We start from the raw sequence: 55,888 nt of genomic DNA, 5'->3' as shown, positions 1-55,888 counted from the left end.
GTTCTTATTTCACCTGATGCACTGCGCGCAACAATAACAGCTAATTCGTTTTTAAAAGGAATCATTTCCTCTGCAATACAAGGAGTGTTTGGCAATGCGTCTAGGTCGCTTAAACTGCGAACCACCTTTACGCCATTTCCATCATAACCAAACTGAGCTGCTTTCCATATAAACGGAAAGGTAAAACCAGTACCAGCTGCTTGCTTTTTTAACTCGTCTATAGACTCAAAACGTTGATAAGGAGCGGTAGGTATTTGATTTTGATTGTAAAAATCTTTCTGTTTTCCTTTATGTTGAATTAAACGTAGGGTTTTTGGAGAAGGATATACTTTGTGTCCTTCTTCTTCTAACTTTTCTAAAGCGTCTAGATTTACGTTTTCAATTTCAATAGTCAGTAAATCAGTTTTTTTACCGAATTGATATACTGTATCAAAATCCATTAAATCCCCTTGTATAAACTCAAAAGCACCATATTGTGCGGGTGCTTCCTCACTAGGGTCTAAAATAAGCGTTGCGATATCAAACTTTCTAGTGTCAGACAAAAGCATTTTTCCAAGCTGTCCACCACCTAATATTCCCAAACGGAAATCAGAAGAAAAATAGTTCATTATTTTGTGTATTTGTGCAAAGATAATTGAAAAATAGTAGAGAAGCGCGATTTATTTAAACCTTCAAGGTTTCAAAACCTTAAAAGTCTTTGCTGTATGTTAAGTCTTACTCTATGCTTTTAGAGATAAGTAATATAAAGTTGCTTTTAACGGGTTTTTCGTCTAGTAATGCGGGTTGCCATTTTCCAGCATTTATTAAGGTTTCGATGAGAATTTTATCTGCAATACCACCTAATTCTCCTTTTGTAATTTTAATATCCGTTAAACTACCGTCTACTTCAACGTTAAAAGATAGAAATGTTTTAATTGTTTTTATCTCTTTATCGAGGTTCATAGCTTTTGTATCCAATGTGTTATTGAGTTGTTTATAAAAGACCATCATACCACCTGGGTAATTTGCTTTAGTATCTACTTTAGTGACTATTTTTTCAAGCTGACTGTTGCTTTCTTGAGCTTGTGTAGAAGCTGTTATAATAGTCGATAAAGCTATACTTGCTAGTATAGTGTAGAAGTGTTTTTTAATGATTGTCATAGTTGAGGTGTTTAATATATGAAAAGTATCGTTTGTCTAGTTTAGATAAAATGAATTAGTTAAATGTATCAAATAATTTCTGTTTTCAAAAGCTTGGAGGGATTGTTGAAAAATTGGAACCTTTGTGATTTTTTGTTTGATTTTTTGAGTTTCGGAGAGCGAAAATTGTTTTAGGTGTGTCTATATACTGACTATATTCCATCTATACTCCATCTATAGAAAAGGCTTATTCTATAGATGGAGTATAGATACACTATAGATGCACTATAGATAGAGTGCAAGGAAAATACTTATAGCTTTAAAGCTAAGAATTATAATATCGACTTTTTTGTTAAACTCAGAAAGCTCTGTGGTCATTAGTGTCCCTTTAACAGTCACATTCCAATTACGTACTTTTATCTATCTTGTTTATCTGTCCGACGACGATATTGTACATGTAGTTTTACGGATTTTCCTTTTAAAGGGAAGTCTTTAGTTAAAGCACTAGGGTAGAAACCTTTTGAGATGTATTTTCCATCGATTGGCTGTTGTTCTTTTTGAATTATCCTTGGTTTTTAGAAGGTAGTTTGGTCCATTTTGTAAAAATTTATTTTTTTTAGATTGATTATGTTAAAATTTCAAATAGGTAATTGTCTTGAAATAGGCGTGATTCCTAAGAATATGTTATTAGTCTTTAATTTTAACACTCTGTATAGTATTTCTACGTATTGCGAATTAGGATTTAATTTCTCATTTTTGAGATACAAAATTTTAAAAAAAAATATTATGAAAAACAATGGAGAAATTATCACGTTAGCTGAAGCTATTGAATTTACACATGAGTATCAGGAAAGCTTTCCAAGTGGAAATATAGCTTATGCTGTTAGCAAGGATAAATTATTAGATATTATACAGCAAGTGGGGTGTGAGGGAGTAAGGATTTATAATGGAATTGACGCTGAAAACGGCAATAGTAATTTAGTGTTAGTGGGAATCGATGATGATGGAGAGGATATGACACAGGGTGTTATACTAGAACGTTTAAATGTCTGTCCTTCTTATTGTCCTGTTAATAGTGCTTTAATTAGGTCATACAATATTGTATAAGGTTCTGTATCTTATTGCATTATATTCTGGTATTATCCCAATTTGTTTGTATTTGTTGAGGAAAGGAACGAAGTTAAATTTAGGGAAAGAGATAGTTTTTCCATTTATAACTTTGACTTTTATCGCTACGATTTATGAACAAATTGGGGTGATTTATTCGATAATAGGTTCTAGTTATTGGTTTCAAATTTATGCAGTATTAGAATTTACAGCTTTGTTTTATTATTATAGAGAATTGAACTTTATTAAAAAGAAGCAAGAGTTTGAAATTTTCTTTGCTGTTTTTTTTGTGTTTTTTTATTTGATTTCTTGGATGTTTTTTCGAACTGAAAATATTTTTTTATCCTTGTTTATAAGTCAGATACCGATAGTTTTATTGGTTATAGTTTCTTCTTTTTCTTGGTTTAAAAAACTGTTTTTGAATAAGGAAATAAAAGATTTATGGAAGAATGCTGATTTTTATTTTGTGTCGGGTTACTTGATTTATTGTGCAAGTACTTTTTTTCTGTTTTCTCTGAGCGGTTTTCTTGTCGAGACATCTTTGTATTTTTATGATTATTGGTTGGTGAATGTTTTAGCTACTTTGTTTTTAAGAATTATGTTAAGTATTGGAGTATGGAGAATGAAAATGACTTAAAGTGGGTTTTTTGGTTGGGCACCTTATTTATGGCCTTTATGGCTCTATCTATTGTGTTGTTAGCTGTATTTTATCAACGGAGATTTTATATAGTTAAGCAGCATGAAGCAGAAGTTGGATTGAAAGCCACTTTAGAGGCTGAAAAAACGGAGAGAAATAGGGTGGCTGCTGATTTACATGATGGTATAAGTGGAGATATTAGTGCTATTCTTAATTTAGTTGGGGTATTAGAATTAAAAAATCGACAGATAGAGAATGTACAGTTACTTTGTGAAATTAAGACTGCTTTAGGGATTACAATTGATGAGGTTCAAAGGGTTAGTTATAACTTGATGCCTCCTTTGTTGGAAACTGAAGATTTACAAGCGGTTTTGAAAGATTTTTTTAATAGGGTAGAGAAAACATATAAAGTGAGAGTAGAAGCTAGGTATTTTTCAGAAGGATTGCTGTTAACAACTTCAGAATCTTATGAGCTATATAGATGTATACAAGAGTTGACAGAAAATGTTTTAAAACATGGAAAGGCTTCAAGTATAAAGTTTAGTGTTGATTGTATTGAAGGAGAATATGTTTTTCGTTTTTTAGATGATGGGTGTTCTTACGATTTTTTTAAAGCATCAAAAACAGCAAAAGGTATGGGAATTAGGAATATAAAAGCGAGATTATCTAATTTGAAAGCTATTTTAGTTCAATTACCAAGTGATAGTGGTAATTGTATTTTTATAAGAAAAAAGATAAAAGGATGATACAAATAGCCTTAGCAGATGATCATACTTTATTTAGAAAAAGTTTAAAGTTTCTTATTGACCATTTTGATAATATGGAAGTGGTGTTGGAAGCTGAGAATGGATTACAACTGTTGAGAAAAGTAGGGAAGTTAAATGTAGATGTAGTACTTCTAGATTTACAAATGCCTGTAATGGATGGGTTTGAAACAGGGATGTATTTAAGGGAGTTTTATCCTGATATAAAAATAGTCGTTTTGACTTTGTTGAATGATAAGGATTCTATACAAAAGATTATGCACCTAGGTGCTGATGGTTACCTGACAAAAAAAATTGACCCTCATATATTAAAAAAAGCTTTAGAGAGTATATTTGTTAATGGCTTTTATTTAGATAAGGATGTTGCTCATGTTTTAGCTAATCTTACTGATGATGAATTGGTGAAAGATTTTACTTTACGTGAGGTTCAGATTATTCGATTGTCTGCACAGGAATTTAGTGCTAAGGAAATTGCCGTAGAGTTGGGGATAAGTATCAGGACGGTTGAGGCCTTTCGAGGGAATTTAATCTGTAAGACTAATTCAAAAAATTTTGTTGGTGTGGTATTGTATGCTTTAAGACATAGAATCATAGAGTTCTAGCTTTTGGTTTCTTGTTATTAATGTGAGAAATTTATTATAGTTACAATTGAAGAATTTATGTGTATAATTTTGTGGAATGTTGGTTGAAAAAAAGTAATAACACTTTATTTACTTATATAATAAGGGCTTTTTTAATTTAAATGATTAAGTTTTGTTTGAATTTTCGTGCTCTGATTTGGAATGCTGGACTACTGCTTGCGTATTGTTGTTCTATGGTTTCGTTTGCTAGTTTTGTGAGTTCCGAAAAGTCATATGATAAGTTTAAGATTATATCTATTGCGTGACATTTGGAAGCTACTTTGGTATTGTCAATAAGCCAACTGAGTGCGGTTTCCATTAAGGTCTCTTTTTGTTTTCGGTTTAATTCAATGATTTTTGATTGTGTCAATAGCGATGCAATTTTACCTAAAGAGCGTTTGGTGCTTTCATTTTTTATCTCAGGAAATTGTGTGCAGAAGCGAGCTAATTGCGGTAGAATTATTGAAAGGTTGTCTACTAAGAGAAACTCTATTATCCAAGCTGCTTTGTGTTGATTGGGGTGTTGATTGTTAAGACCTATATCAAATAAGGTAGGAATGTATTCAGGATTATTGAGAATCCATGTATATAATGTTTGTCTAGATTTAAGAAGAGCCGTACAAGAATTGATTTGTTGAATAAGGAATTTGGTGTGCATTTTTTACGGATAATAGAATTTATAGCAAAGAAAAAGCATAATATACTAATTCCAAGCAAAGAAACTAAAAACAAGCAGAGTTTTTGTATATTTGCAAATTACGATTATTCTGATATGGAAATACAGGTTTTAGACAAAACATTTATCCCTTTTATAGACGCCGAAAAAATCGATGTAAGATTGAAGGCTTTGGCGGCTCAGATAGAGTCGGATATGAATGGAGAGGTGCCTGTTTTTATAGGTGTTTTAAACGGTTCATTTATGGTTTTATCTGATTTGGTAAAGCATTATAAGGGGGCTTGTGAAATGAGTTTTGTAAAGATGGCCTCTTATATTGGAACTCAGTCTACTAATAAGGTTACTCAGCTTTTAGGGCTAGATGTCGATGTTACCGACCGAGTTGTTATATTGGTTGAGGATATTGTAGATACTGGAAATACCTTGGTGACTTTAAAAGATATTTTTGATCAGCATAAGCCTAAGAATGTGAAGATTTTTACACTTTGTTTGAAGCCTGAGGCTTATACAAAAGATATTCCTCTTGACTATGTAGGTTTTGAGATTGAGAATAAATTTATTGTTGGTTATGGTATGGACTACGATAAGCATGGTCGAAATTTATCAGAAATTTATCAAATTAAATAATAAAAAAATATACAATATAGAATATGATTTCAATAGTTTTATTTGGAAAACCGGGTGCAGGAAAAGGAACGCAGGCTGCTTTTTTAAAGGAAAAGTATAATCTAAAACACATCTCAACTGGAGATGTTTTTCGTTTTAATTTACAAAATGATACTGCCTTAGGAAAAGAAGCAAAAGTGTATATCGACAAAGGAGAATTGGTTCCAGATGAGATTACCATCAATATGTTGAAAGATGAGGTGGAGAAGAACATGGATGCTGCGGGCTTTTTATTTGATGGTTTCCCTAGAACTATTAAACAAGCAGAAGAGCTTGAAACTTTATTAACTTCAAAGGGGTTGAAATTAACAGCTACTATTGCTTTAGAGGCTGATGATGAGGTTTTGGTGAAGCGTATTTTAGAGCGTGGAAAAACAAGCGGAAGATCTGATGATCAAGATGAAGATAAGATTAGAAATCGTTATGAGGAATATAATGAAAAAACCGCTCCTCTAATTGATTACTATAAGAATAAAGGTAATTATTACGCTATCAATGGTATCGGTTCTATACAAGATATTACTGCTCGTTTGAGTACTATTATTGATACTTTGGTTTAGTAATTGTGAATTGCTGTGGTGTAAACGGCTTTATTTACACATTAAGAATTTTTGCAATCTGAGATTGTACGCTAAAAATAGAAAGAGATGACAGAAGGGAACTTTGTCGATTATGTGAAAATCTATGTTGCTTCAGGAAAAGGAGGGAAAGGATCTACGCATTTACATCGTGAGAAATTTATTGAAAAGGGAGGTCCTGATGGTGGAGATGGTGGCCGAGGAGGTCACGTATATGTTGTAGGAAATGAAGGTTTGTGGACGTTGTATCATTTGAAATTTGCACGCCATATTAAGGCTGGGCATGGAGGTGATGGAGCAAGTTCTAGAAGTACTGGTGCTGATGGAGAAGACAAAGTGATTGAAGTACCACTGGGTACTGTTGTTAAAGACAAAGAGACTGGTGAGGTTCTTTTTGAAATTACGGAGCATGGTGAGAAACGGATTTTGGCAGAAGGTGGAAAAGGAGGTTTAGGTAACTGGCACTTTAGAAGTTCTACTAATCAAACACCTCGTTATGCACAACCAGGAATTTCTAGTCAAGAACTAGATATTATTCTTGAATTAAAAGTATTAGCCGATGTTGGTTTGGTTGGATTTCCTAATGCTGGTAAGTCTACACTTTTATCTGTGTTAACTTCTGCAAAACCTAAAATTGGTGATTATCCGTTTACGACATTGAAGCCGAATCTTGGAATTGTTGCTTATAGAGATTTTCAGTCATTTGTTATGGCTGATATTCCAGGGATTATTGAAGGAGCTGCTGAAGGGAAAGGCTTGGGGCATTATTTTTTAAGGCATATTGAAAGGAATTCTACTTTGTTGTTTTTAATTCCTGCAGATGCAGATGATATTAAAAAGGAGTATGATATTCTTCTTGATGAACTTAGAAGATATAATCCCGAAATGTTAGATAAGGACAGGTTGGTTGTGATTTCTAAAGTAGATATGCTGGATGAGGAATTGAAAGGAGAGATGAAGGTTCAGTTGGATAAAGACTTCGATGGAATACCATATTTGTTTATATCAGCAGTAGCGCAACAGGGCTTGGTTGAATTAAAAGATAAGCTTTGGGAAATGTTAAACGTTTCTTCAAAATAATAACAAAAGTCTTTCGGAAACGAAAGACTTTTTTTGTAAAAAGGTATTTGTCAATGGGTGGTTTGTCTAATTTATTCAATTTTTTTTATATCTTTACCATCGTTCAAAAATAGAAAAGGGAGGAGAAAAGATATTTTATTTATGCTATTACTAATTGTATTTGTTTTTGTTTTTGCCTTTTTAACGTTACTGTTGGGCAAGTTTGTGCATTCCAAGTTTTTTAAGTTTATTAGTATTGTCCCCTTTTTACTTTTTCTGTTTTTTACTTCCTTTATTCCTTTACTAAAAGACGGTACAAAAAACATTTTTTATCGAACTGAGTGGATGCCTTCTATTGGTGTTTCTTTAGATTTTAAACTAGATGGTTTGTCTTTGCTTTTTAGCCTGATGATAACGGGTATTGGAACGCTTATTTATATTTACACGTCGTCCTATCTTAGAGGGCATCCATATCTAAACAGATTTTATACGTATTTAGGTCTCTTTATGGGAGCTATGCTAGGCTTGGTGCTTTCTGATAATATCATCACACTTTTTATATTTTGGGAATTAACGAGTGTCACTTCTTATTTTTTAATAGGGTTTAATAATGAAGATGAATCTGCTAGAAAGAGTGCTTTGTGGGCATTTTCTATCACGGGGCTGGGAGGGTTCTTTTTATTGGCCTCTCTTGTTGTTATTGGTAGCATAACAGGAGAAACATCTATTCATGAGATTTTATCGCATTCGAATAGTATTCAAGGGCATGAGGCTTTTGGTTTAATACTTGTTTTTTTCTTACTTGGTGCTTTTACTAAATCAGCACAGTTTCCATTTCATTTTTGGCTTCCCGGAGCTATGAAGGCTCCAACTCCTGTGTCAGCCTATTTGCATTCTGCTACTATGGTAAAAGCAGGTATTTATCTGTTGGCTCGTTTTACTCCTATTCTCAATGATGGGGATTTATGGAGTAAGTCATTGCTTTTAGTAGGAGGTGTGACTATGGTTTATGGTGCTTTTCATTGTGTTTTTAGAAAAGATTTGAAAGGAATATTAGCTTACTCAACTATTTCTGCATTGGGGATGTTAGTTTTTTTGTTGGGAATTGGAACAGAACTTGCCATATATGCCTCAAGTGTGTTTATAGTTGTACATGCCTTATATAAAGCAAGTTTATTCTTGATTACTGGTGCTATTGACCATGCTGTTCACAATAGAGATATTACTATTCTGTCGGGTTTTGGTGAAAAAATGCCAATACTTGCTACTGCCGGCTTTATTAGTGCTTTGTCTTGTGCAGGAATTCCGTTGACTTTTGGTTTTATTGGTAAGGAATTAATTTATGAGAGTACTTTAGAGGGGGGCGTTACATATTTAGCTATAGGATTAACCGTTATAGCTGTTGTTACAAATATATTTTTAACATGTTCTGGTTTGTTAGCGGGTATTAAACCTTTTATTGGAGAATTACCTAAGAAATTCTCAAAGGTTGGTAAGCTTGAATTAGGCATTGCTTTGCCTCCTTTTATTTTAGCTGTATTGAGTTTGGTTTTTGGGGTTTTTCCGAATTGGATTAATCAAGGTATTATCAATAGTGTAACTAGATCTATTTATGGCGATTTTATCAATTTGGACCTAAAGATTTGGCATGGAGTAACTACTGCTTTGTTATTAAGTGGTCTTACGATATTATTAGGGGTTGCAGTATATTTTATAGTGAGACAATCTCATAATAGTATGCGATTTATTGAGCGATTCGAAGTTTTTGCTCCGCAGCATATGATTGAAAAGCTTATTGAGAAAATTAGGGTTTTTGCTTATAGGTATACAGGACTTACTCAGAATAGTTATTTGCGTATATATCTAATCGTAATCGTATTGTTTTTTATTGGTTTGGTTGGTTATAAATTGTTTGCAGATGTTCCTCTACAGGTGAATACGGAAGACTTATCTGCATTTAGAAGTTATGAACTTATCGTTTTTATAATAACGGTTATTGCTATATTATTTACGATATCTACTTCTTCTAGGTTGACGGCCATTGCTTCTATTGGAGTTGTGGGATATTGTATTTGTTTGATTTTTGTTTTTTATGGAGCTCCTGATTTAGCGATGACTCAATTTGCTATTGATACACTTACGGTAGTACTATTCGTTTTGGTATTGTTTAAGTTGCCGTCATTTTTGAAATTGAGCAATAGGAGAATTCAAGCTCGGGACGCTATAGTTTCTATAGCTTTTGGAACTTTGATTTCCTTAATTACGCTTCAGGCATTAGTGTCTCCCGCTGATAAAGAGATTAGTCGTTTTTATGCTGAGAATGCATATACACTTGCGAAGGGAAAGAATGTTGTTAATGTGATTTTGGTTGATTTTCGAGGGTTTGATACTTTGATTGAAACTATGGTGTTGTCTATTGCAGCTTTAGGTGTTTTTAGTTTATTAAAATATAATACAAAAGATGAAGAAAGTTCAGAATAGTGAAACAAGACACTTAGATTCAACGATATTGAGGACGGCGACTAATTATTTGTTGCCATTAATTATTATGTTTTCGATTTTCGTGTTACTTCGTGGACATTATTTGTCTGGTGGTGGTTTTGTAGGTGGATTAATTGCGTCGATAGCTTTTGTTCTTCATTCTTATGCTTATAGTCCTAAAGAGACATTGGCTCTTTTTCGTTTTTCGCCTTTACGTTTGATTCCTACGGGATTGTCGCTTTCGATTTTAAGTGCTTTACTACCTATTCTTTTGGGACTTCCTATTATGACTGGGGTTTGGTTTGCAGAAGATGTAGTGGTTATTGGTTCAGTGGGTAGTGCATTGTTTTTTGATATAGGAGTCTATTTCGTAGTGATTGGTGTTGTATTGACGATACTTTTTACAATTGCAGAGAATGTTTAATTCAAATATGATTTAAAACATGGAATTATTATTAGTGCTTTTGGTTGGAATTTTATATTCGGCTGGAATTTATATGATGTTTAGAAGGAGTATGGTAAAACTTTTATTGGGTCTTATGCTGTTAGGAAATGGTGCTAATTTATTAATTTTCTTAATGGGGGAATTGACCAAGGGTAAAGCTCCTATTATTGATAATGATCAAATACATTTCATTGATGCTTATGCGGATCCTGTTCCTCAGGCACTTATTTTGACAGCTATTGTCATAAGTTTTGGATTGACAGCTTTTGCTATTGTATTGTTGAATAAGGTTTATAGTACTACAGGAACGGATGATTTAGATTCTCTTAATATTCAAGATTTAGATATATGAGTACCAATTTCATATTAGCTCCCATTTTTGTTCATATGATTACTGCTGTAGTCTTATTATTTTTTTGGAAGAATGTAGAGCTGAAAAAGATTATTAGTGTTGTAGGTAATAGTGTTGCATTCATAGCGTGTCTAAAGTTGTTTTTTATGACTTGGAATGAGGGTACGCTCACTTTGCAGATGGGAGGCTGGGAAGCACCGTTCGGTATTACTTTTGTTTCTGATATGTTAAGTGCTGTGATGGTTATGCTGACTGCTACGGTTTCTTTGGCTGTTGGTATTTTCTCAACTGCTGCTATTAATAGGAATAGAATTAGATATGGTTATTTTTTTATATTTCACTTCTTGATAATGGGACTGTTAGGAGCTTTTTTAACAGGTGACATTTTTAATCTATACGTTTGGTTTGAGATTGTTATTATTTCTTCTTTTGTATTGCTTACACTTGGTGGTAAGAAGCGACAGATGGAGGGGGCAGTAAAGTATATGACAGTGAATATGTTAGCTTCTATAATATTTCTAACTGCCATCGGTATTTTATATGGAATTACAGGAAGTTTGAATATTGCTGACTTGGCTGAGAAAGTTGCGATTGTTGAGAATAGAGGATTGGTGACTGTAACAGCTTTGATGTTTTTCATTGGATTTGGTATTAAATCTGCTATATTTCCACTTTATTTTTGGTTACCTGCGTCTTATCATACACCTCCTTCTGCTATCGGAGCTATTTTTGGGGGGTTGCTTACCAAGATGGGAGTTTATTCTTTATTCAGAGTTTTTACGGTAATTTTTGTTCCTGATGATTTTTTGTTACAAGTTTTTGTAATTATTGCAATATTTACTATGGTCAGTGGTGCTTTAGGAGTTATTAACAAGAGGAATATACGGAGGATTTTATCGTATTTAATAGTATGTCATATAGGATATTTGATTGCAGGTATGGGACTTTATACGGAGTTAGCGTTTGTTGGGGTGATTTTCTATTTGATTCACGATGTTATTGTTAAGAGTAATTTATTTATGATGAGTGGTCTTATTCAGAAAATTCGAGAGTCTCAGGATATATATCGTTTAGGAGGTTTCTATAAGGATTATCCAAAGTTGTCTTTGGTTTTTGCTGTGATCCTTTTTTCTTTAGTGGGGATTCCACCTCTATCAGGATTTTGGCCAAAAATTATGTTGTTTCAGGAAGCATTTAGGCTTAAGGAATATGCTTTGTTAGGTGGTCTAATTTTTGCTAGTTTTATTACACTATTTGTAGTTGCACGAATATGGTCGGAAGTGTTCTGGAAGGATTTACCAAAACCAAATGCGGAAGAGATTGATCATTTTGTACCGTATTCTCGATCTGGAAAAATAGCTTTGATTTTACCAGTAGTAGCCTTGGCTTGTGTATCTTTATACATAGGATTGAATGCTCCTGCTATTATGGAAGTGTCAGAACGTGTGGCTCATGAAATGATGAATCCTAATTTGTATATAGAATCCGTTTTAGGTAAACAATAAAAGAGGTTAGAAATGTTAAAGTACTTTTTATTAAATTTATTGTTGACGTTTGTTTGGGTAGCCTTAACAGGGCAGCTTAACTACACCAATTTTGCTTTTGGGTTAATTTTAGGTTTCTTTATTTTGTGGATGCTGACTAGGAATTCTAAACCTCAGGATAAAGAATATTTTTATAGGGTTCCCAAAATATTGGTGTTTATATTGAATTTTTTATATGATATGTTAGAAGCGAATTTGAGAGTTGCTATTGATGTTGTAACTCCTAATTTACATGCTACTCCTGGGATTATAAAATATGATATTGATGCAAAGACTGATTTTGAAATAACAATGCTGACCAATATTATTGCATTGACACCAGGGACTATGGTTATTGATATTGCAGATGATAAAAGTCATATTTTTATACATACGATGTATTTGAAAGATAAAGAAAAGTTTATTAATCGTATGAAGGAACGAACAGAAAAAAAACTATTAGAATTATTACGATGACAGTTGAAAGTTATTTGATAACATTTGTTATGCCTATTATCTGCCTTTCGTTGATTTTTATATTTCTTCGATTTTTAAAAGGTCCTGCTGTAGTAGATAGGGTTGTTGCTCTAGATTTGTTAATTACAGTTGGAGTTGGGTTTATAGGGCTATTTAGTTTGATCGCTAATAATGCAATTTTTCTAGATGTCGCTATGATATTGGCTTTGATTGCTTTTTTAAGCACTGTTGCATTTTCATTCTATTTAGATAAAAGAGATAAAGATGACTGATACATTTATAATGGTTTTAAGTACTATAGGTGCTGTTTTTATACTTATTGCTTCTATTGGTATTCTGAGGATGCCTGATTTCTACACACGTCTTTCAATAACTATTAAGGCTGGGACTTTAGGTATTGGTTGTATTTTGGGTGCTGCAGCAATTCATTTTTCAGAGTTTTCAATTACTACTAAAGTGTTTGCAATAATTTTCTTCTTATTTATTACATCTCCTGTAGCTGCATTTCTTATTGCTAGAACTTCTTATGTTACTGGTATTAAGCTTTGGAGTGGTACTGTAATGGATGAGTTAAAGGGTAGGTATTCTACGCCAAAAGTTAGTTCGAAAGAATCTACTACTTCTTCTAATAAGAACATTGAGTAAATGTGAAATAGGGTTGATTTTAAAACAGTTTTTATATTAGAGATGGGGAATACTATCACTACATAAAGTCAATTTTATAAAAATAACTTATATTCGCAACTTGATAACATACTTAAAACAATTATGAAAAAAATTATTTTATTTATTACTGCATTCATTTTTGCTTTACCTGTTCAGGTAAAGGCAGATGAGGGGATGTGGTTCTTAATGTTCATAGAGCGTTTGAATCAACGCGATATGGAGAAAATGGGTTTACAACTTACAGCTGAGGAAATCTATAGTATTAATAATAGCTCGTTGAAGGATGCTATTGTTCAGTTCAATGGTGGGTGTACGGCAGAAATTGTTTCAGAACAAGGGTTGGTCTTTACAAATCACCACTGTGGTTATGATAAAATCGCGGAATTATCTACTCCTGAGGATGATATTCTTACAAACGGTTTTTGGGCGGCTACTAAGGCTGATGAGCGCAAACCAAAAGATTTATCAGTTCGTTTCTTCGTTCGTATGGATGATGTCTCAAAACGTATTTTAGGAGTTGTTACTGATTCCATGAATGAATTAGAAAGAGAAAAAGCAATTAATCAAGAAATTGCTAAGATTCAAAAAGAGAACGATGAGGGTGGGAAATATACGGTTTCTGTAAAGTCATTTTTTCAAGGTAATGAATATTACTATTTTGTTTATCAAGATTATACAGATGTACGCTTAGTTGGTACACCTCCAAATAGTATTGGTAAATTCGGAGGAGATACTGATAACTGGGAATGGCCACGACATACTGGAGATTTTTCAGTTTTTAGAGTTTATACTGATAGAGAAGGAAATCCTGCGGAATATTCTGCTGACAATATTCCAATGAAGCCAAAACATCATTTGCCAGTGTCTATTGCGGGTATTAAAGAGGGAGATTTCTCTATGATTTTGGGGTATCCAGGGCGTACGAATCGTTGGATGCCGGCTGAGGGGATTGAGCAAAATGTAATGTTTGCATATCCAGCTTGGGTTGAGGGGTCTAAATTAGGTATGGATGTAATGAAGAAGTATATGGATCAAGAGGTTTCTGTGAGACTTCATTATGCTTCCAAATATGCAGGTGTAGCTAATTATTGGAAAAATCGTCAAGGTATGATTGATGCCTTGAAAGAACATAAGACTGCTGCGGCTAAACGTAAGTCAGAGGCTGAATTTAACGTTTGGGCTAATAAGAAAGCTAATAAAAAGAAATATGGTTCAGTAATAGCTGACATCAATGCTTATTATGCGGCTACTAATGAGAAAGCTAGACATGATAATTATTTAATGACTCTTTTACGCACTTCTACTATGGCAGCAGCACCTTCGCGTTTGGTTGAAGGATTGAAAGTATATGCAGCTGGTTCAGATGAAGAAAGAGCGCGTTTATTGCCTCAGTTGCAAGAATTTGTAGATGCTGTTTATGGAGAATATTATGAACCTTTGGAACGTGATATGTTGGCTAAGCAATTGGAATTGTATGCTTCAAAATCTGAAGGATATGGGATTGCTCCTTATATTGCTGAAATAGCTAAAGAATACAATGGTAATTTTGAAGCGTTTGTAAACAAAGCTTTCGATTCAAGTGTTATGGCTAATAAAGATAAGGTTGAATCTTTCTTGAAAAACCCTGATGCATCTCTTTTGGAGAATGATTTATTAGTTACTGTTTCTAAATCTATCTTAGATAAATACAGAGATGTTCCTGAAAATATTAAGTCTTTAGAGGATAAGTATCAAAAAGGATATAGATTGTTGGTTGATGGACTTCGCAAAGTGAATCCAGATAAAAAATATTACCCTGATGCGAACTCAACATTGCGCTTGACTTACGGTAAAGTAATAGATTTACCTAGAGGTAATAAAGTGAACGACGCTGATGAAAATTGGTATACTACTCTTGCTGGTACTATTGCAAAACATATTCCTGGTGATGAAGAATTTGAAGTTCCTCAAAAGTTAATTGATTTGTATAATGCTAAAGATTATGGTGTTTATGCAGATAAGAAAGGACACTTACCTGTTAATTTTTTGACTGACCATGATATTACAGGAGGGAACTCTGGTTCACCTGTTTTGAATGCTAAAGGAGAATTGATTGGTATTGCATTTGACGGTAATATTGAAGCTATGGCTGGTGACGTTATTTACGATGCTAAGTTGCAAAGAACTATCAGTGTTGATATTCGTTATGTGTTATTCGTAATTGAAAAATATGCTGGAGCAAAACACATTATCGATGAAATGACTATTGTTAAGTAGTAAATTTATTTATTAAATATTGAAAAGTCGGCTTTTAGTAGCCGACTTTTTTTATATGATTCTGTTTCGGTTATTGACAGTAGAGAGGAATAGAATAAAATTGTATTTTTACAAAATCAAGATTAAAATATTTTAAGTTATTATGCGTATACATTTTATCGCAATTGGTGGAAGCGCCATGCATAACCTCGCTTTGGCGTTATATGATAAGGGAGAGGAAGTAACAGGAAGTGATGATGCTATCTTTGAGCCATCGAAGTCAAGATTAAATAAAAAAGGATTGTTACCTGAGGAGGAGGGATGGTTTTCAGAGAAAATCACTTCTGATATTGATGTAGTCATTTTAGGTATGCATGCGAAGGCTAATAACCCTGAACTACTAAAGGCAAAAGAACTTGGATTGAAGATATTGTCATATCCAGAGTTTATTTATGAGCATTCCAAAAATAAAACTCGAGTAGTTATTGGTGGATCGCACGGTAAGACTACGATTACTTCCATGATACTTCATGTTATGAGCTATCATGATGTTGAAGTAGATTATTTAGTAGGTGCGCAATTAGAAGGGTTTGACCGTATGGTCCATCTAACTTCACAAAATGATTTTATGTTGATAGAGGGGGATGAGTATTTGTCATCAGCTCTAGACCCTAGACCCAAATTTCATTTGTACAAACCCAATATTGCGCTGATTAGTGGTATTGCATGGGATCATATAAATGTGTTTCCGACTTTTGAAAGTTATAAGGAGCAGTTCAGTATTTTTGTTGATAAAATTGTAAATGGTGGTATATTAATTTACAATGAATTAGATGAACATGTTGTTGATATTGTAAGTAATACTTTTAATCCTATTCGCAAAATAGCTTATGGATTGCCTGGGTATTCTATTCAAGATGGAATTACGTTACTTGAAACTAATGAAGGACCAATGCCTTTAGAAGTGTTTGGTGAACATAATTTAAGTAATATTAATGGTGCAAAATGGGTGTGTCAGAATATGGGGATAGATGAAGATGATTTCTATGAGGCTATTGCTACTTTTAAAGGGGCTTCTAAACGATTGGAGCGAATTGCAAAAGAATCAGAAGCTATTATATTTAAAGACTTTGCACATTCGCCGAGCAAAGTAATCGCTACTACAACAGCTGTTAAGAAGCAATATCCAGATAAAAAGCTAATTGCTTGTTTGGAATTACATAGTTATAGTAGTTTGAATGCAACGTTTTTAAAAGAGTATAAAGGAGCCTTAGAATATGCAGATGAAGCCGTTGTTTTTTATTCTAAAAAAGCATTGGAGTTGAAGGGGTTAGAGATTATTAGTGAGGGAGAAATGATTGATGCGTTTGACAAGTCAAATTTGAAGTGTTATACAGACTCTGCTGAATTTAAAAAGTATTTAGATGGTTTGACAATTAAAGACAGCGTTTTACTTTTTATGAGTTCAGGAAATTATGGAGGAATAGATTTAGAGTCTTTTTTTACTTATTTAGGTGAATAAGATCTTTAGGTGATGTGTTGAAAGTTAAAAAAGATAAGGGTATGTTGCTGAAAACCAATATTAAAATTTAACTTTAAGTAATTTTAAATTAAAATATTGAGTATTATGGGATTACTGAAAACCTCTATCACACAATGGGCAGATGATGACAAGCCAAGAGAGAAGTTAATATTAAAGGGAAAAGCTTCACTTAGTGATGCAGAACTTTTGGCTATATTAATAGGGTCTGGAAATAGGAATGAAACTGCTGTATCTTTAAGTCAGCGAATATTATTACAATGTCAAAATAATTTAGGACTTTTAAGCAAGCAAAGTCTTCAGCAGTTAATGACATTTAACGGAATTGGAGAAGCGAAAGCTGTATCAATTGTTGCGGCTTTAGAATTGGGTAGAAGAAGACGTATGGAAGAAGCTATATTGCTTCCTGTAATACGTTCGAGCCAAGATGTATTCGATTTAATGCAACCTCATATCGGCGATTTAGGACATGAGGAATTCTGGGTTATATTTCTCAATAACTCCAATAAAGTTGTTCATAAAAGACGACTTAGTATGGGAGGTATAACAGGAACAATTGTTGATATTCGTATCCTTTTTAAAATTGCTCTTGAATATGAGTCCGTTGGTATAATATTGTGTCATAACCATCCGTCTGGAAAATTGAAAGCTAGTGATGAAGATAAATCACTTACAAAAAATGTTCAAAGTGCTGCTGAAATACTTGATATTAATTTACTAGATCATGTAATTATTACAGATCAGGGTTTTCTTAGTTTCGCTGAAGAGGAATTAATATAAAGGATATGTTGCTTGAGTTTTGAATAGATTACCAAATTAATGATTTTATGTATATAATAAATAAGGAAGTTAAAACAGATATTTTTTTTGATTTAGATCATACTTTGTGGGATTTTGAAATTAATTCTGCAAAAGCTTTTGAGAGTGTCTTTAATAACCATGATGTTTCATTTTCATTAGAAGAATTTCTGCATTATTACGTTGGTATTAACGAGGCTTATTGGTATCGTTATAGTCTTAATTTAATTACTCAAGAAGAATTGAGGCTTGGTAGATTAAGTGAAACTTTTAAAAAATTAAATTTTAGAGCTGATTTGGATTTAATAGAAAGGTTTTCAAATTGCTATCTTGAGGAATTACCAAAAAACAACTATTTATTTGAAGGAGCTTTGGAATTGTTGGACTATTTGAAAGATAGATATGCCTTACATATATTGACAAATGGTTTTCAAGAGGTTCAGTTTAAAAAAATTGAAAATTCCAAAATTGATTCTTATTTTCAGACTATAACTAACTCCGAAATGGCAGGGGTAAAAAAACCTGACCCTCTAATTTTTAAATATGCATTGAAACAAGCTGGTGCGACTCCTGAGCAAAGTGTTATGATTGGCGATAATTTAATTGCTGATATTAAGGGGGCTTTGGATGTTGGTATTGATGCTATTCATTTTAATCCTTTAATGAGTTCAGTGGATTCTTCCTCGACTCTTAGAGTGAGTCATTTATTAGATATAAAAAATATTCTATAGACTTCTTGAATGTTTTTTAAATAACAATGTTCCTTAATAGTTGTATTTTAAACTCCACCTATTTTTCAGGAAATCTCTTATTCCTTTTTCACGAGGATTTTGACCAGGTTCATAAAAAACGGTACCACTAATTTCATATGGAAGGAATTCTTGTTCAACAAAGTTGTTTGTGTAGTCGTGTGAATATTTGTAGTCTTCTCCGTACCCCAATTCTTTCATTAATTTTGTAGGAGCATTTCTTAGATGTATAGGTACTGAAAGGTCTCCTGTTTGTCTGACTATTTGTTGTGCTTTTCCTATGGCTAAATAGCTTGTATTACTTTTAGGGGAGGTTGCTAGGTATACAGCACATTGACTAAGTAAAATACGGCTTTCTGGGTGTCCTATTACTGAAACGGCTTGAAAAGTATTGGTCGCCATTATAAGTGCTGTAGGATTGGCGTTTCCTATGTCTTCCGAAGCGGATATTACAAGTCTTCTGGCGATAAACTTTACATCTTCTCCTCCTTCTATCATTCGGGCTAACCAATACACGGCTCCATTTGGGTCACTTCCTCGTATGGATTTTATAAATGCAGAAATAATATCGTAATGTTGTTCTCCGGTTTTGTCGTATAAGACTGTGTTTTTTTGAACGGTTTTCATTACCAAGTCATTCGTAATCTCACTTAATCCTTCTGGCATTGCATTGATGATGAGTTCGAAAGTATTGAGTAATTTTCTTCCATCACCTCCTGAAACTCTAAAAAGCGCTTCTGTTTCAGTTAGAATAATATTTCTTTTTTGAATTCTTAGGTCTTTTTTCATAGCTCTCTCCAGAAGTGCTTGTAAATCATCTTTTGTGAATGGATTGAGTGTATATACTTGACATCGCGAAAGCAAGGCTGGAATTACTTCAAAGCTAGGATTTTCTGTTGTTGCTCCAATGAGTGTTACCCATCCTTTTTCTACGGCTGCTAATAGAGAATCTTGTTGTGATTTGCTGAATCGATGTATTTCGTCTATAAAGAGAATAGGGTTTCTTGCTGTAAAGAGTCCTGAATTTGTCTTTGCTTTATCTATAATTTCTCTAATGTCTTTAACCCCAGAATTTATGGCGCTTAAAGCATAGAATGGTCTTTCGCTTTCTTTTGCAATAATTTCTGCTAGGGTGGTTTTACCAGTTCCTGGAGGTCCCCAAAATATTAATGAAGGAATAAAACCTGTTTGTAGTTGACGGGTTAATATTCCATTTATACCAACTAAGTGTTCTTGACTGATATATTCTGATAGTGTTTTGGGTCTAATTCTTTCGGCTAGAGGTGCTTCCATTATATTTGTTATATGTCTCAAAAATACAACCTATAGCGTGTATTTAAAAATTAGTTTGTAAAATATGTTGTCTTGTTTGTGTTTTAGGATAGTAGGTTTTGGTTTGTGGATTATTTCATTGTAATTCTGTTTTTTAGATTCTAATTTTTATCTTTAGCTTTTCATGTGAATGAGTACTTTTAAATTTTATGGATTCTAAACCTTCCCCAATTTCAGCTGATATAGTTCTATTACCTATAGTTTTTCTAATGGTGATATGGTTGGTGTATTGGATGGATTGGAAAGATTATTTACAATTGTATCAATATGGTGTTTATCCTAGGAGTTTAAAGGGATTACGTGGTGTTATTTTTAGTCCTTTTATACATGGTGGACTTCGTCATTTGTATAATAACTCTGTGGCGTTATTGGCCTTGCTTTTAATGTTACAGTATTTTTATAAGGGATTGGTATGGAAGGTTCTTGGTTGGGGTATATTATTATCTGGTTTAGGTACTTGGTTGATTGCTCGTGAGAGTTATCATATTGGTGCTAGTGGTCTTATATATGTTTTAGTGAGTTTTATGTTTTTTAAGGGATTACTCAGTAGATATTATAGGTTGGTTTCTTTGTCTTTGCTTATCGTAGTTTTCTATGGGAGTATGGTTTGGTATATGTTCCCTGATATCGAAGATGGAATTTCTTGGGAGGGACATTTGAGTGGTTTTGTGACTGGATTGATTTTAACGTTGTTTCTTAAAACACCTACTTATGCTCAAAGAGTTTATAAGTTTGAATGGCAACGACCTGATTATAATTCGGAAGAGGATCCTTTTATGAAATGCTTTGACGAAGATGGTAATTTTATTATTATTCCTAAGGAGTTGGATGATGAGCATTGGAAGAGCAATAGTACGAATCCATATAGGGTAACTTTACCTGTTGTTTATAGTACAACTTATACTTGTAATAGTTTTACTAAGTAAAGCCGGTTGTTTTTCTTTTTGTGGTATCTATCGATGCTGTAAGTTTTTATTTTTTTATCGGGTCATCAGTTGTAGTGTTTTTGTGGATATTACTTTTTACTTAATTGCTTTACCTTTTTGTATCTTTAGATAGTGTTCAGAAAATAGTTTTGAATTTCTGTAACCTCAGTATTGTTTTTGTACTCTATGTATATATAGTCTGGGTTTAAAGTAAATAGTAATATGGGGGATATACAAATGGACGATATAGAAATTGTCCAAAAAATACTTAATGGTGAAAAGCAGTTCTATGAGTTAATAGTGAGGCGTTTTAATCCGGTCTTGTATCGAATTGGGCGTGCTTATAATCTTTGTCATGAAGATACTCAGGATGTAATGCAGGAATCCTTTGTGGATGCTTATAGAGGGCTGGGGGGATTTAGGAATGAATCAAGTTTTAAAACTTGGATTAGTAGAATAATGATTAATAGGTGTTTCCATCATTTTCAGAAGAACAGAGTAACTGATGGCCTAATGATTTCTATAAATGACAATAATGAAGTGATGCGTAAGGATTCAGAAAACGAAGCAGATAAAGGGGTTATGCAAAGAGAGTTAGCAAATATGTTGGAGGATTCGATGAGTAGAATTCCACTTGAGTATAGAATGGTTTTTATTCTTAGGGAAGTTAATGGTATGAATACAGATGAGACAGCAGAATTACTCGATATTACTCCTGGTAATGTAAAAGTTCGTTTGAATAGATCAAAAGCGCTGTTACGTAAAGAAATTGAGAAATCGTTTGATGAACAAGCTTTGTTTGAGTTTCATTTGCGTTATTGTGATGAAATAGTGAATAATGTTATGCGTCTGATTAATTTAAAGAGTTTATTATGAAAAAAGTAATGGATTTCGAAGGGACTGATACTGTTGCTGAATTGAAGCAGAAGGTCGATTTTAGTGATGAGGAAAAAGTAAATAGAATTTCTGGGCTTTTTAGTGAGATTATGGAGACTTTAGGATTAGATCTTTCGGATGATAGTTTGAAAAATACTCCGAATCGAGTAGCTAAGATGTATGTGAAGGAAGCTTTTAGTGGTCTTAATCCTAAGAATAAGCCTGCGATTAGTTTGTTTGATAATAAGTACGGGTATCGACAGACGCTGGTTGAGAAGGATATTACTTTGTATTCTCATTGTGAGCATCATTTTGTGCCTATAATAGGTAAGGTGCATGTGGCTTATGTTCCTTATGATTCTGTGATAGGTCTTTCTAAGATTAATCGTTTGGTTGATTATTTTGCAAAAAGACCGCAGGTTCAAGAGCGATTAAGTGTTCAAATAGGCGAGGGGCTGATAGAAGCATTAGGGCATCAAGATGTTGCGGTTTATATAGAGGCAAATCATTTGTGTGTGGCCTCAAGGGGAATTCGTGATACTAATAGTTATACGGTCACCGAGTTTTTTTCAGGAGTTTTTGAAGATGAACGTATGCAACAGAGGTTTTTAGAAAGTATTAAATAATATTTTTAGGTATGGAAAGAGTAGCGAGAATAAAGAGTATGGAGGCCATTACAATAGATGTGATTCGCTTTCGATTAGAGAAACCAGATTCAATCCAGTATAAACCTGGTCAGGCTGTAGATGTTTCTATTAAGCGGAAAGGTTGGGAGAATGAGTTAAGAGCATTTACTTTTACTTCTTTAACCACTGATGATTATCTTGAGTTTTGTATAAAAACATATCCAGACCACCATGGCGTAACAGAACAATTAAGGGCACTAACTACTGCGGATAGTTTTATTTTACATGATGTGTTTGGAACTATTGAATATAAAGGACCTGGATTGTTTATTGCCGGAGGTGCAGGGATAACCCCTTTTATCGCTATTTTTAAAGAGTTAGAGCGCACTGGGCAAGTAGGAGGGAACAAGTTGTTATTTGCTAATAAAACAAAGGCAGATATTATCTTGAACGATTATTTTAAAAGGTTGTTAGGAGGGCAATTTATAAATGTTTTATCTAGTGAAGAGGTTGAAGGGTATGAGCACGGTTATGTCACTGAAGCTTTAATTCGAAAATATGCTGATGCGGGGTTGAAGTATTTCTATTTATGTGGTCCTGACCCTATGATGAATGCGGTTGAAGCTAGCTTGCATATTATGGGAGTTGCAGAAGAATATATTGTACGTGAACAGTTTTAACAAATCGCTACACAAAACAAAGACGCCTTACTTGTGATTTCATCGAAAGTAAGGCGTTTTTTTAAGTATAATTTTAGTAATAGAAGCTTATCGTCTCTGTCTTAGTGTTTCGTATAAAAAAGCACCGCAAGCTACTGAAACGTTTAATGAGGCTATTGAACTGTGTATTGGTAGTTTTGCAGTTTCGTCTATAATTTTTAAAACTGAGGGGTTTATTCCTCTGTCTTCGCTACCCATAATAATAGCTAAAGGTTGGTTGCATTCTACATCATAGATTTCTTTCGAAGCTTTCTCAGATGCTCCTAATGTAGTAACTCCTGAGCTTTGTAAATAGAATACAGCATCTTTAATGTGGTCAACTTTACAGATAGGAATGTTGAATACTGCTCCTGCGGATGTTTTTACCGTATCCCCGTTTACTGGTGCAGCACCATTCTTAGAGATTATTATACCGTCTACTCCACAACAAGCTGCTGTTCTTATAATAGCACCAAAGTTTCTAGCATCTGATATTTGATCTAATATTAAGAATAATGGTTTTTCTTTGGTTTCTATTGTTTTCTCTACAAGTTCTTCTAAACTAACAAAAGAAATAGGGGATATGGAAGCTACTGCTCCTTGATGGTTTTTACTTGTTAGTCTGTTTAGTTTTTCAATAGGGACATAAGAGAAATTAATGTTATTTTTTCTCATTGATTTGAGTAGATCACTCATTAAATCGCCTTGAGCTTCTTTCTGAATGAATACTTTGTCGATATCCTTTCCTGCTTCAATGGCTTCGATAATTGCTCGAATACCAAATATTTGATTGTCTTGTTCCATGGTGCAAAGATATATTTTTAGATTGAGTAAGTGAATTTGTTTAAAAAAAAGTTGACATACTTATATGTATTGTTGTGTTTTCGAAACTCATTTTTTCTTTTGGGGTTTTTCCGTTTGCAAAAGCTAGCTTAAAATGACTGTTTTTGGTGAGTATTCCCATGCCAAAACCAAATGAATATAAATGGTTGGATTGTTCTGATTGAGGGTCTTTTGTGTAGGCATAATCTAGAATAGAGTTAAAAGACAAGTTGGAGCTTATTTGTATTCTGTATTCTGTGTTTATAATAGAAAAAGCTTTTGCAGTTAGACTGTTTTCTTGGAATCCTCTTAAGGTTTGGGTTCCTCCAAATCTTTTTAGTTCGTTAAAATAATAATTGTCACTTAACAGAAAGTAGGTGTTCCATTTTATATAGAATAGATTGGTTGGTGTTACTTCGAAGTTTTTAGATGCTATGAATTCTATAAAAGATTGGTTGTTATTATCTGTTTCGGAATTTCGTTTCCCGGTACCTAGTTTTAGATATATTTGATGATCTATAGGGAATAGTATGCGTTGTTTGTTTAGTTGACTATACTCATAGTTAATGGTAAAGTATTTACTGTCGTAGTTTTTGAGTATTGGTGATTCTTCGTTGGTGGCGGAGTTTATAGTTTGGTAACCAAGAAAGATTTTGTTTTGGTGATTTAGATAATAACCTAGGCCGAGTTCTAATTCTGTGTTTTGATAGGTGCTGTCTTGTTTTTGGATTTCAAAGCTTCCCTTTAGAGCGATAGAAGTTTTGAAGAGATATGGAATTTCTGCTTTAAAGTTAAAGTCTGATTGTTTTTTTCCATTGTTCTTCCAAAGCAATTCAAAAAGTTCTGCTCTATTTAAAATATTGTTTAGTTTTAGGTCTAAGTAGCCGTTTAGTTTTAGTTTGCCATCTTCGTCGTTATTAAATCCTACATATCCATCAAACTGATTAGTGTTCTTTTTGTTTAGATAGAGATATACATAGGTGCTATCTGTAGTGAATAATGTTTCGGTGGGTTTGTTGGTTTTAATGAAGTTGAAACTTGAAATTTTGTCATTTATTTTACTTATAGTTGTTTCTGAGTAGGTTTGATTAATCTCCTTCTTTAAACTTGTTTGGATTATTGCGATTGGGATTTTGTCATTACTTACTATTTCAATTTTGTTAAGTGTCCTTCTTTTGTTTAGTTCTATATGTAAATCACAGTATAAGGTGTCTTTGTGTATTTCGTGGTTGATAAATTGTAGTACGCTTGTTCCGTATCCGTTTTGTTCTAATTTGTCTAAAAATTGGTTTATTCTAGATTTAGTTTCTTGAAATGGAATGGTTAGGTTGTTTGTTTCTGTATTTGTGATTTTTTTAGATAGACTATCTAGGTTGGTTGTGTTTATAACTAGAGTTGTGGTTTTTGGACCTAATTGATATGTGTAAATTGTTATGCTGTCTTTTTTATTATTTTCTTTAGTATAAGCTAAATAACCCAAGTCATTTAATTTAGCTTCAAAAATATTTATTGTATTGTTTATGGAATTATAGTTAGTGTGTAGTGAGAGATAGCTTGTTGATTGGATGATATTGTCTTCTTCTTTATTTTGGCTCTCGATTTTTAAAACTATATTTTTTTGGCCTAAACATATTATGGAGTTGAATGTTATAAGAAGTATTGAGAGGATTGCTTTCAAGGCTTAATGTTTTAAGCGGTTAGGTGTTTTTGTCGGATTCTTTTTCATAATAATCACAAATATATAGTTTTATATATTGTAGTTGTTTGTTTGATTTTAAAAATGAGGCTGTCTTTTATATTAGAAAATACAGATGTTTTAGTGTGTGTTTTAGTGTGTTTTATGATTAGGGCTTTGTTTGAAAGTTGTATGATGTTTTTTTTAGATGCGATTGAAAATTAATGAATTGGGTGTTGGAAAAACAAAATAATCTTTCTACATTTGCAACCCCATATAAAGTGGGGAATTAATATATAGTAGAATTTATTAATAAACATTATGCCAACAATTCAACAATTAGTAAGAACAGGGAGAACCCAATTGACTAAGAAGAGTAAATCGGTTGCCTTGGATTCTTGTCCTCAAAGAAGAGGGGTTTGTACGCGTGTTTATACCACTACGCCAAAAAAACCTAACTCTGCAATGCGTAAAGTTGCAAGGGTGCGTTTAACAAATGGTAATGAGGTAAATGCTTACATCCCAGGAGAAGGACACAATCTGCAAGAGCACTCGATAGTATTAGTTAGAGGTGGAAGAGTAAAAGATTTGCCAGGTGTTAGATATCACATCGTACGTGGAGCTTTAGATACTGCCGGAGTTAACGGTAGATCACAAAGAAGATCTAAATACGGAGCGAAACGCCCTAAAGACAAAAAGTAATCGTTTAAACGTTTAAGAAAAAGACATGAGAAAAAGACAGGCTAAAAAGAGACCTCTTTTACCGGATCCGAAATTTAATGATCAGTTAGTGACGCGTTTCGTTAACAATTTAATGTGGGATGGTAAAAAGTCAACAGCTTTTAAAGTGTTCTATGATGCTTTGGAAATTGTAGAAGAAAAGAAGCAAGACGAAGAAAAAACTTCTTTGGAGATTTGGAAAGATGCTTTAACTAATGTTATGCCGCACGTAGAAGTTCGTTCTCGTCGTGTAGGTGGTGCAACATTCCAGATTCCAATGCAGATTCGTCCGGATAGAAAAATTTCTATGGCGATGAAATGGATGATTCTTTATGCTAGAAGACGTAATGAGAAATCTATGCCTGCTAAATTGGCTGCAGAGATTTTGGCTGGAGCTAAAGAAGAGGGTGCGGCTGTGAAAAAGAAAATGGATACTCATAAAATGGCTGAGGCGAATAAAGCATTCTCTCACTTTAGATTCTAATCCGAAAAGAAATATATTACCATGGCTAGAGATTTAAGATATACAAGAAATATTGGTATTGCTGCTCATATCGATGCTGGTAAAACAACTACTACAGAACGTATTTTGTTTTATACAGGTGTGAACCATAAGATGGGAGAAACTCATGAGGGTTCTTCTACTATGGACTGGATGGAGCAAGAAGCTGAGCGTGGAATTACTATTCAATCAGCAGCGACTACTTGTAAGTGGAATTTTCCTACTAAACAAGGAGAGAAGATTAGCGAGTCAATGGAGTATCACTTTAATATTATTGATACCCCGGGACACGTTGATTTTACAGTTGAAGTGAATCGTTCTTTACGTGTATTAGATGGGTTGGTTTTCTTGTTTAGTGCAGTTGATGGTGTTGAGCCACAGTCTGAAACTAACTGGAGATTAGCTGATAATTACAAAGTTCCTCGTATGGGATTTGTAAATAAAATGGACCGTCAAGGTGCAAACTTTTTAGCAGTTTGTCAGCAGGTTAAAGATATGTTGAAGTCTAACGCAGTGCCGATTGTTTTGCCAATTGGTGATGAGGCTGACTTTAGAGGTATTGTTGACTTGGTGAAAAACCGTGCAATCGTATGGCATGATGAGAATCATGGGTCTACTTTTGATATTGTTGAGATTCCGGTAGATATGTTGGATGATGTTAAGCAGTATAGAGGGCAGTTGATTGAAGAGATCGCTGCTTATGATGAGAATTTGCTAGAGAAATATATGGAGGATGAGAATTCAATAACTGAAGAGGAGATACACGTTGCTTTACGTGCTGCTACTTTAGATATGAGTATCATTCCTATGTCTTGTGGTTCTTCGTTTAAAAACAAGGGTGTTCAATTTATGTTGGATGCAGTATGTCGTTACTTACCTTCTCCAATGGATAAGGAAGGTATTGAGGGGATTAATCCTGATACTGAAGAGCCTGTTGTTCGTAAGCCATCAGTAACTGAACCGTTCTCAGCATTGGCGTTTAAAATAGCAACTGACCCTTATGTTGGTCGTTTAGCTTTCTTTAGAACATATTCTGGGCATTTAGATGCTGGTTCTTATGTGTTGAATACTCGTTCTGGAAATAAAGAGCGTATTTCGCGTATTTATCAAATGCATGCTAATAAACAAAATCCAGTTGAATATATTGAGGCTGGAGATATTGGAGCTGCTGTTGGATTTAAAGACATCAAAACAGGGGATACGCTTTGTGATGAAAAACATCCAATTGTTTTGGAGAGTATGAACTTCCCAGATCCTGTTATTGGTATCGCTATTGAGCCAAAAACAAAAGCGGATGTTGATAGAATGGGTATGGCTTTGGCTAAATTATCTGAAGAGGATCCTACTTTTACAGTTAAGACAGATAAGGCTTCTGGACAAACAGTTATCTCAGGAATGGGAGAGCTTCATTTAGATGTTATTATCGACCGTATGAGACGTGAGTTCAAGGTAGAGGTGAATCAAGGTGAGCCACAAGTTGAATATAAAGAAGCGTTGACTCGTGTTGCTGATCATAGAGAGGTTTACAAGAAGCAATCTGGAGGTCGTGGTAAATTTGCGGACATTGTGTTTAAAATTGGACCGGCTGATGATATTGATGGTAAAGCAGCTGTTGGATTGCAGTTTGTTAACGAGGTTAAAGGAGGAAACGTTCCTAGAGAATATATTCCTTCTGTTGAGAAAGGATTTAAAGAGGCTATGAAACAAGGTCCTTTGGCTGGGTTCGAAATGGATTCAATGAAGGTTACTTTGTTAGATGGATCATTCCACGCGGTTGACTCTGATGCACTTTCTTTTGAATTGGCTGCTAAAATGGGTTATAGAGACTCAGCGAAAGCTGCAGGAGCTGTTATCCTTGAGCCAATTATGAAATTGGAGGTATTAACTCCAGAAGAAAACATGGGAGATATCGTTGGGGATTTAAATCGTCGTCGTGGACAAATCAACAGCATGGATGATAGAAATGGAGCTAAGGTGGTTAAAGCTTCTGTTCCGTTATCAGAAATGTTCGGATATGTTACTACATTGAGAACGTTGTCATCAGGTAGAGCTACTTCAACAATGGAGTTCTCTCACTATGCTGAAACACCTTCAAATATCTCTGAAGCAGTAATTGCAAAAGCAAAAGGAAACGCTTAATCTTTAAGAAAATGAGTCAAAAAATTAGAATAAAATTAAAATCTTACGATCATATGTTGGTTGATAAATCAGCAGAGAAGATTGTTAAGACTGTAAAAAGTACAGGAGCTGTGGTAACTGGACCGATTCCATTACCTACACATAAAAAGATATTCACGGTTTTACGTTCACCTCACGTGAATAAAAAAGCTAGAGAGCAATTTGAAGTTAGTTCATACAAAAGATTGCTAGATATCTATTCTTCATCTTCTAAAACAATTGATGCTTTAATGAAATTAGAGCTTCCAAGTGGTGTAGAAGTTGAGATAAAAGTGTGATAAATACATACTAGAGTTTTAAATCAAGTATCAGGGTTTGACCTGATACTTTGATTTTTTCAATAAAAATGAATAAAATCAATAATTAATAATTAATATTTATGTCTGGGTTAATTGGAAAAAAAATCGGCATGACTAGTATTTTTGACGAAAATGGAAAAAACATTCCATGTACAGTAGTTGAAGTAGGTCCATGTGTCGTTACCCAAGTCAGAACCACTGAGGTTGACGGGTATGAAGCGTTGCAACTAGGTTTCGATGACAAGACGGATAAACACGCTATTAAAGCTGAGTTAGGTCACTTTAAAAAAGCGGGAACATCTGCCAAAAGAAAAGTCGTTGAGATCAAAGAATTTGAAACGGAGTATAAGTTAGGTGATGTTATCACTGTTGACTTGTTCCAAGAAGGAGACTTTGTAGATGTTCAAGGTGTTTCTAAAGGAAAAGGTTTTCAAGGGGTTGTTAAGCGTCACGGATTTGGTGGGGTTGGTCAAACAACTCACGGTCAAAAGAATCGTTTAAGAGCACCAGGTTCAATTGGAGCTTCTTCTTATCCTTCAAGAGTATTCAAAGGAATGCGAATGGCAGGAAGAATGGGAGGAGATAATGTAACAGTTCAAAACCTTAGAGTTTTAAAAGTAGTAGCTGAAAAGAATCTACTTATTGTTAAAGGAGCGATTCCTGGACACAAAAACTCTTATGTAATCATTCAGAAGTAATGGAAGTAAAAGTTTTAGATATCACAGGTAAAGATACTGGAAGAAAAGTTGAACTTTTGGATTCAGTATTTGGTATAGAGCCAAACAAGCATGCAGTATATCTTGATGTTAAGCAGTATTTAGCTAATCAAAGACAAGGTACTAGTAAAGCGAAAGAAAGAGCTGAGATTGCGGGAAGTACTCGTAAGATTAAAAAACAAAAGGGGACTGGTACTGCTCGTGCAGGAAGTATTAAAAATCCTTTGTTTAGAGGAGGAGGAACAATTTTTGGACCTAGACCTAGAAGTCATTCTTTTAAATTGAATAAAAACTTGAAACGTCTGGCTAGAAAATCAGCGTTTTCAATAAAGGTTCAAGAATCGAATGTGATAGTGGTTGAAGATTTTAATTTTGATACACCAAGCACGAAAAAGTTTATTAACGTTTTGGGTGCTTTGGGGTTAGAGAATAAAAAATCTTTATTTGTATTGGGTGATTCAAATAAAAATGTATATTTGTCCTCACGCAATTTAGAGAAGACTTCTGTAGTAACTAACTCAGAATTAAGCACTTACGCTATTTTAAATACGTCTAGCTTGATCTTAACAGAGGGTTCTTTGGAAGGAATTGTGGAAAATTTAAGTAAACAATAGGAATATGAGTATTATAATTAAGCCTATAATTACCGAAAAAATAACTAAAGACGGAGAAATTTTCAACCGTTTTGGTTTCGTGGTAGATAGAAGAGCGAACAAAATTCAGATCAAAGGAGCTGTAGAAGCGACTTATGGAGTGAGTGTTGTTAACGTTTGTACTATGAATTACCCTGCTAAAAGATCGGTTAAGTTCACTAAAGGTGGAATGATAAACGGTAAAACTAATGCTTATAAGAAAGCAATAGTTGAAGTAAAAGAAGGAGAGACAATAGACTTTTATTCAAATATCTAATAAATAATGTCAGTTAGAAAATTAAAACCTATTACCCCAGGTCAGCGTTTTAGAGTTGTGAATAGTTTTGACGCTATTACAACTGATAAGCCGGAGCGTAGTTTACTTGCACCGCAAAAAAAATCTGGAGGTAGAAATAGTCAAGGAAAAATGACCATGCGCTATACTGGTGGTGGTCATAAACAAAGATACCGTATCATTGATTTCAAAAGAACAAAAGTGGGAGTTCCTGCTGCAGTGAAATCAATTGAGTATGATCCAAATCGTACTGCATTCATCGCTTTGTTGGCGTATGTGGATGGTGCGAAAACATATGTGATTGCTCAAAGCGGTATGAAAGTTGGGCAAACAGTAGTTTCTGGCCCAAATGCAATGCCTGAAGTTGGTAATGCAATGCCTTTAAGTAAAATTCCTTTGGGAACTGTGATTTCATGTATTGAATTACGTCCTGGACAAGGGGCTGTGATTGCTCGTTCTGCTGGAACTTTTGCTCAATTGGTTGCTAGAGATGGTAAATATGCTACTATCAAGATGCCTTCTGGAGAGATTCGTTTGATTCTTTTGGAGTGTATGGCAACTATTGGAGCTGTTTCTAATCATGATCATCAGTTGATCGTATCTGGTAAAGCAGGTAGATCTAGATGGTTAGGTAGAAGACCTAGAACAAGAGCTGTAGCTATGAACCCGGTAGATCATCCAATGGGAGGTGGTGAAGGTCGTTCTTCTGGAGGACACCCACGCTCAAGAAATGGTATACCTGCAAAAGGATACAGAACTCGTTCTAAAGTTAAGTCGAGTAACAAGTATATCGTAGAACGTAGAAAGAAATAAAAAGTAAGACATGGCACGTTCATTAAAAAAAGGACCTTTTGTTCACTATAAATTAGAGAAAAAAGTTCAACAAAATATTGAAGGCGGAAACAAAGGTGTGGTTAAGACTTGGTCTAGAGCATCTATGATTACTCCTGACTTTGTTGGGCAAACTATCGCAGTGCATAATGGTCGCCAATTTGTTCCTGTTTACGTAACAGAGAATATGGTAGGACATAAATTAGGGGAATTTTCACCAACTAGATCTTTTAGAGGTCATGCTGGTGCAAAGAATAAAGGTAAAAAATAATAAGAAGCTATGGGAGTTCGTAAAAGAGAGAGAGCCGAGCAAATTAAAGAAGCTAACAAGCAAGTTGCTTTTGCTAAGCTGAATAATTGCCCTACTTCGCCTAGAAAGATGCGCTTAGTTGCTGATCTTGTTAGAGGACAAAAAGTAGAAAAAGCTCTAAATATATTAAGATTCAGTTCAAAAGAAGCTTCACGTAAATTAGAGAAGTTACTTTTGTCTGCTATTGCAAACTGGCAAGCAAAGAACAGTGAAGCCGATTTAGAGGCAGCTGAGTTGGTTGTTAAGGAAATCAGAGTGGATGGTGGTATGATGTTAAAAAGACTTCGTCCAGCTCCACAAGGAAGAGCACACAGAATTAGAAAGCGTTCTAATCACGTTACAGTCGTGTTAGGATCAAATAATAACACACAAAGCAATTAATAAACAGTATGGGACAAAAAACTAATCCAATCGGGAATCGCCTTGGTATTATTAGAGGATGGGACTCAAACTGGTATGGTGGAAATGATTACGGTGATAAAATCGCTGAAGATCACAAAATCAGAAAGTATATCCATGCTCGTTTATCAAAAGCTAGTGTATCAAAAGTAATCATTGAGAGAACTTTAAAACTTGTAACCGTTACTATCACTACTGCTAGACCTGGTATTATTATCGGAAAAGGTGGTCAAGAGGTAGACAAGTTGAAAGAGGAATTGAAAAAGATTACTGATAAGGAGGTTCAAATCAATATTTTTGAAATTAAAAGACCTGAGCTTGACGCTTTCCTAGTGGCTGCTAGTATTGCTCGTCAAATCGAAAACAGGATTTCTTACCGTCGCGCAATCCGTATGGCTATTGGAGCAGCGATGAGAATGAATGCGGAGGGAATCAAAGTTATGATTTCTGGTCGTTTGAATGGTGCTGAAATGGCTCGTTCAGAGAATTTCAAAGATGGTAGAATTCCTTTGTCTACTTTTAGAGCGGATATTGATTATGCACTTGCGGAAGCTCATACTACTTATGGTAGAATGGGAATCAAAGTGTGGATCATGAAGGGTGAGGTTTACGGTAAGAGAGATCTTTCTCCGTTAGCTGGTATGGATAAAAAACAATCCAAATCATCAGGATCAGGAAAGCCGGCAAGACCTAACCAACAACGCAAAAGAAAGTAATTTTTAAAGTAAAGAAAAATGTTACAGCCTAAAAGAACAAAATACCGTAAGGTACAAAAAGGTCAAATGAAAGGGATTTCCCAAAGAGGGCATGAACTTTCTAATGGAATGTTTGGAATTAAATCTTTAGATTCGTCGTTCATTACTTCTCGTCAAATTGAAGCTGCACGTATTGCAGCTACTCGTTTTATGAAACGTGAGGGACAGTTATGGATTAAAATATTTCCAGATAAACCTATTACAAAGAAGCCTCTCGAAGTGCGTATGGGTAAGGGTAAAGGTGCAGTTGAATACTGGGTTGCAGTTGTTAAGCCAGGAAGAATTATGTTTGAAGTAGGTGGTGTTCCACTTTCTGTTGCAAAAGAAGCTTTGCGTCTTGCTGCACAAAAACTTCCTGTTAAAACTAAGTTTATCGTTGCTAGAGATTTCGAAGCATAATCAAAAATTATCATGAAACAAACAGAAATAGTAAAACTATCTGTAGCTGAGTTACAAGAGCAACTTGTTCAACTTACAAGTGCATATAATGACCTAACATCAGCTCATGCAATCTCTCCAATAGAGAATCCACTTCAAATTAGAGGTGCAAGAAGAACTATTGCAAGAGTTAAAACTGAGTTGAGTAAAAGAGAGTTACAATAATTGTATTCTGCTGAAAGATGGAAAAAAGAAATTTAAGAAAAGAAAGAGTTGGTGTTGTTACAAGTAATAAAATGGAGAAATCCATCGTTGTTGCTGAAACAAAAAGAGTAAAACACCCACTATACGGTAAGTTCGTGAAGCAAACTAAGAAATATGTTGCTCATGACGAAACAAACGACTGTAACATTGGAGATACTGTTAGAATTATGGAGACACGTCCATTATCTAAAAGTAAATGTTGGAGATTAGTTGAAATTATTGAAAGAGCGAAATAATTATGGTACAACAAGAATCAAGACTTAAAGTAGCAGATAACACGGGGGCAAAAGAAGTTTTGACTATCCGTGTACTTGGGGGAACGAAACGTCGTTATGCCTCAGTTGGAGATAAAATTGTAGTTACGATTAAGGAATCAGCTCCTAACTCAAGTGTTAAAAAAGGGGCTGTTTCAACTGCAGTTGTTATACGTACCAAAAAAGAAGTGAGAAGAGCCGACGGTTCTTACATCAGATTTGACGACAACGCATGTGTGTTGTTGAATGCTGCTGGGGAAATGAGAGGTACTCGTGTTTTTGGTCCAGTTGCAAGAGAACTTCGTGAAAAACAATTCATGAAAATTGTATCATTAGCACCTGAGGTGTTGTAATTCGTTCAAAGATGATAAAGCTAAAGATAAAATCAGGAGATACAGTAAAAGTTATTGCTGGAGACCACAAAGGGGTTGATGGTAAAGTTTTACGTGTATTACGTGAGAAAAACAAAGCTATTGTTGAAGGGGTGAATATTGTTTCAAAACACGTTAAGCCTAGTGCTAACAACCCTCAAGGTGGAATTGTTAAGAAAGAAGCGCCTATCCATATATCAAACATTGCTTTGATTGACCCTAAATCAAAAGAGGCTACAAAAGTTTCTTACAAAGTTGAGGACGGGAAAAAGGTTAGGGTTTCTAAAAAATCAAATCAAGTATTATAGTTATGGCTTATTTACCAAGACTTAAAGAAGAATATAGAAGTAGAGTTATCTCTGCTCTTACAGAAGAATTCGGGTACAAGAATATTATGCAAGTTCCTAAACTTGAAAAGATTGTTGTAAGCCGTGGAGTTGGAGCTGCTGTATCTGATAAAAAATTAGTTGACTACGCTGTAGAAGAACTAACAAAAATTACTGGACAAAAAGCAGTTGCTACTATATCTAAGAAAGACGTTGCTTCTTTTAAATTAAGAAAAGGAATGCCAATTGGTGCAAAAGTAACGTTACGTGGTGAAAAAATGTATGAATTTTTAGACCGTTTGGTTACTTCAGCATTGCCACGAGTTAGAGACTTTTCAGGTATCAAATCTGATGGTTTCGATGGAAGAGGAAATTATAACTTAGGAGTAACTGAGCAAATTATTTTCCCTGAAATCAACATCGATAAAGTAAACAAAATCGCTGGTTTTGACATTACCTTCGTTACATCTGCAGAAACAGATAAAGAGGCTAAGTCATTGCTTGCTGAATTAGGGTTACCTTTTAAAAAGAATTAAGTATGGCTAAAGAATCAATGAAAGCCCGTGAGGTTAAGAGACAAGCGTTAGTTGCTAAGTATGCTGATAAGAGAAAAGCTCTAATCGAAGCTGGTGATTATGAAGGTTTGCAAAAATTACCTAAAAATGCTTCTCCAGTACGTTTGCACAACAGATGCAAATTAACAGGAAGACCAAGAGGGTATATGCGTCAATTCGGTCTATCGCGTGTTACTTTCCGTGAGATGGCTAACCAAGGATTGATACCTGGAGTTAAAAAGGCAAGTTGGTAATTAAGATTAAAGGGAAAAAAAATGTATACAGATCCAATAGCAGATTTTCTTACTAGAGTTAGAAATGCAGTGCGTGCTAACCACAAAGTGGTAGAAATCCCTGCTTCTAAGTTTAAAAAAGAAATCACGAAAATATTATTCGATCAAGGATATATCTTAAGTTATAAATTTGATGATTCTACTGTTCAAGGTAGCATCAAAATAGCTTTGAAATATGATAAAGACACAAAGGAGTCAGTTATCAGAGATATCCAAAGAATTAGTAAACCAGGTTTGCGTAAATATGCTTCATCGGCAGATCTTCCTAGGATCTTAAATGGTTTAGGGATCGCTATTATTTCAACATCACAAGGATTGATGACTGGAAAAAAAGCGAAACAACTGAATATAGGTGGTGAAGTAGTTTGTTACGTATACTAATTAAAAAGAGACTTAGAAATGTCAAGAATAGGTAAAAGTCCAATAACAATCCCTGCTGATGTAACAGTTACTGTTAACGAAGGAGTGGTTGTTGTAAAAGGAAAATTAGGCGAGCTTACTCAAATAGTCCAAGACGTTACTGTTAAAGTAGAAGAGGGACAGGTAATAGTAGAGCGTGAGTCAGATGCAAAAGATCTAAGAAGTAAGCATGGTTTATACAGAAGCTTAATCAACAATATGATTGTTGGAGTTTCAGAAGGGTTTACTTTAACTTTGGAGTTAGTTGGTGTGGGTTACCGTGCTTCTAACCAAGGGCAAAAATTAGATTTAGCTTTAGGTTTTTCACATAATATTCTTATTGATGTTGCTCCTGAAGTAATGGTTGAAACCATATCTGAGAAAGGTAAGAATCCATTAGTAAAATTAACCTCTGCAGATAAGCAGCTTGTAGGACAAGTTGCAGCTAAAATTCGTTCATTCCGCAAGCCAGAACCTTACAAAGGTAAAGGGATTAAATTTGTAGGTGAAGAATTGAGAAGAAAAGCAGGTAAATCAGCTTAAAATTTAAGACTATGTCATTAACAAAATCTGAAAGAAGACAACGTATAAAGTTCAGAGTCAGAAAGATTGTAAGCGGAACTGCTGCTAGACCAAGACTTTCTGTATTCAGAAGTAATAAAGAAATCTATGCACAAATCATAGATGATGTGAACGGAGTAACTCTAACAGCTGCATCTTCAAGAGAAGCTGGTATAACAAGAGGTACCAATATTGAAACTGCTGCATCGGTTGGAAAACTAATTGCAGAGAAGGCTTTGAAGGCTGGGATTGAAACTGTATCTTTTGATAGAAATGGTTACTTATATCACGGACGTGTTAAATCATTAGCAGAAGGTGCTAGAGAAGCTGGATTAAAATTCTAATTAGTTATGTATCAAAATTATAAAAACGTAGAATTTGTGAAACCAAGTGGTCTTGATTTAAAAGACCGTTTGGTTAGTGTAAATCGTGTTACTAAAGTTACTAAAGGAGGAAGAGCATTTGGTTTTTCTGCTGTAGTAGTAGTAGGTGACGAGAACGGTGTAGTGGGTCATGGTTTAGGTAAATCTAAGGATGTTTCTGAATCTATTGCAAAAGCTGTAGAGGATGCTAAGAAAAACTTGATTAGAGTTCCTTTGAATGGGCATACAATTCCGCATGAACAAAAAGGAAAATTCAGTGGTGCACGTGTATTTTTAATGCCTGCATCTTTGGGTACCGGTGTAATTGCTGGTGGTTCTGTGAGAGCTGTAGTAGAGTCTGTTGGAATTAGTGACGTTTTGTCAAAATCACAAGGTTCTTCGAACCCTCACAATGTGGTTAAAGCTACTTTCGATGCTTTGTTACGTTTAAGAAGTGCTTCTACAGTTGCAAAACAAAGAGGGATTTCTTTAGAAAAAGTATTTAAAGGTTAATTTTGAGTATTATGTCAAAAATTAAAGTAAAACAAGTAAGAAGCCAAATTAACTGTCCTCTTCCACAGAAGAGAACGTTAGAGGCTTTAGGACTTCGCAAATTAGGTCAGGTAGTTGAGCATGATGCTACAGGAGCTATTTTGGGAATGGTAAATAAAGTGCAACACTTAGTTTCTGTAGAAGAAATTAAATAATTTTGTAAAGTATGAATTTAAGTAATTTACAACCAGCAAGCGGTTCAGTACACCACCAAAGCAAAAGAGTTGGTCGTGGTGAAGGTTCTGGAAAAGGAGGAACTTCTACAAGAGGACACAAGGGAGCTAAATCGAGATCTGGATATTCTAGGAAACTAGGGTTTGAAGGTGGGCAGATGCCTCTTCAAAGACGTGTTCCTAAGTATGGTTTTAAAAACATTAACAGAATAGAGTATGAAGTTGTCAACTTGGAGAAGTTACAAATACTAGTAGATACTGGTGTTGTTACTGATACAATTGACTTTGCTCAGTTTGTTGATTTAGGATTAGCTTCTAAGAATAGTGTGGTTAAGGTTTTAGGTCGTGGAGAAATTAAGGCTAAATTAAAAGTATCTGCTCACAAATTTTCAGCATCAGCTAAAGAAGCTATAGAAGCTGCTGGAGGTGAAGTTGTAATCCTATAAATCTTAACGAGCAAGATGAAAAAGTTTTTTGAAACACTAGCCAATATTTGGAAAATTGAAGAATTAAAGAATAAAGTTTTAATTACTTTAGGGTTGTTAGTTGTGTACCGTTTCGGTACACAAGTAACGCTTCCAGGTATTGATGCGACGAAATTACAAGCTTTAACAGATCAAACGGACCAAGGAATTGGTTGGTTGATTAACGTATTTACAGGTGGTGCATTTGCACAAGCATCTGTATTTGCATTAGGTATCATGCCTTATATTTCTGCTTCTATCGTAGTTCAGTTAATGGGAATTGCGGTTCCGTATTTGCAAAAGCTACAAAGCGATGGAGAAAGCGGTAGAAAGAAAATGAATCAAATTACTCGATGGTTAACTATCGGGATAACCTTGTTACAGGGGCCAAGTTATATTTATAACTTATATGTACAGCTTCCTCCTGATGCGTTTTTGTTAGGTTTCAGTTCTTTCTCATTCTTGTTTTCTTCAGTAATTATATTAGTTACCGGAACAATTTTTGCAATGTGGTTAGGTGAAAAGATCACTGATAAAGGTATTGGAAACGGAATTTCATTGTTAATTATGGTTGGTATTATTGCGAGACTACCTATGTCTTTCATTCAAGAATTCCAATCTAGAACAACTGATAACAATGGAGGAGTAATGTTAATGGTTATCGAAGTAATTATTTGGTTGTTAATCATTGTTGCTTGTATATTTTTAACACTAGCAATACGAAGAATTCCAGTTCAATATGCAAGAAGAAGTGCTTCAGGGACCTACGATCAATCCATGTTAGGTGGAAATCGACAATGGATTCCATTGAAGTTAAATGCTTCTGGAGTAATGCCGATTATTTTCGCTCAAGCGATTATGTTTGTGCCTGCTGCAGTAGCTGGATTATCTACATCTGATACTGCTCAATCGATCAGTTCAACATTTCACAATGTATTCGGATGGCAGTATAATTTACTTTTTGCTTTGTTAATCGTAATTTTTACGTACTTTTACACCGCAATTACAGTACCTACCAATAAGATGGCAGATGATTTGAAGCGTAGTGGAGGTTTTATTCCTGGGATTCGTCCTGGAAGTGACACTTCTGAATACTTGGATAAGATAATGTCATTGATCACTTTTCCTGGGTCTTTGTTTCTTGCATTGATTGCTGTGTTCCCAGCTATCGTTGTGAGTTTATTAGGCGTTCAGCAAGGTTGGGCAATGTTCTATGGCGGAACATCCCTATTGATTATGGTGAGTGTTGCAATCGATACAATCCAACAAGTAAATGCATATTTGTTGAATAAACAATACGACAGTATGATGACAAGTGGTAAAAATAGAAAAGCATTAGCTTAGTTTTTATGGCAAAACAATCAGCAATAGAGCAAGACGGAGCAATTATTGAAGCATTATCAAATGCTATGTTTCGTGTAGAATTAGAAAATGGACATATCGTGATTGCTCATATTTCAGGTAAAATGCGTATGCATTACATTAAGTTGTTACCTGGGGACCGAGTTAAATTGGAAATGAGCCCTTATGATTTGACCAAAGCAAGAATTACTTATAGATACTAAAGCTATTAAAATGAAAGTAAGAGCATCAGTTAAAAAAAGAAGTGCCGAGTGCATTATAGTACGTAGAAAAGGAATACTTTACGTTGTTAATAAAAAGAATCCTAGATTTAAACAAAGACAAGGATAATTATGGCAAGAATCGCAGGGGTAGACATACCTAAACACAAAAGAGGAGTTATTGCTTTGACTTATATCTTCGGAGTAGGTGCAAGCAGAGCTAAAGCAGTGCTTGAGAAAGCTAATGTTAGCGAAGATAAAAAAGTTCAAGACTGGAATGATGAGGAAATTGGAGCTATTCGTGAAGCTGTTTCTTTCTATAAGATAGAAGGAGAATTGCGTTCTGAAGTTTCATTAAACATTAAACGTTTAATGGATATCGGATGCTACAGAGGAATCCGTCATAGATCAGGTCTTCCATTAAGAGGTCAAAGAACTAAGAACAACTCTAGAACTAGAAAAGGTAAAAGAAAAACTGTTGCTAACAAGAAAAAAGCAACTAAATAATTAGTTATAATATGGCTAAAGCGAATACAAAAAAACGTAAAGTACTTGTTGAATCAACAGGTGAAGCTCATATTAGCGCGACGTTTAACAATATTATTATTTCTCTTACGAATAAGAAAGGTGAAGTAATTTCTTGGTCATCTGCTGGTAAAATGGGTTTTAGAGGTTCTAAAAAGAACACTCCATATGCTGCGCAAATGGCTGCTGAAGATTGTAGTAAAGTTGCAATTGAGGCAGGTCTTAAAAAAGTAAAAGTTTACGTTAAAGGACCTGGTAATGGTAGAGAATCTGCTATTAGATCACTTCATAACGGAGGGATTGAAGTAACAGAAATTATTGACATTACTCCAATGCCGCATAATGGGTGTCGTCCTCCAAAACGAAGAAGAGTTTAATTATAATATAGTATAACATAAGGTAGGAATAGATTATCGGAGGAAAGAGACCTGAATTCATAATCCCTACCTTTTTAATTTTTTTAGAAAATGGCAAGATATACTGGTCCACAAACTAAAATTGCTCGTAAATTTGGCGAAGCAATTTTCGGAGAAGATAAATCTTTTGAAAAAAGAAATTATCCTCCAGGTCAACATGGTTTAGCAAAAAGAAGAGGTAAAAAATCTGAGTATGCTATTCAGTTGATGGAAAAACAAAAAGCTAAATATACTTACGGTATTTTAGAAAAACAATTCAGAAACATATACAAAAAAGCAGCTGCAGCTCGTGGAGTTACAGGTGAGGTTTTGATTCAACTTTGTGAAGCAAGATTGGATAATGTTGTGTACAGAATGGGTATTGCTCCATCAAGAAGAGCAGCTCGTCAGATAGTTTCTCACAGACATATTACTGTTAATGGGGAATTAGTAAATATACCTTCATACCAATTAAAAGCAGGTGATAAAGTTGCTGTTCGTGAAAAATCAAAATCTCTAGAAGTTATTGTGAATTCGTTATCTAATTCTAGTGCTGTTTATGAATGGATCACTTGGAATGGAGAAACTATGGAAGGTAATTTTGTTGCTATTCCACAAAGACTTCAAGTTCCAGAGAACATCAAAGAACAGTTAATCGTAGAGTTGTATAACAAATAATAATTGACATTCAGTCGAAACAAATATGGCAATATTTAATTTTCAAAAGCCCGATAAAGTTATCATGATTGATTCGACCGATTTTAAGGGTAAATTCGAATTTAGACCTTTAGAACCGGGATATGGATTGACAATAGGTAATGCATTAAGAAGAGTACTTCTGTCTTCGTTAGAAGGTTTTGCAATTACATCAGTTCGTATCGAAGGTGTTGATCATGAGTTTTCTACTATTTCTGGTGTTGTTGAGGATGTTACGGAAATTATCCTTAATCTTAAACAAGTTCGTTTTAAACGCCAAATAGAAGATTTAGAAAATGAAACTGTTTCAATTAATTTTTCTGGTAAGGAACAATTAACAGCAGGAGATTTTCAAAAATCTATTTCTGGTTTCCAAGTTCTTAATCCTGATTTAGTTGTATGTAATTTAGATAGTGGAGTTACTATCAATATGGACATTACTATTGAAAAAGGAAGAGGATATGTACCAGCAGAGGAGAATAGAAAACCTAATGCACCTATAGGAACTATCTTTACAGATTCGATTTATACTCCTGTGAAGAACGTTAAATATGCTATTGAAAACTTTCGTGTAGAGCAGAAAACTGACTACGAGAAGTTGGTTTTTGATATCGTAACTGACGGGTCAATTCATCCAAAAGACGCACTTACTGAGGCAGCAAAAACTTTGATACATCATTTTATGCTGTTCTCTGACGAGAGAATTACTTTAGAGGCCGATGAAATAGCTCAAACTGAAACATATGATGAGGAATCTCTACATATGAGACAGCTTCTTAAAACAAAATTGGTTGATTTAGACCTTTCTGTTAGAGCTTTGAATTGTTTGAAAGCGGCTGAAGTAGATTCATTGGGAGATTTAGTTTCTTACAACAAAAATGATTTAATGAAGTTTAGAAATTTCGGTAAAAAATCGCTTTCTGAATTAGAAGAACTTGTTGCGGGAAAAGGATTAAATTTCGGTATGGATCTTTCAAAATATAAATTAGATAAAGAATAATCTAGGCTTTTAAAGTCTAAATTCTAGAAAGTAATGAGACACGGAAAAAAATTCAATCACTTAAGCAGAAAATCGGCTCATAGACATTCTATGTTGTCGAATATGGCTTGTTCATTGATCGAGCATAAGCGCATCAATACTACAGTTGCTAAAGCTAAGGCTTTAAAACAATATATCGAGCCACTAATTACTAAATCAAAAACTGATGACACTCACAATCGTCGTGTTGTTTTTTCATATTTGAGAAGTAAAGAGGCAGTTACAGAACTTTTCAGAGAAGTTGCTCAGAAAGTTGGTGATCGTCCAGGAGGATATACTCGTATCATTAAGTTAGGAAACCGTTTAGGGGATAACGCTGATATGGCGATGATTGAGCTTGTAGATTTTAATGAAATTTACAACCCTAATCAAAAAGAAGTTAAAAAAGCTACTACTCGTAGAGGTAGGAGTAAAAAAGCGGATGCGGCTACTACGGAAGTAGAAGCTACTGAAACAACTTCTGAAACTGAGAACAATGCTTAATTTTTACAAATTTAAATTTGTAAAACATTAATATTTTATAAAGGACATTCTTTAAAGAGTGTCCTTTTTTTATGCTTTTTAATTACTTATTTGTTTACTTTTGCAGGTACAATACTACATATAATGGAATATAAGAATAGAGATAAGGCGGTACTAGTTCTAAATGATGGTGCTGTTTTTTATGGAAAGTCAATTGGTATTAAAGGGACTACATTTGGTGAAATCTGTTTTAATACTGGTATGACGGGATATCAAGAAGTTTTTACGGATCCTTCTTATTTTGGTCAAATAATGTTAGCTACTAATCCACATATTGGGAATTACGGTGTTAATGAAGAAGAGGTTGATTCTGATGGAATAAAAATAGCTGGTTTGGTTTGTCGTAATTTTAGTTTTACGCATTCTCGACCAAATTCAACTTCTAATCTGCTAACTTATTTTGAGAAAGCCAACATTGTTGCTATTTCTGATGTTGATACTCGCGCATTGACAGGGTATATTAGGGACAATGGAGCTATGAATGCTGTTATTTCTACTGATGGTACTCCTGTAGCTGAATTGAAAGCGCGGTTGAAGGATGTTCCTTCTATGGAGGGATTGGAATTAGCTTCTAAAGTTTCTACTAAAGAACCTTATTTCTTTGGTAATGCCAATGCGAAGTATAAAATATCAGCATTAGATTTGGGAATTAAAACTAATATTTTGAGATGTTTTGATGAGCGTGATTGTTATGTAAAAGTGTTTCCTTACGATAGTTCATTTAAAGATTTAATGTCTTTTGAGCCTGATGGTATCTTCTTGTCGAATGGTCCTGGGGATCCTGATCCATTGAAAGAGGTTAAAGGTGTGGTTTCTGAAGTCGTTGATTCTGGATTGCCAGTATTTGGTATCTGTTTGGGGCATCAGCTTATTGCTATGTCTCAAGGTGTTTCAACATATAAAATGTTTACTGGTCATAGAGGATCTAATCATCCTGTGTTGAATGTTGCGACAAATAGAGGTGAAATAACTTCTCAAAATCATGGTTTTGCTGTGAATAAAGAAGAGGTGGAGAATCATAATAGATTGGAAATTTCACATTTACATTTAAATGATGGTACGGTTGCTGGTATTCGTATGAAGGATAAAGATGTTTTCTCTGTTCAATATCATCCTGAATCTAGTCCTGGTCCACATGATTCTAGGTATTTATTCGATGAGTTTGTGGTGAATATGGAAAAATATAAATCTAAGAACTAATTAGGTTGTTTTGATTAGATCATATTGATATATAGTTAAAAGAGATTTAGGTTTTACCTAAGTCTCTTTTTTATTTATTTGGCTGTCGTGATTTTATGTTTTAATTTCCTTAAAAGCGATTTTTAAATGTTATTAAATTTGGTAAATTTGCAATATTCAAAAATTTAACAATACACTAAATAATATCATGAGTACAATTGTAAAAATTCATGCACGTCAGATTCTAGATTCTAGAGGTAATCCTACTGTGGAGGTTGATGTAATTACGGAAAACGGATATATTGGTCGTGCAGCAGTTCCCTCTGGTGCTTCTACTGGAGAGCATGAAGCAGTAGAGCTTCGTGATGGAGGAAAGGCTTTTATGGGTAAAGGAGTCTTAAAAGCAGTAGAGAATGTAAATACTATAATTGCTGAGCATGTCGTAGGTATGAATGTGTTTGAGCAAAATGCAATTGACCAAATAATGATAGAGGTTGATGGGACAGCTAATAAAGCAAAGTTAGGTGCTAATGCTATATTGGGTGTTTCTCTAGCTGTTGCTAGGGCTGCTGCAAGTGAGTTGAATTTACCGTTATATAGGTATATTGGAGGAGTTTCTGCTAATACTTTACCTGTTCCAATGATGAATATAATAAATGGAGGTTCGCATTCTGACGCTCCTATTGCATTTCAGGAATTCATGATTATGCCTGTTAAGGCTAAGAACTTCACAGAAGCAATGCAAATGGGAACTGAGATCTTTCATAATTTGAAAAAGGTTTTACATGAAAGAGGGTTAAGTACTGCAGTGGGAGATGAGGGAGGTTTTGCTCCTTCTTTGGAGGGTACAGAAGATGCTTTGGATTCTATAAAAACGGCTGTTGAGAACGCAGGTTATACTTTTGGTGATGAAATTTTAATAGCTTTAGATTGTGCTGCTTCTGAGTTTTATGTAAACGGAAAATATGATTATACCAAATTTGAAGGGGCAGAGGGTAAAATTAGAACATCTGAAGAGCAAGCTGATTATTTAGCTGAATTGGCTTCTAAGTATCCTATTATTTCGATTGAAGATGGAATGTATGAGGATGATTGGGATGGATGGAAGTATTTAACAGATAAAATAGGAGATAAGGTTCAGTTAGTTGGTGATGATTTATTTGTTACTAATGTGGAAAGATTAAAAAGAGGAGTTCAGGAAAAGATAGGTAATTCTATTTTAATAAAGGTTAATCAAATTGGTACGTTAACGGAGACTATTGCGGCAGTTAATATGGCACATAATGCTGGATTTACTTCTGTGATGTCTCATAGATCTGGTGAAACAGAAGATAGTACGATAGCTGATTTAGCTGTGGCATTAAATTGTGGTCAGATTAAAACGGGATCTGCTTCAAGATCTGATAGAATGGCCAAGTATAATCAATTGTTAAGAATTGAAGAGGAGCTTGGTGATGTTGCTTACTATCCTCAAAATAAAGCGTTTAAAGTTGGTAAGTAATTCCTAGTTATAGATAAGTTAAAAGCTCGACAATTCTGTTGAGCTTTTTTAGTTAAAAAGCGTAATTTATTTCAATAATTTCGATTAAAGTTCGTAAATTAACCCCTTCATAGAGGTCTGAGATGTAGTGTTCAGTATTAATGACTAAAGTTTTTTTAGATTAATATAATGATCTGAAAATATGCTTTTAGGTTACGGTTTTTTAACTTGTACACAGTTATAATAATTACTATATTTCCTTTATAAATAATAAGTGATTTATTAAATTCGCAAACAACAAAATTATATAAAACAAAATCATCATATATATGTCTAAAACAGCTTACATAGAGTTAGATGGTCAGAAGCATGAGTTTCCAGTGTTAATTGGGACAGAAAATGAAGTTGCCATTGATATTTTGAAATTACGTGCCTTAACTGGTGCTATAACCTTAGATCCAGGTTATAAAAATTCGGGTTCATGCCAAAGTGCTATCACATTCCTTGACGGTGAGCAAGGAATATTAAGATATAGAGGATATTCGATAGAGCAATTGGCTGAGCATTCAAATTTTTTAGAAGTCGCTTATCTAATTATTTTTGGAGAATTACCATCAAATGATCAAATCGTAAAATTCGAGAATGACATTCGAAAATACTCAATTGTAAACGAAGAGATGAAAGGAATCATTGATGGATTTCCTAAAACGGCCCATCCAATGGGAGTTTTGTCTTCTTTGACGAGCGCGTTAACTGCTTTTAATCCAAAAGTCGTAGATGCCGAGTGTGAAAAGGATATGTATGAAGCGGTATGTAAAACTATGGCTAAATTTTTAGTGATAGCAACGTGGACTTACAGAAAAGCAAAAGGATTGCCTTTAAATTACTATGATAATACACAACCGTATGTAGATAGCTTCATGAGAATGATGTTTACTTTACCTACTGAACCATATGATTTAGATCCGGTTGTTCGTAATGCTATTGATAAGTTGTTTATTTTACATGCTGATCATGAACAAAATTGTTCAACTTCAACAGTTCGAATGGTTGGTTCGTCTCATGCTGGGTTGTTTGCTTCAATTTCTGCTGGAGTGTCAGCACTTTGGGGCCCTTTACATGGTGGAGCGAATCAAGCAGTATTAGAAATGCTTGAGGAGATTCAGAAAGATGGTGGTGATGTAACTAAGTTTATTGAGAAAGCTAAAGATAAAAATGATCCCTTCCGTCTTATGGGATTCGGACACAGAGTTTATAAAAACTTTGATCCGCGAGCTCGTATTATTAAGAAAGCAGCAAATGAAGTATTGTCTAAATTAGGTGTTGATGACCCAGTATTGGCAATAGCAAAAGAACTAGAGGCTAAAGCTCTTGAAGATAAATATTTTGTTGATAGACATTTATACCCGAATGTTGATTTCTATTCTGGAATTATTTATCGTGCATTAGGTATACCTACTGAAATGTTTACAGTAATGTTTGCTATTGGACGTTTACCAGGTTGGATAGCACAATGGAAGGAGATGAGAATTAATAAAGAACCAATTGGAAGACCACGTCAACTTTATGTTGGGGCTCCTTTAAGGGAGTTTGTTCCAATGGAGAAGAGATAATAGAATATAAAAAAAGGTCGCTTGTAAAGCGACCTTTTTTTATGCTTATCTGTTACGTATCTGGGTTATAATAAGGGTTTTTGCTATATTTGTGGAAATTCAAGATGATGTTAAAACTAAACGTAAACGATGAGACTTCACGGTTGCGGGCTGTGGTCTTAGGAACTGCCCAAAGTAACGGACCGACACCTACAATTGAAGAAGCCTATGATCCTAAATCATTGGAGCATATAATTGCGGGAACTTATCCGTTAGAAATTGATATGGTCGCTGAAATGGAGGGATTTCATAATGTTTTTAAGAAATATAATGTTGAAGTCTTTAGGCCAGAAGTAATTAAAGATTATAATCAGATTTTCACGAGAGATATTGGATTTGTAATTGATGACAAATTTGTTAAAGCAAATATTCTGCCAGATCGCGATCGTGAGTTACCTGCTATAGATTATGTCTTACAGCAAATTAATCCTCACAATATTATTTCAGCTCCTGTAAATGTTCATATTGAAGGAGGTGATGTGATGTTGTGGAATGATCATGTTTTTATAGGAACATATAAAGGAAGCGATTATAAGGATTATATAACTGCGAGAACAAATATGGAGGGGGTTGAGTTTATTAAAGAAATGTTTCCTAATAAAATAGTAAAAGAATTTGATTTGGTTAAATCTAAAATTGAGCCTAGGGATAATGCCTTGCATTTAGATTGTTGTTTTCAACCTGTAGGATCTAGTAAGGGGATTATTTATAAAAGTGGTTTTAGAGAGGAATCAGATTATATGTACTTGGTAAAGCTATTTGGTAAGGAAAATTTATTTCATATAGAACGTGAGGAGATGTATAATATGAATTCTAACATCTTTTCAATAGATACTAATGTAGTTGTTTCTGAAAGAAGTTTCAAGAGACTTAATAACTGGCTTAGGAGTAATGATTTTGTTGTTGAAGAAATTTCTTATAAAGAAATTGCTAAACAGGAAGGATTATTACGTTGTTCAACATTACCATTAATACGCGATTAAATAAAAGATGAAAATGAATCAGACTACGAATACAATTTTGATGATACGTCCAGTAGCTTTTAGAATGAATGAGCAAACGGCAGTGAATAATTATTACCAGAAGATTTTAGAGAATACGACTCCTGAAACAGTGAATGAGAAAGCGCAAACCGAGTTCGATGTTTTCGTTGAAAAATTGCGAGGTGTTGGAGTAAACGTTATAGTTGTAGAAGATACACTTGAACCAGATACTCCCGATAGTATTTTTCCGAATAATTGGATTTCATTTCATGAATCTGGAGATGTAGTTTTGTATCCGATGTTTGCTGAAAACAGAAGATTGGAACGAAGAGAGGATATTTTAGATATTTTGGAAGATGAAGGGTTTGTAGTTAATGATATAATGGACTATACTTCTGCTGAAGAGGATGATATATTTTTGGAAGGAACTGGGAATTTGCTTTTAGATAGAGCAAATGGCAAAGCTTATTGCGCTCTTTCTCCAAGGGCTGAAGAGGAGTTGGTTATTGAGTTTTGTGAAGATTTTGAAATGGATCCGATAATATTTGAGGCATTTCACACTGTTAATGGGGAGAGAAAACATATCTATCATACTAATGTTATGATGTGTTTGGGAGAAACATTTGCCGTTATTTGTATTGATTCTATAGATGATAAGCAAGAGGCTAAATTGGTACTGAAACATCTTAAAGAGTCTGGTAAAGAGATTGTATTAATTACTGAAGAACAAGTGAATAATTTTGCTGGTAATATGCTTCAAGTTCGTGGTGAAGACAATGAAAAATATTTAGTAATGAGTACTGCAGCCTATAAATCTCTTACTGCTGATCAGATAAACACATTAGAAAAACACTCAAAAATTCTTTTTAGTAGTTTGGATACGATAGAAGCATGTGGAGGAGGGAGCGCTAGGTGTATGATGGCTGAAGTATTTTTACCAAGAGAAATATAAAGAAAAAGATAAAAGCGAAGTTAAAACCCGACTTCGCTTTTTTATTTAAAATTATTGTTATTTAAAACAATTTTAAATAACAATAATTTATATATTTGCAATCGAGAATGAGTCTAAATAAATTAGTAAGCGAATAATGAGAAGAAAGACAACAATTGCTCTTGGTTTTTGTACTTTAATAACGGGTCTATTACGGGCTCAGGTTCAAGATTCAATTGCGTCTTCACCAGATAAGTTAGAGGAAATAGTAATTTCTGGACAATTTAATCCACAGTCTATCGATAAATCTATCCATAATGTTAGAGTTATTAATAGGGATCAAATTGAAAGCCAAGGAGGTAGTAATTTAGCCGATGTTTTAAATCAGGTTTTAAATATCAATATTACTCCAAATGCCTCAACAGGTAAATCTGGGGCAAAAATATTCGGATTAGATGCTCAATACTTTACTGTATTAGTTGATAATGTCCCTATAATTAATGATGAAGGGTTTGGGAACAATACGGATTTAACTCAAATAAATTTAGAAGACATTTCTAGAATTGAAATTGTTGAAGGAGCCATGGGGGTTGATTATGGTGCTAATGCAGTTTCTGGGATTATCAATATAATTACTAAGAAGAGTAGTGATTATAAATGGGAGATATCTCCATATATTCAAGAAGAGACTGTTGGGAGTGAGTATGACTTTAGTAATAAAGGAAAGCACATACAGTCGTTGAAGGTTGGTCATAAGTTCAACGACAATATTTATGCGAGCGTAAGCTTTATGCACAATGACTTTAAAGGTTTTTGGGATGACAGAAAAGGGAAAGATTATTTTGGTGAAGAAGATTTAAGAGGTCATAGTTGGTTGCCTAAGAACCAAAATAGTCTTAAAGGCTTATTGAATTATTATAATTATCATTATAGAGTTTATTATAAGTTCGAGCATTTTAATGAACGTATTAAAGATTATAATAAAGATGTTGAAAGGAACTCTAATCCAATTTTCGGTGATAGTAACCCATATGCAAATGATAAAATAGTTACGAGTAATCGTTATTTCCACATGTTAAACGCTTCTGGTAGATTAAAGGAGCTATTAGATTTTGATGTTACATTTTCATATCAAAAGCAGGATCGTGATGTGAATTCCTATAATTATTATATTAAATATGATGAGAAGACAAATCAGAAGCATTATACGACTCTAAGTCAAGACGGATTTTATTCTCGAGGAACTTTTAGTAATTTTATCAACAACGATGTTTTTGATTTTCAGGTTGGGTATCAAATAAGTGATATAAACGGTTTTTCTTCAATGGAGGGAAATTTAGTTACTAGTGAACCTATTTCTAGAAGGTTAGGGAGTTATGATGCTTATATCTCGTCAGAAATTAAATTAACTCCTCGATTAATGTTGAGACCAGGTTATAGAATAATGACATCCAATGTTGTCAATGCTCATCATGCTTATACGTTTATGGCGAAGTATGTATTTCCAAAAGGATATGAATTACGTGCTACCTTTGGTATGGCTCCTCGACTACCAAATTACGAGGAACTTTACACTTATTTTGTTGATGTCAATCATGACCTACAAGGTAATCCGAATTTAAAACCTGAGAAAGGGAAAACAGTATTTGTCAATTTAAAAAAGATTTTTACTATTGATGAAGATTTTGAGATTGAAAATAATTTTACTGCAAGATGGATGGATGTTTCAAATAAAATAGAATTGATAGAGATTAGTCGTTCTCCAAAGAGATTCGGATATGAGAATGTCGATAGATATAGAAATTTAGGACTTACATATTTGAGTCAGATAACTTGGGATAATCTGAATGTTGGATTGGGGTTTACTTATGCTGCTTATTCTACAGAGATGTTTAAAGCGCCTAAAGAAACAGATGCTTTTTTCTTTACTCCTCAATTTAATGCAAGTGTTAGTTATAAATTGAAAAAAGCGAAAACAAATTTTTCTTTGTTCTATAAATATACAGGTGCTGAATATAGGTATTTATTAATTGATGATATTAAAGGGCAGTATTATATAAAAGGAAAATCTGAAGCTTATTCATGGCTTGATTTTACAATTCGTCAACCATTTATGGATAATAAGCTTAACTTAACACTTGGGGTAAGAAACTTGTTTAATATTAAAGAATTGGAATCTTCAGTAGATCAGCCTGGTGTTCATGATACAGGAGGGGCAAGTGGAATGCTATTGTCCTATGGAACAAGTGCTTTTTTTAAAGTACAATACAATTTTAATTTTTAGTTAGATGAAAAAGGTACATTATATAGGTTTTGTTATTTTGATGTCTATACTTTGGATAAGTTGTGAGAAAGATTCAAAGTCAGGGAACGAGTATCAAAAATATTTCGTTGCTGCTTTTGCTGAAGAATCAGCTAGTTATTCTCAGATATCAGATGATTATAAAATCGAAATATTATATTCTGAAATTGCTTTGGCTGATGGAACGCTAACTGTAAAGATTAATGAAAGAAATGCTAAAGAAGGTATAGATTATACAACTATTCCTGAGATAGTTAATCAAGAAATTAAACTTCCAATTATAAAGGGTAGTAAAGGAACTGAAATTTTATTTAAAAATTTAATATACCCTTTTGACCGAGACGATAAAACAGTTCAGTTTGAAATCACATCTATTGATTATCTTGACTTCAGTTCGATACAAGGATACAGTGTCATGATGGTTAGTTTTGATGCTTCGTTAGGTGGAGTAATAGCTCCTAATATTGGTGGAGCAAGAGAACAAAATCAAGTTTATGTTGAACTAAGTTCAAAAAACACTACTGAAATTCAAAGAGATGATTGGGATTTAGCATTTTATTCTGGAGATGATAATAGAGTGAAGTTAAATGGTTCTATATATATGGCGGTAGCTGAGTTGAATTTTACGAATATTGATTTGGTTGAAAAATCAGACGTTTCGAATTTAGAAAAGGATGTTGCAATAGGAACCTTTGATCCAATAAATGTAAAATATATTGACCATCCATCTGGAGAATTAGCTCAAACTGCAATTGCAGAAGTTAGTGAAAATGATGTGGAAAATAAAGTGTATTTAGTAAATCTTGGTTTTGATATTCCAGTGGAAGAACCGTTTGTTGGGAGTGTAAATGTTTCTGGGAAATCTAGAGGATGGAAGAAAATCAGAGTACTTAAGAGAGATAATGATTATTTACTTCAATATGCAGATGTGAATGCTAGTACTCATAAAGAGGTTTTAATTACTAAGAATAATGCATATAACTTTCAGTTTTTCAGTTTTAATACGGAAGAGGTATTGAAAATAGAACCTGCGAAAAGTAAATGGGATTTGAATTTTACGGTATTTACGAATATAAATGATGCAGGATCATATGGTTATTCTGATTTTATAAGCAATAATAGATATGGTGGCGTAAAGGCTTATTTGATAGATAGTAATCAAAATAAGAATAAGTCGTATGATCAATTTGGTATTAAAGACATAAATGAATCTTTATTTGAATTTGATTTGAGAACGATTGGTAGTTCGTGGAGAGAGGTCGCTGATGGTAAAAAATTATTTAATAATGTTTATTACGTTATTAAAGACGCTAAAGGGAATTACTATAAGATGCGTATGTTGACATTTTTAAATGAAAAAGGAGAACGTGGATATCCAAAGTTCGAATATAAATTAATTAAATAGCTAGAGTTTTTAGAGAGATTGTCAAGTTTGATTTATAATGCATAAAAGCCTCGGTATATACCGAGGCTTTTTTTGCTTGAATTTGTTTTTATGTTCGTTAATATTGATATTCAATATTTCTAATGTTTGGTTGCTAAGATGATTTAATTCAGGTATAACGGTAGTGAACAAACTACTGCAAGATACTTGAGTAGATTTAAGGTTAAAATTGATTAATCATAATACTAATTGAAATAAATTCCTCAAATTGTCGTTTTTTTTAAAGATAGTTTTACTAAAATTCTAATAAATACAATCGAAACAGATGAAATCTAAATTTTTATTAATATTTCTATTTATAACTAATTTTTCATGGTCTCAAATTGCTGAACAACAGAAGATTGAGACATGGGTTAAAGTATGGGGTTTTCTAAAATATAATCACCCTCGTGTGGCTGCTGGTGTAACAGATTGGGATGGAGTTTTTGTTTCCCATCTACAAGTTCTGGATGGATTAAGAACAGAAGAAGAAATTAATAAGGCTTACTTAGAACTCTTAAATAGTTTAGGAACTGTAAAGTTGTGCGATGCTTGTAAAACTATAGTAACGCAAGAAACCTCTAATAATATTAATTATGAGGAATTATGGAAAGGTACCGAACTGAGTCCTTTAATTTTGAAAAGGCTTGATTTTATTAGAACCAATAGAAGTTTGGATAAGAATTACTATGTACAGTTTTATAAAGACACTCAGTTGCCATTATTTAAAAATGAGCGTGTAGTTTCTTTCGATCCATTACCAAATAAAGAGCGAAGATTATTAGCTTTAGCGCGATTTTGGAACGTTATAAACTATTTTTATCCTTATAAAAGTTTGATGACGGATAAATGGGATGTTGTTTTACCTCAGATGATACCTTTGTTTATTTCTTCTACAACAGATTTTGGATATCAATATGCCATTATTTTAATGACTAGGTTTTTAGAAGATAGCAATGCTTTTGTTGCTTCTGAGCTACTAAAGAAAAGAATCGGAGATTATAGACCTTCTTTTTCAATTGTTAAAATAGAAGATAAATGGATGGTAGATAGAATGGAGATAGATAGTTTGTCTAGTGTTTCTAGGGTTTTATCTGGTGATGAAATATTAGCTATTGATGGTAAGAAAATAGATGAACTTGTTGAGGATAAAGAAGGGGTGATTTCATCATCGAATGAAAGAACTAAAAACAATTCTTTAGCAACAACATTGTTAAATGGAAGTTCTGGTAATATGGAAGTAACAGTGCTTAGAAATATTGATACATTATCATTTGTGACACCTAGATATTTAGTTACTGAGTTTTTTCCCGATAGTGATTATAATGAGAATTTACCTTGGAAAATTTTGGATAGTTCTGTTGGGTATATAGATGTTGGACGTTTCTTGAAAAGAGATCAAGTACCTATGCAAAGAGATTTCAAGAATTTAAATAATCTTATAATTGACTTGCGTTCTTACGAAGTTCCTTCAGGAAATAATTTAGCGGATTATTTAGTATTGAAAAATAAGGTTTTTGCACAAATGATAGAGCCTAATTCAAAAGCTGTAGGAAGTTTTATTGAAAGAAAGAAGATGCATGAGAATAAGAATGCAAAGAACTCTTTTACTGGTAATATCTATGTTCTAGTTAATGAAAAAACTCGAGGGCAAGGTGAGTTTTTGGCGCTATTATTAAAAGGTAGCGACAGGGTTAAATTGATAGGAACCTCCACAGCAGGAGCTTTTGGATTAATTACAAAATTACAGTTGCCTGGAAAGGTTGAAGTGTTTTTTACTGGAATAGGTGTTTCAACTGCGGATAGATTAAATATTCAAAAAGTGGGTGTGGAACCTGATATAGAAATTTATAGAAATCAAACTGATATCCTTAAAGGAAGAGATACCCTTTTAGAAGAAACACTTTTATTGATTAAGCAATAATTTGATTAGGATGTAAAATCATTGAATTAGTAGATTTTAGACATTTTTTATATCGGACTAGTTAAGCGTGGAATTATTGAAGCGGAAAATATTAGGGTAAGGTTTGGTTTAGAAGGAGCGAATTTAAAATTGATGACTGAATTTCAAAATATGGTTTATTTAGGAAGTTCTGCAACAACTATTTTATTAGGGCAAATAGCTCAAGTAACTACGACAATTTAAGGTGGTTCTGGTGATATTATGTTCCTAATTACTCACCATTATTATTAACTGTGCAATTTTGGACATTTAAAACTCTTTATTATTATCGAGTTGATTTAGTGGATTCGGTCGTGCTTCAGGGGAGGGGTGTTAAATAGCTTGGTATTATGTAAAAGTGATATAGTAGCAGTGAGTGATTTTTATGAATTAATAAAGAGGTTGTAATCTTATTTTGATAGCAGAGATGTAATTGCTAAAGTAAGATTCTTTTTTAAGGCAGGACTAGATATTCCTATTTGGGTTATGTATATATAGTGCTTTTTTAACATCTAATTTTATATTTCTTTTAGGAGTCACGTTGCATCCAAATTACTCCATGTTGTAGTAGTAGTTTATTAAAAAATTTCAAACCTTTTAAATGTCTAGAAAAACTATATTTTGTGGTTTATGTAAGTGTATTAGTTGGTGATATAAATGTGGAAACTGACTTTTGTTAATCAGTATTTTGTATATAGGCAAAAACTTTAGAAAGTTATAACTGGATAAAAACCATCTTCGAAAAGAAGGAGTATTGTCGATTTTGGAGTTTTAGTTTAGTGTGTTTAAAATGAAAAGGGGATAAGACAGGTTGCTGTGCATTAAAAGAAAGATTCAAAATTATTAATTTGTAATCATGAGATTACTTGTTTTATTAAGCTGACGTTTCAATTCTTCAAAAACACACTCTTGTAGCTAGCCCTCTGCTTAATAGTCAGAGTTTTTCCGTAAGCTGTGAAGCATACAGAAAACCTCTACCTATATATAAGGGAGTGATTTTCTTAAACTTACTACCGAAGAAGCACCTCAAAGGTTCTTTTGAAGCTACAACATGATTTTTCATCAAACATAAAACCTCATTAATACACGAAATCACCCAATTTTTTCCTTAGCCATAAAAAAGAAGACCACCGGAAAACCATGCCCTATGTGCCTTTGTACATAAAAAACCGGACAACGCGCTGATAAAACGCTGAACACAAAAAAAGAAACAAAAAATAAA

The 55,888-nt window shown here is 33.9% G+C and carries 68 protein-coding genes (1 of these 68 cut by a window edge); 62 read left to right on the top strand and 6 right to left on the bottom strand.

What is annotated here, in order from left to right:
- Together BM024_RS02305 and BM024_RS02300 are read right to left on the bottom strand one after the other, a co-directional pair.
- Positions 1-608: the 5' portion of a 5-(carboxyamino)imidazole ribonucleotide synthase gene (locus BM024_RS02305; protein ID WP_090677850.1), read on the bottom strand. The gene continues 547 nt to the left of window position 1, outside the view; 608 of the gene's 1,155 nt are visible here — the first part of the coding sequence; its start codon is at positions 606-608; its stop codon lies off the left edge, out of view.
- 106 nt (positions 609-714) lie between these two features.
- Positions 715-1,140, bottom strand: a complete 426-nt coding sequence (locus tag BM024_RS02300) for an energy transducer TonB (RefSeq protein WP_090677849.1) — start codon at positions 1,138-1,140, stop codon at positions 715-717.
- Between the two features lie 765 nt (positions 1,141-1,905).
- Here BM024_RS02300 and BM024_RS02295 point away from each other — a divergent pair.
- From BM024_RS02295 to BM024_RS02280, 4 genes are read left to right on the top strand one after another with little or no spacing between them, the layout of a single operon-like run.
- On the top strand, positions 1,906-2,226 hold the full coding sequence (locus BM024_RS02295) for a hypothetical protein (protein ID WP_090678083.1): 321 nt from the start codon (positions 1,906-1,908) through the stop codon (positions 2,224-2,226).
- On the top strand, positions 2,219-2,863 hold the full coding sequence (locus BM024_RS02290) for a hypothetical protein (protein ID WP_090677848.1): 645 nt from the start codon (positions 2,219-2,221) through the stop codon (positions 2,861-2,863). The genes BM024_RS02295 and BM024_RS02290 overlap by 8 nt, the downstream gene beginning before the upstream one ends.
- Positions 2,842-3,609: a sensor histidine kinase gene (locus tag BM024_RS02285; protein ID WP_090677847.1), complete on the top strand. Its 768-nt coding sequence runs from the start codon at positions 2,842-2,844 to the stop codon at positions 3,607-3,609. Before BM024_RS02290 ends, BM024_RS02285 begins: the two co-directional genes overlap by 22 nt.
- Positions 3,606-4,229 (top strand): response regulator, encoded by a 624-nt coding sequence (locus BM024_RS02280; protein WP_090677846.1) that lies wholly within the window; start codon positions 3,606-3,608, stop codon positions 4,227-4,229. Before BM024_RS02285 ends, BM024_RS02280 begins: the two co-directional genes overlap by 4 nt.
- A gap of 136 nt (positions 4,230-4,365) precedes the next feature.
- Here BM024_RS02280 and BM024_RS02275 read toward each other — a convergent pair whose 3' ends face one another.
- Entirely contained in the window at positions 4,366-4,905 is a 540-nt protein-coding gene (locus BM024_RS02275) for a hypothetical protein (protein ID WP_090677845.1), read from the bottom strand.
- A gap of 114 nt (positions 4,906-5,019) precedes the next feature.
- Here BM024_RS02275 and hpt point away from each other — a divergent pair, with 114 nt between their 5' ends.
- From hpt to BM024_RS02205, 14 genes are all read left to right on the top strand, one after another.
- A complete protein-coding gene (hpt, locus tag BM024_RS02270) occupies positions 5,020-5,550 on the top strand; it encodes a hypoxanthine phosphoribosyltransferase (RefSeq protein ID WP_090677844.1) in 531 nt (176 codons plus the stop codon).
- 23 nt (positions 5,551-5,573) lie between these two features.
- Positions 5,574-6,149 carry an adenylate kinase gene (locus BM024_RS02265; RefSeq protein ID WP_090677843.1) on the top strand — a complete coding sequence of 192 codons (576 nt, stop codon included), beginning with the start codon at positions 5,574-5,576 and terminating at the stop codon, positions 6,147-6,149.
- A gap of 87 nt (positions 6,150-6,236) precedes the next feature.
- Complete coding sequence (obgE, locus tag BM024_RS02260) at positions 6,237-7,247, top strand: GTPase ObgE (RefSeq protein ID WP_090677842.1); 1,011 nt, start codon at positions 6,237-6,239, stop codon at positions 7,245-7,247.
- A 141-nt stretch (positions 7,248-7,388) separates the two neighbouring features.
- A complete protein-coding gene (gene mbhE / locus BM024_RS02255; protein WP_090677841.1) occupies positions 7,389-9,707 on the top strand; it encodes a hydrogen gas-evolving membrane-bound hydrogenase subunit E in 2,319 nt (772 codons plus the stop codon).
- Complete coding sequence (locus tag BM024_RS02250; protein WP_090677840.1) at positions 9,688-10,131, top strand: Na+/H+ antiporter subunit B; 444 nt, start codon at positions 9,688-9,690, stop codon at positions 10,129-10,131. The genes mbhE and BM024_RS02250 overlap by 20 nt, the downstream gene beginning before the upstream one ends.
- A 19-nt stretch (positions 10,132-10,150) precedes the next feature.
- Positions 10,151-10,504: a Na+/H+ antiporter subunit C gene (locus BM024_RS02245; RefSeq protein ID WP_090677839.1), complete on the top strand. Its 354-nt coding sequence runs from the start codon at positions 10,151-10,153 to the stop codon at positions 10,502-10,504.
- Positions 10,501-12,009: a proton-conducting transporter transmembrane domain-containing protein gene (locus BM024_RS02240; RefSeq protein ID WP_090677838.1), complete on the top strand. Its 1,509-nt coding sequence runs from the start codon at positions 10,501-10,503 to the stop codon at positions 12,007-12,009. The genes BM024_RS02245 and BM024_RS02240 overlap by 4 nt, the downstream gene beginning before the upstream one ends.
- A gap of 12 nt (positions 12,010-12,021) precedes the next feature.
- Positions 12,022-12,504, top strand: coding sequence for a Na+/H+ antiporter subunit E (locus tag BM024_RS02235; RefSeq protein ID WP_090677837.1), 483 nt, complete (start codon positions 12,022-12,024; stop codon positions 12,502-12,504).
- Complete coding sequence (locus tag BM024_RS02230; RefSeq protein ID WP_090677836.1) at positions 12,501-12,776, top strand: monovalent cation/H+ antiporter complex subunit F; 276 nt, start codon at positions 12,501-12,503, stop codon at positions 12,774-12,776. Before BM024_RS02235 ends, BM024_RS02230 begins: the two co-directional genes overlap by 4 nt.
- Positions 12,769-13,149, top strand: coding sequence for a monovalent cation/H(+) antiporter subunit G (gene mnhG, locus BM024_RS02225; RefSeq protein ID WP_090677835.1), 381 nt, complete (start codon positions 12,769-12,771; stop codon positions 13,147-13,149). The genes BM024_RS02230 and mnhG overlap by 8 nt, the downstream gene beginning before the upstream one ends.
- A 123-nt stretch (positions 13,150-13,272) precedes the next feature.
- Positions 13,273-15,426 carry a S46 family peptidase gene (locus tag BM024_RS02220; RefSeq protein ID WP_090677834.1) on the top strand — a complete coding sequence of 718 codons (2,154 nt, stop codon included), beginning with the start codon at positions 13,273-13,275 and terminating at the stop codon, positions 15,424-15,426.
- A gap of 142 nt (positions 15,427-15,568) precedes the next feature.
- Positions 15,569-16,927, top strand: a complete 1,359-nt coding sequence (locus BM024_RS02215) for a UDP-N-acetylmuramate--L-alanine ligase (protein WP_090677833.1) — start codon at positions 15,569-15,571, stop codon at positions 16,925-16,927.
- Between the two features lie 105 nt (positions 16,928-17,032).
- Positions 17,033-17,725, top strand: a complete 693-nt coding sequence (radC, locus tag BM024_RS02210; RefSeq protein WP_090677832.1) for a RadC family protein — start codon at positions 17,033-17,035, stop codon at positions 17,723-17,725.
- 47 nt (positions 17,726-17,772) lie between these two features.
- The gene (locus tag BM024_RS02205) at positions 17,773-18,474 is read left to right on the top strand and encodes a YjjG family noncanonical pyrimidine nucleotidase (RefSeq protein WP_090677831.1); all 702 of its coding nucleotides are present in this window, start codon (positions 17,773-17,775) and stop codon (positions 18,472-18,474) included.
- Between the two features lie 33 nt (positions 18,475-18,507).
- Here BM024_RS02205 and BM024_RS02200 read toward each other — a convergent pair whose 3' ends face one another.
- On the bottom strand, positions 18,508-19,785 hold the full coding sequence (locus BM024_RS02200) for a replication-associated recombination protein A (RefSeq protein WP_090677830.1): 1,278 nt from the start codon (positions 19,783-19,785) through the stop codon (positions 18,508-18,510).
- 188 nt (positions 19,786-19,973) lie between these two features.
- Between BM024_RS02200 and BM024_RS02195 the strand changes: the two genes are divergently transcribed.
- From BM024_RS02195 to BM024_RS02180, 4 genes are all read left to right on the top strand, one after another.
- Positions 19,974-20,750 (top strand): rhomboid family intramembrane serine protease, encoded by a 777-nt coding sequence (locus tag BM024_RS02195; RefSeq protein ID WP_090677829.1) that lies wholly within the window; start codon positions 19,974-19,976, stop codon positions 20,748-20,750.
- 222 nt (positions 20,751-20,972) lie between these two features.
- On the top strand, positions 20,973-21,626 hold the full coding sequence (locus BM024_RS02190; RefSeq protein ID WP_090677828.1) for a sigma-70 family RNA polymerase sigma factor: 654 nt from the start codon (positions 20,973-20,975) through the stop codon (positions 21,624-21,626).
- Positions 21,623-22,252, top strand: a complete 630-nt coding sequence (gene folE / locus BM024_RS02185; protein ID WP_090677827.1) for a GTP cyclohydrolase I FolE — start codon at positions 21,623-21,625, stop codon at positions 22,250-22,252. Before BM024_RS02190 ends, folE begins: the two co-directional genes overlap by 4 nt.
- Positions 22,253-22,263: 11 nt before the next feature.
- Entirely contained in the window at positions 22,264-22,932 is a 669-nt protein-coding gene (locus BM024_RS02180) for an FAD-binding oxidoreductase (RefSeq protein WP_090677826.1), read from the top strand.
- 87 nt (positions 22,933-23,019) lie between these two features.
- On the opposite strand, the gene rlmB is transcribed toward BM024_RS02180, so the two are convergent.
- Together rlmB and BM024_RS02170 are read right to left on the bottom strand one after the other, a co-directional pair.
- The gene (rlmB, locus tag BM024_RS02175; RefSeq protein WP_090677825.1) at positions 23,020-23,754 is read right to left on the bottom strand and encodes a 23S rRNA (guanosine(2251)-2'-O)-methyltransferase RlmB; all 735 of its coding nucleotides are present in this window, start codon (positions 23,752-23,754) and stop codon (positions 23,020-23,022) included.
- Between the two features lie 40 nt (positions 23,755-23,794).
- Positions 23,795-25,450: a BamA/TamA family outer membrane protein gene (locus BM024_RS02170; protein ID WP_177190147.1), complete on the bottom strand. Its 1,656-nt coding sequence runs from the start codon at positions 25,448-25,450 to the stop codon at positions 23,795-23,797.
- 318 nt (positions 25,451-25,768) lie between these two features.
- Between BM024_RS02170 and rpsL the strand changes: the two genes are divergently transcribed.
- The 40 genes from rpsL (at position 25,769) to BM024_RS01970 (ending at position 54,648) form a co-directional block, all read left to right on the top strand.
- Entirely contained in the window at positions 25,769-26,149 is a 381-nt protein-coding gene (rpsL, locus tag BM024_RS02165; RefSeq protein WP_090677823.1) for a 30S ribosomal protein S12, read from the top strand.
- A 25-nt stretch (positions 26,150-26,174) separates the two neighbouring features.
- Entirely contained in the window at positions 26,175-26,651 is a 477-nt protein-coding gene (gene rpsG, locus BM024_RS02160; protein ID WP_090677822.1) for a 30S ribosomal protein S7, read from the top strand.
- Between the two features lie 21 nt (positions 26,652-26,672).
- Positions 26,673-28,808: an elongation factor G gene (fusA, locus tag BM024_RS02155; RefSeq protein WP_090677821.1), complete on the top strand. Its 2,136-nt coding sequence runs from the start codon at positions 26,673-26,675 to the stop codon at positions 28,806-28,808.
- An 11-nt stretch (positions 28,809-28,819) separates the two neighbouring features.
- Positions 28,820-29,125 carry a 30S ribosomal protein S10 gene (rpsJ, locus tag BM024_RS02150; RefSeq protein WP_026710316.1) on the top strand — a complete coding sequence of 102 codons (306 nt, stop codon included), beginning with the start codon at positions 28,820-28,822 and terminating at the stop codon, positions 29,123-29,125.
- A 101-nt stretch (positions 29,126-29,226) separates the two neighbouring features.
- On the top strand, positions 29,227-29,844 hold the full coding sequence (rplC, locus tag BM024_RS02145; RefSeq protein WP_090677820.1) for a 50S ribosomal protein L3: 618 nt from the start codon (positions 29,227-29,229) through the stop codon (positions 29,842-29,844).
- On the top strand, positions 29,844-30,476 hold the full coding sequence (rplD, locus tag BM024_RS02140; RefSeq protein ID WP_090677819.1) for a 50S ribosomal protein L4: 633 nt from the start codon (positions 29,844-29,846) through the stop codon (positions 30,474-30,476). The genes rplC and rplD overlap by 1 nt, the downstream gene beginning before the upstream one ends.
- 4 nt (positions 30,477-30,480) lie before the next feature.
- Positions 30,481-30,771, top strand: a complete 291-nt coding sequence (rplW, locus tag BM024_RS02135; RefSeq protein ID WP_090677818.1) for a 50S ribosomal protein L23 — start codon at positions 30,481-30,483, stop codon at positions 30,769-30,771.
- Positions 30,772-30,777: 6 nt separating this feature from the next.
- Entirely contained in the window at positions 30,778-31,602 is an 825-nt protein-coding gene (gene rplB / locus BM024_RS02130; RefSeq protein ID WP_090677817.1) for a 50S ribosomal protein L2, read from the top strand.
- Between the two features lie 10 nt (positions 31,603-31,612).
- The gene (gene rpsS, locus BM024_RS02125) at positions 31,613-31,891 is read left to right on the top strand and encodes a 30S ribosomal protein S19 (protein ID WP_090677816.1); all 279 of its coding nucleotides are present in this window, start codon (positions 31,613-31,615) and stop codon (positions 31,889-31,891) included.
- Between the two features lie 9 nt (positions 31,892-31,900).
- Complete coding sequence (rplV, locus tag BM024_RS02120; protein WP_090677815.1) at positions 31,901-32,311, top strand: 50S ribosomal protein L22; 411 nt, start codon at positions 31,901-31,903, stop codon at positions 32,309-32,311.
- A gap of 8 nt (positions 32,312-32,319) precedes the next feature.
- Positions 32,320-33,045, top strand: coding sequence for a 30S ribosomal protein S3 (gene rpsC / locus BM024_RS02115; protein ID WP_090677814.1), 726 nt, complete (start codon positions 32,320-32,322; stop codon positions 33,043-33,045).
- An 18-nt stretch (positions 33,046-33,063) separates the two neighbouring features.
- Positions 33,064-33,483, top strand: a complete 420-nt coding sequence (gene rplP, locus BM024_RS02110) for a 50S ribosomal protein L16 (protein WP_090677813.1) — start codon at positions 33,064-33,066, stop codon at positions 33,481-33,483.
- Between the two features lie 12 nt (positions 33,484-33,495).
- On the top strand, positions 33,496-33,687 hold the full coding sequence (gene rpmC / locus BM024_RS02105; RefSeq protein ID WP_090677812.1) for a 50S ribosomal protein L29: 192 nt from the start codon (positions 33,496-33,498) through the stop codon (positions 33,685-33,687).
- A gap of 17 nt (positions 33,688-33,704) precedes the next feature.
- Positions 33,705-33,962, top strand: a complete 258-nt coding sequence (gene rpsQ / locus BM024_RS02100) for a 30S ribosomal protein S17 (protein WP_090677811.1) — start codon at positions 33,705-33,707, stop codon at positions 33,960-33,962.
- A 2-nt stretch (positions 33,963-33,964) separates the two neighbouring features.
- A complete protein-coding gene (rplN, locus tag BM024_RS02095; protein ID WP_090677810.1) occupies positions 33,965-34,333 on the top strand; it encodes a 50S ribosomal protein L14 in 369 nt (122 codons plus the stop codon).
- Positions 34,334-34,344: 11 nt separating this feature from the next.
- On the top strand, positions 34,345-34,659 hold the full coding sequence (gene rplX / locus BM024_RS02090; RefSeq protein ID WP_090677809.1) for a 50S ribosomal protein L24: 315 nt from the start codon (positions 34,345-34,347) through the stop codon (positions 34,657-34,659).
- Positions 34,660-34,661: 2 nt separating this feature from the next.
- A complete protein-coding gene (gene rplE / locus BM024_RS02085) occupies positions 34,662-35,213 on the top strand; it encodes a 50S ribosomal protein L5 (RefSeq protein ID WP_090677808.1) in 552 nt (183 codons plus the stop codon).
- Positions 35,214-35,215: 2 nt separating this feature from the next.
- Positions 35,216-35,485, top strand: coding sequence for a 30S ribosomal protein S14 (gene rpsN / locus BM024_RS02080; protein WP_090677807.1), 270 nt, complete (start codon positions 35,216-35,218; stop codon positions 35,483-35,485).
- Positions 35,486-35,506: 21 nt separating this feature from the next.
- Complete coding sequence (gene rpsH / locus BM024_RS02075; protein WP_090677806.1) at positions 35,507-35,905, top strand: 30S ribosomal protein S8; 399 nt, start codon at positions 35,507-35,509, stop codon at positions 35,903-35,905.
- Positions 35,906-35,923: 18 nt separating this feature from the next.
- Positions 35,924-36,466: a 50S ribosomal protein L6 gene (rplF, locus tag BM024_RS02070; RefSeq protein ID WP_090677805.1), complete on the top strand. Its 543-nt coding sequence runs from the start codon at positions 35,924-35,926 to the stop codon at positions 36,464-36,466.
- Positions 36,467-36,477: 11 nt separating this feature from the next.
- Positions 36,478-36,828, top strand: a complete 351-nt coding sequence (rplR, locus tag BM024_RS02065) for a 50S ribosomal protein L18 (protein WP_090677804.1) — start codon at positions 36,478-36,480, stop codon at positions 36,826-36,828.
- A gap of 6 nt (positions 36,829-36,834) precedes the next feature.
- On the top strand, positions 36,835-37,359 hold the full coding sequence (rpsE, locus tag BM024_RS02060; protein WP_090677803.1) for a 30S ribosomal protein S5: 525 nt from the start codon (positions 36,835-36,837) through the stop codon (positions 37,357-37,359).
- Between the two features lie 11 nt (positions 37,360-37,370).
- On the top strand, positions 37,371-37,553 hold the full coding sequence (rpmD, locus tag BM024_RS02055; RefSeq protein WP_090677802.1) for a 50S ribosomal protein L30: 183 nt from the start codon (positions 37,371-37,373) through the stop codon (positions 37,551-37,553).
- 11 nt (positions 37,554-37,564) lie between these two features.
- Positions 37,565-38,017, top strand: a complete 453-nt coding sequence (gene rplO, locus BM024_RS02050) for a 50S ribosomal protein L15 (RefSeq protein ID WP_090677801.1) — start codon at positions 37,565-37,567, stop codon at positions 38,015-38,017.
- A gap of 15 nt (positions 38,018-38,032) precedes the next feature.
- Entirely contained in the window at positions 38,033-39,379 is a 1,347-nt protein-coding gene (gene secY / locus BM024_RS02045; protein ID WP_090677800.1) for a preprotein translocase subunit SecY, read from the top strand.
- 5 nt (positions 39,380-39,384) lie between these two features.
- Positions 39,385-39,600 (top strand): translation initiation factor IF-1, encoded by a 216-nt coding sequence (gene infA, locus BM024_RS02040; RefSeq protein ID WP_090677799.1) that lies wholly within the window; start codon positions 39,385-39,387, stop codon positions 39,598-39,600.
- 10 nt (positions 39,601-39,610) lie between these two features.
- The gene (gene rpmJ, locus BM024_RS02035) at positions 39,611-39,727 is read left to right on the top strand and encodes a 50S ribosomal protein L36 (protein ID WP_090677798.1); all 117 of its coding nucleotides are present in this window, start codon (positions 39,611-39,613) and stop codon (positions 39,725-39,727) included.
- A gap of 2 nt (positions 39,728-39,729) precedes the next feature.
- Complete coding sequence (gene rpsM, locus BM024_RS02030) at positions 39,730-40,104, top strand: 30S ribosomal protein S13 (RefSeq protein WP_090677797.1); 375 nt, start codon at positions 39,730-39,732, stop codon at positions 40,102-40,104.
- A gap of 11 nt (positions 40,105-40,115) precedes the next feature.
- Positions 40,116-40,499: a 30S ribosomal protein S11 gene (gene rpsK / locus BM024_RS02025; protein ID WP_090677796.1), complete on the top strand. Its 384-nt coding sequence runs from the start codon at positions 40,116-40,118 to the stop codon at positions 40,497-40,499.
- 90 nt (positions 40,500-40,589) lie between these two features.
- On the top strand, positions 40,590-41,195 hold the full coding sequence (rpsD, locus tag BM024_RS02020; RefSeq protein ID WP_090677795.1) for a 30S ribosomal protein S4: 606 nt from the start codon (positions 40,590-40,592) through the stop codon (positions 41,193-41,195).
- A 25-nt stretch (positions 41,196-41,220) separates the two neighbouring features.
- Complete coding sequence (locus BM024_RS02015) at positions 41,221-42,213, top strand: DNA-directed RNA polymerase subunit alpha (protein ID WP_090677794.1); 993 nt, start codon at positions 41,221-41,223, stop codon at positions 42,211-42,213.
- Positions 42,214-42,246: 33 nt separating this feature from the next.
- Positions 42,247-42,735 (top strand): 50S ribosomal protein L17, encoded by a 489-nt coding sequence (gene rplQ / locus BM024_RS02010; RefSeq protein WP_090677793.1) that lies wholly within the window; start codon positions 42,247-42,249, stop codon positions 42,733-42,735.
- A gap of 123 nt (positions 42,736-42,858) precedes the next feature.
- Entirely contained in the window at positions 42,859-43,974 is a 1,116-nt protein-coding gene (gene carA / locus BM024_RS02005) for a glutamine-hydrolyzing carbamoyl-phosphate synthase small subunit (protein ID WP_090677792.1), read from the top strand.
- 187 nt (positions 43,975-44,161) lie between these two features.
- The gene (gene eno, locus BM024_RS02000) at positions 44,162-45,454 is read left to right on the top strand and encodes a phosphopyruvate hydratase (protein ID WP_090677791.1); all 1,293 of its coding nucleotides are present in this window, start codon (positions 44,162-44,164) and stop codon (positions 45,452-45,454) included.
- Positions 45,455-45,762: 308 nt separating this feature from the next.
- Complete coding sequence (locus BM024_RS01995; protein WP_090677790.1) at positions 45,763-47,046, top strand: citrate synthase; 1,284 nt, start codon at positions 45,763-45,765, stop codon at positions 47,044-47,046.
- A gap of 107 nt (positions 47,047-47,153) precedes the next feature.
- Positions 47,154-48,068, top strand: a complete 915-nt coding sequence (locus BM024_RS01990; protein ID WP_090678082.1) for a dimethylarginine dimethylaminohydrolase family protein — start codon at positions 47,154-47,156, stop codon at positions 48,066-48,068.
- 13 nt (positions 48,069-48,081) lie between these two features.
- On the top strand, positions 48,082-49,020 hold the full coding sequence (ctlX, locus tag BM024_RS01985; RefSeq protein WP_090678081.1) for a citrulline utilization hydrolase CtlX: 939 nt from the start codon (positions 48,082-48,084) through the stop codon (positions 49,018-49,020).
- A 136-nt stretch (positions 49,021-49,156) separates the two neighbouring features.
- Positions 49,157-51,283, top strand: coding sequence for a TonB-dependent receptor plug domain-containing protein (locus tag BM024_RS01980; protein ID WP_090677789.1), 2,127 nt, complete (start codon positions 49,157-49,159; stop codon positions 51,281-51,283).
- Between the two features lie 4 nt (positions 51,284-51,287).
- Positions 51,288-52,706, top strand: a complete 1,419-nt coding sequence (locus BM024_RS01975; protein WP_090677788.1) for an HmuY family protein — start codon at positions 51,288-51,290, stop codon at positions 52,704-52,706.
- 304 nt (positions 52,707-53,010) lie between these two features.
- Positions 53,011-54,648, top strand: a complete 1,638-nt coding sequence (locus BM024_RS01970) for a S41 family peptidase (protein WP_090677787.1) — start codon at positions 53,011-53,013, stop codon at positions 54,646-54,648.
- Positions 54,649-55,888 lie beyond the last annotated feature (1,240 nt).

This window comes from Myroides guanonis, assembly GCF_900114085.1.
GTDB classification, from domain to species: Bacteria; Bacteroidota; Bacteroidia; order Flavobacteriales; family Flavobacteriaceae; genus Flavobacterium; species Flavobacterium guanonis.
The sequence above is the reverse complement of the archived record's forward strand: the minus strand, read 5'-3'. Positions and strand labels throughout refer to the sequence as shown.

What these genes read in the sequence shown, in the direction of transcription:
- BM024_RS02300 (WP_090677849.1), bottom strand. Translation starts at nt 1,140, where the DNA reads ATGACAATCATTAAAAAACACTTCTACACTATACTAGCAAGTATAGCT.
- BM024_RS02295 (WP_090678083.1), top strand. Translation starts at nt 1,906, where the DNA reads ATGAAAAACAATGGAGAAATTATCACGTTAGCTGAAGCTATTGAATTT.
- BM024_RS02285 (WP_090677847.1), top strand. Translation starts at nt 2,842, where the DNA reads ATGGAGAATGAAAATGACTTAAAGTGGGTTTTTTGGTTGGGCACCTTA.
- BM024_RS02280 (WP_090677846.1), top strand. Translation starts at nt 3,606, where the DNA reads ATGATACAAATAGCCTTAGCAGATGATCATACTTTATTTAGAAAAAGT.
- BM024_RS02275 (WP_090677845.1), bottom strand. Translation starts at nt 4,905, where the DNA reads ATGCACACCAAATTCCTTATTCAACAAATCAATTCTTGTACGGCTCTT.
- hpt (WP_090677844.1), top strand. Translation starts at nt 5,020, where the DNA reads ATGGAAATACAGGTTTTAGACAAAACATTTATCCCTTTTATAGACGCC.
- BM024_RS02265 (WP_090677843.1), top strand. Translation starts at nt 5,574, where the DNA reads ATGATTTCAATAGTTTTATTTGGAAAACCGGGTGCAGGAAAAGGAACG.
- obgE (WP_090677842.1), top strand. Translation starts at nt 6,237, where the DNA reads ATGACAGAAGGGAACTTTGTCGATTATGTGAAAATCTATGTTGCTTCA.
- mbhE (WP_090677841.1), top strand. Translation starts at nt 7,389, where the DNA reads ATGCTATTACTAATTGTATTTGTTTTTGTTTTTGCCTTTTTAACGTTA.
- BM024_RS02250 (WP_090677840.1), top strand. Translation starts at nt 9,688, where the DNA reads ATGAAGAAAGTTCAGAATAGTGAAACAAGACACTTAGATTCAACGATA.
- BM024_RS02245 (WP_090677839.1), top strand. Translation starts at nt 10,151, where the DNA reads ATGGAATTATTATTAGTGCTTTTGGTTGGAATTTTATATTCGGCTGGA.
- BM024_RS02240 (WP_090677838.1), top strand. Translation starts at nt 10,501, where the DNA reads ATGAGTACCAATTTCATATTAGCTCCCATTTTTGTTCATATGATTACT.
- BM024_RS02235 (WP_090677837.1), top strand. Translation starts at nt 12,022, where the DNA reads ATGTTAAAGTACTTTTTATTAAATTTATTGTTGACGTTTGTTTGGGTA.
- BM024_RS02230 (WP_090677836.1), top strand. Translation starts at nt 12,501, where the DNA reads ATGACAGTTGAAAGTTATTTGATAACATTTGTTATGCCTATTATCTGC.
- mnhG (WP_090677835.1), top strand. Translation starts at nt 12,769, where the DNA reads ATGACTGATACATTTATAATGGTTTTAAGTACTATAGGTGCTGTTTTT.
- BM024_RS02220 (WP_090677834.1), top strand. Translation starts at nt 13,273, where the DNA reads ATGAAAAAAATTATTTTATTTATTACTGCATTCATTTTTGCTTTACCT.
- BM024_RS02215 (WP_090677833.1), top strand. Translation starts at nt 15,569, where the DNA reads ATGCGTATACATTTTATCGCAATTGGTGGAAGCGCCATGCATAACCTC.
- radC (WP_090677832.1), top strand. Translation starts at nt 17,033, where the DNA reads ATGGGATTACTGAAAACCTCTATCACACAATGGGCAGATGATGACAAG.
- BM024_RS02205 (WP_090677831.1), top strand. Translation starts at nt 17,773, where the DNA reads ATGTATATAATAAATAAGGAAGTTAAAACAGATATTTTTTTTGATTTA.
- BM024_RS02200 (WP_090677830.1), bottom strand. Translation starts at nt 19,785, where the DNA reads ATGGAAGCACCTCTAGCCGAAAGAATTAGACCCAAAACACTATCAGAA.
- BM024_RS02195 (WP_090677829.1), top strand. Translation starts at nt 19,974, where the DNA reads ATGGATTCTAAACCTTCCCCAATTTCAGCTGATATAGTTCTATTACCT.
- BM024_RS02190 (WP_090677828.1), top strand. Translation starts at nt 20,973, where the DNA reads ATGGGGGATATACAAATGGACGATATAGAAATTGTCCAAAAAATACTT.
- folE (WP_090677827.1), top strand. Translation starts at nt 21,623, where the DNA reads ATGAAAAAAGTAATGGATTTCGAAGGGACTGATACTGTTGCTGAATTG.
- BM024_RS02180 (WP_090677826.1), top strand. Translation starts at nt 22,264, where the DNA reads ATGGAAAGAGTAGCGAGAATAAAGAGTATGGAGGCCATTACAATAGAT.
- rlmB (WP_090677825.1), bottom strand. Translation starts at nt 23,754, where the DNA reads ATGGAACAAGACAATCAAATATTTGGTATTCGAGCAATTATCGAAGCC.
- rpsL (WP_090677823.1), top strand. Translation starts at nt 25,769, where the DNA reads ATGCCAACAATTCAACAATTAGTAAGAACAGGGAGAACCCAATTGACT.
- rpsG (WP_090677822.1), top strand. Translation starts at nt 26,175, where the DNA reads ATGAGAAAAAGACAGGCTAAAAAGAGACCTCTTTTACCGGATCCGAAA.
- fusA (WP_090677821.1), top strand. Translation starts at nt 26,673, where the DNA reads ATGGCTAGAGATTTAAGATATACAAGAAATATTGGTATTGCTGCTCAT.
- rpsJ (WP_026710316.1), top strand. Translation starts at nt 28,820, where the DNA reads ATGAGTCAAAAAATTAGAATAAAATTAAAATCTTACGATCATATGTTG.
- rplC (WP_090677820.1), top strand. Translation starts at nt 29,227, where the DNA reads ATGTCTGGGTTAATTGGAAAAAAAATCGGCATGACTAGTATTTTTGAC.
- rplD (WP_090677819.1), top strand. Translation starts at nt 29,844, where the DNA reads ATGGAAGTAAAAGTTTTAGATATCACAGGTAAAGATACTGGAAGAAAA.
- rplW (WP_090677818.1), top strand. Translation starts at nt 30,481, where the DNA reads ATGAGTATTATAATTAAGCCTATAATTACCGAAAAAATAACTAAAGAC.
- rplB (WP_090677817.1), top strand. Translation starts at nt 30,778, where the DNA reads ATGTCAGTTAGAAAATTAAAACCTATTACCCCAGGTCAGCGTTTTAGA.
- rpsS (WP_090677816.1), top strand. Translation starts at nt 31,613, where the DNA reads ATGGCACGTTCATTAAAAAAAGGACCTTTTGTTCACTATAAATTAGAG.
- rplV (WP_090677815.1), top strand. Translation starts at nt 31,901, where the DNA reads ATGGGAGTTCGTAAAAGAGAGAGAGCCGAGCAAATTAAAGAAGCTAAC.
- rpsC (WP_090677814.1), top strand. Translation starts at nt 32,320, where the DNA reads ATGGGACAAAAAACTAATCCAATCGGGAATCGCCTTGGTATTATTAGA.
- rplP (WP_090677813.1), top strand. Translation starts at nt 33,064, where the DNA reads ATGTTACAGCCTAAAAGAACAAAATACCGTAAGGTACAAAAAGGTCAA.
- rpmC (WP_090677812.1), top strand. Translation starts at nt 33,496, where the DNA reads ATGAAACAAACAGAAATAGTAAAACTATCTGTAGCTGAGTTACAAGAG.
- rpsQ (WP_090677811.1), top strand. Translation starts at nt 33,705, where the DNA reads ATGGAAAAAAGAAATTTAAGAAAAGAAAGAGTTGGTGTTGTTACAAGT.
- rplN (WP_090677810.1), top strand. Translation starts at nt 33,965, where the DNA reads ATGGTACAACAAGAATCAAGACTTAAAGTAGCAGATAACACGGGGGCA.
- rplX (WP_090677809.1), top strand. Translation starts at nt 34,345, where the DNA reads ATGATAAAGCTAAAGATAAAATCAGGAGATACAGTAAAAGTTATTGCT.
- rplE (WP_090677808.1), top strand. Translation starts at nt 34,662, where the DNA reads ATGGCTTATTTACCAAGACTTAAAGAAGAATATAGAAGTAGAGTTATC.
- rpsN (WP_090677807.1), top strand. Translation starts at nt 35,216, where the DNA reads ATGGCTAAAGAATCAATGAAAGCCCGTGAGGTTAAGAGACAAGCGTTA.
- rpsH (WP_090677806.1), top strand. Translation starts at nt 35,507, where the DNA reads ATGTATACAGATCCAATAGCAGATTTTCTTACTAGAGTTAGAAATGCA.
- rplF (WP_090677805.1), top strand. Translation starts at nt 35,924, where the DNA reads ATGTCAAGAATAGGTAAAAGTCCAATAACAATCCCTGCTGATGTAACA.
- rplR (WP_090677804.1), top strand. Translation starts at nt 36,478, where the DNA reads ATGTCATTAACAAAATCTGAAAGAAGACAACGTATAAAGTTCAGAGTC.
- rpsE (WP_090677803.1), top strand. Translation starts at nt 36,835, where the DNA reads ATGTATCAAAATTATAAAAACGTAGAATTTGTGAAACCAAGTGGTCTT.
- rpmD (WP_090677802.1), top strand. Translation starts at nt 37,371, where the DNA reads ATGTCAAAAATTAAAGTAAAACAAGTAAGAAGCCAAATTAACTGTCCT.
- rplO (WP_090677801.1), top strand. Translation starts at nt 37,565, where the DNA reads ATGAATTTAAGTAATTTACAACCAGCAAGCGGTTCAGTACACCACCAA.
- secY (WP_090677800.1), top strand. Translation starts at nt 38,033, where the DNA reads ATGAAAAAGTTTTTTGAAACACTAGCCAATATTTGGAAAATTGAAGAA.
- infA (WP_090677799.1), top strand. Translation starts at nt 39,385, where the DNA reads ATGGCAAAACAATCAGCAATAGAGCAAGACGGAGCAATTATTGAAGCA.
- rpmJ (WP_090677798.1), top strand. Translation starts at nt 39,611, where the DNA reads ATGAAAGTAAGAGCATCAGTTAAAAAAAGAAGTGCCGAGTGCATTATA.
- rpsM (WP_090677797.1), top strand. Translation starts at nt 39,730, where the DNA reads ATGGCAAGAATCGCAGGGGTAGACATACCTAAACACAAAAGAGGAGTT.
- rpsK (WP_090677796.1), top strand. Translation starts at nt 40,116, where the DNA reads ATGGCTAAAGCGAATACAAAAAAACGTAAAGTACTTGTTGAATCAACA.
- rpsD (WP_090677795.1), top strand. Translation starts at nt 40,590, where the DNA reads ATGGCAAGATATACTGGTCCACAAACTAAAATTGCTCGTAAATTTGGC.
- BM024_RS02015 (WP_090677794.1), top strand. Translation starts at nt 41,221, where the DNA reads ATGGCAATATTTAATTTTCAAAAGCCCGATAAAGTTATCATGATTGAT.
- rplQ (WP_090677793.1), top strand. Translation starts at nt 42,247, where the DNA reads ATGAGACACGGAAAAAAATTCAATCACTTAAGCAGAAAATCGGCTCAT.
- carA (WP_090677792.1), top strand. Translation starts at nt 42,859, where the DNA reads ATGGAATATAAGAATAGAGATAAGGCGGTACTAGTTCTAAATGATGGT.
- eno (WP_090677791.1), top strand. Translation starts at nt 44,162, where the DNA reads ATGAGTACAATTGTAAAAATTCATGCACGTCAGATTCTAGATTCTAGA.
- BM024_RS01995 (WP_090677790.1), top strand. Translation starts at nt 45,763, where the DNA reads ATGTCTAAAACAGCTTACATAGAGTTAGATGGTCAGAAGCATGAGTTT.
- BM024_RS01990 (WP_090678082.1), top strand. Translation starts at nt 47,154, where the DNA reads ATGTTAAAACTAAACGTAAACGATGAGACTTCACGGTTGCGGGCTGTG.
- ctlX (WP_090678081.1), top strand. Translation starts at nt 48,082, where the DNA reads ATGAATCAGACTACGAATACAATTTTGATGATACGTCCAGTAGCTTTT.
- BM024_RS01980 (WP_090677789.1), top strand. Translation starts at nt 49,157, where the DNA reads ATGAGAAGAAAGACAACAATTGCTCTTGGTTTTTGTACTTTAATAACG.
- BM024_RS01975 (WP_090677788.1), top strand. Translation starts at nt 51,288, where the DNA reads ATGAAAAAGGTACATTATATAGGTTTTGTTATTTTGATGTCTATACTT.
- BM024_RS01970 (WP_090677787.1), top strand. Translation starts at nt 53,011, where the DNA reads ATGAAATCTAAATTTTTATTAATATTTCTATTTATAACTAATTTTTCA.